The 57671-nt window shown below is 47.6% G+C and carries 52 protein-coding genes, 2 tRNA genes and 1 pseudogene (2 of these 55 cut by a window edge); 27 read left to right on the top strand and 28 right to left on the bottom strand.

Annotated elements, in window-relative coordinates:
* The 3 genes and pseudogenes from malQ to R3B84_06715 form a co-directional block, all read left to right on the top strand.
* Nucleotides 1-1036 carry the 3' portion of a 4-alpha-glucanotransferase gene (gene malQ, locus R3B84_06725; protein ID MEZ6140248.1) on the top strand. It extends 476 nt beyond the left edge of the window, so only the last 1036 of its 1512 coding nucleotides appear in the window; its start codon lies beyond the left edge, outside the window; it ends in the stop codon at nt 1034-1036.
* Entirely contained in the window at nt 1033-1815 is a 783-nt protein-coding gene (locus R3B84_06720; GenBank protein ID MEZ6140247.1) for a purine-nucleoside phosphorylase, read from the top strand. The genes malQ and R3B84_06720 overlap by 4 nt, the downstream gene beginning before the upstream one ends.
* 84 nt (nt 1816-1899) lie before the next feature.
* Nucleotides 1900-2286 (top strand): annotated as a pseudogene (locus R3B84_06715) (redoxin domain-containing protein).
* A gap of 1479 nt (nt 2287-3765) precedes the next feature.
* Here the strand turns inward: R3B84_06715 and R3B84_06710 are convergent.
* The 8 genes from R3B84_06710 to R3B84_06675 all read right to left on the bottom strand — a co-directional run bounded on the left by R3B84_06710 (nt 3766) and on the right by R3B84_06675 (nt 13453).
* Nucleotides 3766-5013, bottom strand: coding sequence for a hemolysin family protein (locus R3B84_06710; protein ID MEZ6140246.1), 1248 nt, complete (start codon nt 5011-5013; stop codon nt 3766-3768).
* A gap of 65 nt (nt 5014-5078) precedes the next feature.
* Nucleotides 5079-5783 (bottom strand): hypothetical protein, encoded by a 705-nt coding sequence (locus tag R3B84_06705; GenBank protein MEZ6140245.1) that lies wholly within the window; start codon nt 5781-5783, stop codon nt 5079-5081.
* A 32-nt stretch (nt 5784-5815) separates the two neighbouring features.
* Entirely contained in the window at nt 5816-6250 is a 435-nt protein-coding gene (gene rbfA / locus R3B84_06700; protein MEZ6140244.1) for a 30S ribosome-binding factor RbfA, read from the bottom strand.
* Between the two features lies 1 nt (nt 6251).
* Complete coding sequence (locus R3B84_06695) at nt 6252-6551, bottom strand: DUF503 domain-containing protein (GenBank protein ID MEZ6140243.1); 300 nt, start codon at nt 6549-6551, stop codon at nt 6252-6254.
* 90 nt (nt 6552-6641) lie between these two features.
* Entirely contained in the window at nt 6642-8855 is a 2214-nt protein-coding gene (gene infB / locus R3B84_06690; GenBank protein ID MEZ6140242.1) for a translation initiation factor IF-2, read from the bottom strand.
* Nucleotides 8852-10030 (bottom strand): translation initiation factor IF-2 N-terminal domain-containing protein, encoded by a 1179-nt coding sequence (locus R3B84_06685; protein MEZ6140241.1) that lies wholly within the window; start codon nt 10028-10030, stop codon nt 8852-8854. The genes infB and R3B84_06685 overlap by 4 nt, the downstream gene beginning before the upstream one ends.
* A 374-nt stretch (nt 10031-10404) precedes the next feature.
* On the bottom strand, nt 10405-12222 hold the full coding sequence (locus tag R3B84_06680; protein ID MEZ6140240.1) for an aspartate kinase: 1818 nt from the start codon (nt 12220-12222) through the stop codon (nt 10405-10407).
* A gap of 262 nt (nt 12223-12484) precedes the next feature.
* On the bottom strand, nt 12485-13453 hold the full coding sequence (locus tag R3B84_06675; GenBank protein ID MEZ6140239.1) for a DUF1559 domain-containing protein: 969 nt from the start codon (nt 13451-13453) through the stop codon (nt 12485-12487).
* A gap of 330 nt (nt 13454-13783) precedes the next feature.
* On the opposite strand from R3B84_06675, the gene R3B84_06670 reads away from it, so the two are divergent.
* Nucleotides 13784-15619, top strand: a complete 1836-nt coding sequence (locus R3B84_06670; GenBank protein MEZ6140238.1) for a mucoidy inhibitor MuiA family protein — start codon at nt 13784-13786, stop codon at nt 15617-15619.
* 3 nt (nt 15620-15622) lie between these two features.
* Here R3B84_06670 and R3B84_06665 read toward each other — a convergent pair whose 3' ends face one another.
* Nucleotides 15623-18793 carry a DUF1549 domain-containing protein gene (locus R3B84_06665; protein MEZ6140237.1) on the bottom strand — a complete coding sequence of 1057 codons (3171 nt, stop codon included), beginning with the start codon at nt 18791-18793 and terminating at the stop codon, nt 15623-15625.
* A 228-nt stretch (nt 18794-19021) separates the two neighbouring features.
* Between R3B84_06665 and R3B84_06660 the strand changes: the two genes are divergently transcribed.
* A tRNA-Gln gene (locus tag R3B84_06660) sits at nt 19022-19092 on the top strand.
* Between the two features lie 2 nt (nt 19093-19094).
* Here the strand turns inward: R3B84_06660 and R3B84_06655 are convergent.
* Both R3B84_06655 and R3B84_06650 read right to left on the bottom strand, forming a co-directional pair.
* On the bottom strand, nt 19095-19895 hold the full coding sequence (locus R3B84_06655) for a methyltransferase domain-containing protein (protein MEZ6140236.1): 801 nt from the start codon (nt 19893-19895) through the stop codon (nt 19095-19097).
* A gap of 276 nt (nt 19896-20171) precedes the next feature.
* Nucleotides 20172-20429, bottom strand: a complete 258-nt coding sequence (locus R3B84_06650) for a hypothetical protein (protein MEZ6140235.1) — start codon at nt 20427-20429, stop codon at nt 20172-20174.
* A gap of 141 nt (nt 20430-20570) precedes the next feature.
* Between R3B84_06650 and R3B84_06645 the strand changes: the two genes are divergently transcribed.
* Complete coding sequence (locus tag R3B84_06645) at nt 20571-20714, top strand: hypothetical protein (GenBank protein MEZ6140234.1); 144 nt, start codon at nt 20571-20573, stop codon at nt 20712-20714.
* Between the two features lie 18 nt (nt 20715-20732).
* Here the strand turns inward: R3B84_06645 and R3B84_06640 are convergent, their stop codons facing one another.
* Both R3B84_06640 and R3B84_06635 read right to left on the bottom strand, forming a co-directional pair.
* On the bottom strand, nt 20733-21899 hold the full coding sequence (locus R3B84_06640; GenBank protein ID MEZ6140233.1) for a calcium-binding protein: 1167 nt from the start codon (nt 21897-21899) through the stop codon (nt 20733-20735).
* A 242-nt stretch (nt 21900-22141) separates the two neighbouring features.
* Nucleotides 22142-23314: an aminotransferase class V-fold PLP-dependent enzyme gene (locus tag R3B84_06635; GenBank protein ID MEZ6140232.1), complete on the bottom strand. Its 1173-nt coding sequence runs from the start codon at nt 23312-23314 to the stop codon at nt 22142-22144.
* Nucleotides 23315-23404: 90 nt separating this feature from the next.
* Between R3B84_06635 and R3B84_06630 the strand changes: the two genes are divergently transcribed.
* Entirely contained in the window at nt 23405-24826 is a 1422-nt protein-coding gene (locus R3B84_06630) for an alpha/beta fold hydrolase (protein ID MEZ6140231.1), read from the top strand.
* A 64-nt stretch (nt 24827-24890) separates the two neighbouring features.
* Here R3B84_06630 and R3B84_06625 read toward each other — a convergent pair whose 3' ends face one another.
* Together R3B84_06625 and R3B84_06620 are read right to left on the bottom strand one after the other, a co-directional pair.
* Nucleotides 24891-25865, bottom strand: a complete 975-nt coding sequence (locus R3B84_06625; GenBank protein ID MEZ6140230.1) for a DUF1559 domain-containing protein — start codon at nt 25863-25865, stop codon at nt 24891-24893.
* A 104-nt stretch (nt 25866-25969) separates the two neighbouring features.
* A tRNA-Met gene (locus R3B84_06620) sits at nt 25970-26044 on the bottom strand.
* Between the two features lie 176 nt (nt 26045-26220).
* Between R3B84_06620 and R3B84_06615 the strand changes: the two genes are divergently transcribed.
* The 5 genes from R3B84_06615 to R3B84_06595 all read left to right on the top strand — a co-directional run bounded on the left by R3B84_06615 (nt 26221) and on the right by R3B84_06595 (nt 30556).
* Nucleotides 26221-27330, top strand: a complete 1110-nt coding sequence (locus tag R3B84_06615) for a sulfotransferase (protein ID MEZ6140229.1) — start codon at nt 26221-26223, stop codon at nt 27328-27330.
* A 55-nt stretch (nt 27331-27385) separates the two neighbouring features.
* Nucleotides 27386-28393, top strand: coding sequence for an ATP-binding cassette domain-containing protein (locus R3B84_06610; protein ID MEZ6140228.1), 1008 nt, complete (start codon nt 27386-27388; stop codon nt 28391-28393).
* A gap of 185 nt (nt 28394-28578) precedes the next feature.
* On the top strand, nt 28579-29286 hold the full coding sequence (locus R3B84_06605) for an ABC-2 family transporter protein (GenBank protein MEZ6140227.1): 708 nt from the start codon (nt 28579-28581) through the stop codon (nt 29284-29286).
* Nucleotides 29287-30096, top strand: coding sequence for an ABC-2 family transporter protein (locus tag R3B84_06600; GenBank protein ID MEZ6140226.1), 810 nt, complete (start codon nt 29287-29289; stop codon nt 30094-30096).
* A gap of 13 nt (nt 30097-30109) precedes the next feature.
* Nucleotides 30110-30556 carry an SRPBCC family protein gene (locus R3B84_06595; protein MEZ6140225.1) on the top strand — a complete coding sequence of 149 codons (447 nt, stop codon included), beginning with the start codon at nt 30110-30112 and terminating at the stop codon, nt 30554-30556.
* Here the strand turns inward: R3B84_06595 and R3B84_06590 are convergent.
* The 3 genes from R3B84_06590 to R3B84_06580 all read right to left on the bottom strand — a co-directional run bounded on the left by R3B84_06590 (nt 30553) and on the right by R3B84_06580 (nt 33884).
* Nucleotides 30553-31854 carry a DUF3299 domain-containing protein gene (locus tag R3B84_06590; GenBank protein MEZ6140224.1) on the bottom strand — a complete coding sequence of 434 codons (1302 nt, stop codon included), beginning with the start codon at nt 31852-31854 and terminating at the stop codon, nt 30553-30555. The genes R3B84_06595 and R3B84_06590 overlap by 4 nt on opposite strands.
* A gap of 37 nt (nt 31855-31891) precedes the next feature.
* Nucleotides 31892-32869, bottom strand: coding sequence for a hypothetical protein (locus R3B84_06585; protein ID MEZ6140223.1), 978 nt, complete (start codon nt 32867-32869; stop codon nt 31892-31894).
* A gap of 94 nt (nt 32870-32963) precedes the next feature.
* Nucleotides 32964-33884: an SMP-30/gluconolactonase/LRE family protein gene (locus R3B84_06580; protein MEZ6140222.1), complete on the bottom strand. Its 921-nt coding sequence runs from the start codon at nt 33882-33884 to the stop codon at nt 32964-32966.
* Between the two features lie 336 nt (nt 33885-34220).
* Between R3B84_06580 and R3B84_06575 the strand changes: the two genes are divergently transcribed.
* The 5 genes from R3B84_06575 to yidD all read left to right on the top strand — a co-directional run bounded on the left by R3B84_06575 (nt 34221) and on the right by yidD (nt 36676).
* The gene (locus tag R3B84_06575; protein MEZ6140221.1) at nt 34221-34409 is read left to right on the top strand and encodes a Flp family type IVb pilin; all 189 of its coding nucleotides are present in this window, start codon (nt 34221-34223) and stop codon (nt 34407-34409) included.
* 616 nt (nt 34410-35025) lie between these two features.
* Nucleotides 35026-35184 carry a Flp family type IVb pilin gene (locus R3B84_06570; protein MEZ6140220.1) on the top strand — a complete coding sequence of 53 codons (159 nt, stop codon included), beginning with the start codon at nt 35026-35028 and terminating at the stop codon, nt 35182-35184.
* Nucleotides 35185-35505: 321 nt separating this feature from the next.
* Complete coding sequence (locus tag R3B84_06565) at nt 35506-35715, top strand: hypothetical protein (GenBank protein MEZ6140219.1); 210 nt, start codon at nt 35506-35508, stop codon at nt 35713-35715.
* A 97-nt stretch (nt 35716-35812) separates the two neighbouring features.
* A complete protein-coding gene (locus R3B84_06560; protein ID MEZ6140218.1) occupies nt 35813-36013 on the top strand; it encodes a hypothetical protein in 201 nt (66 codons plus the stop codon).
* 432 nt (nt 36014-36445) lie between these two features.
* On the top strand, nt 36446-36676 hold the full coding sequence (yidD, locus tag R3B84_06555) for a membrane protein insertion efficiency factor YidD (GenBank protein ID MEZ6140217.1): 231 nt from the start codon (nt 36446-36448) through the stop codon (nt 36674-36676).
* Between the two features lie 58 nt (nt 36677-36734).
* On the opposite strand, the gene R3B84_06550 is transcribed toward yidD, so the two are convergent.
* A complete protein-coding gene (locus R3B84_06550; protein MEZ6140216.1) occupies nt 36735-37484 on the bottom strand; it encodes a metallophosphoesterase family protein in 750 nt (249 codons plus the stop codon).
* A gap of 204 nt (nt 37485-37688) precedes the next feature.
* Between R3B84_06550 and R3B84_06545 the strand changes: the two genes are divergently transcribed.
* Entirely contained in the window at nt 37689-38837 is a 1149-nt protein-coding gene (locus R3B84_06545) for a lysylphosphatidylglycerol synthase transmembrane domain-containing protein (GenBank protein ID MEZ6140215.1), read from the top strand.
* 14 nt (nt 38838-38851) lie between these two features.
* Here the strand turns inward: R3B84_06545 and R3B84_06540 are convergent, their stop codons facing one another.
* On the bottom strand, nt 38852-39736 hold the full coding sequence (locus R3B84_06540) for a UbiA-like polyprenyltransferase (protein ID MEZ6140214.1): 885 nt from the start codon (nt 39734-39736) through the stop codon (nt 38852-38854).
* Nucleotides 39737-39818: 82 nt separating this feature from the next.
* Entirely contained in the window at nt 39819-40547 is a 729-nt protein-coding gene (locus R3B84_06535) for a hypothetical protein (protein MEZ6140213.1), read from the bottom strand.
* Between the two features lie 80 nt (nt 40548-40627).
* On the opposite strand from R3B84_06535, the gene kbl reads away from it, so the two are divergent.
* The gene (gene kbl / locus R3B84_06530; GenBank protein MEZ6140212.1) at nt 40628-41818 is read left to right on the top strand and encodes a glycine C-acetyltransferase; all 1191 of its coding nucleotides are present in this window, start codon (nt 40628-40630) and stop codon (nt 41816-41818) included.
* Between the two features lie 176 nt (nt 41819-41994).
* A complete protein-coding gene (locus R3B84_06525; protein ID MEZ6140211.1) occupies nt 41995-43191 on the top strand; it encodes a trypsin-like peptidase domain-containing protein in 1197 nt (398 codons plus the stop codon).
* A gap of 37 nt (nt 43192-43228) precedes the next feature.
* Here the strand turns inward: R3B84_06525 and R3B84_06520 are convergent, their stop codons facing one another.
* A complete protein-coding gene (locus R3B84_06520; GenBank protein ID MEZ6140210.1) occupies nt 43229-43870 on the bottom strand; it encodes a glycine zipper domain-containing protein in 642 nt (213 codons plus the stop codon).
* Between the two features lie 146 nt (nt 43871-44016).
* The gene (locus R3B84_06515; GenBank protein MEZ6140209.1) at nt 44017-45504 is read right to left on the bottom strand and encodes a serine hydrolase; all 1488 of its coding nucleotides are present in this window, start codon (nt 45502-45504) and stop codon (nt 44017-44019) included.
* 162 nt (nt 45505-45666) lie between these two features.
* Between R3B84_06515 and R3B84_06510 the strand changes: the two genes are divergently transcribed.
* On the top strand, nt 45667-46416 hold the full coding sequence (locus R3B84_06510) for a hypothetical protein (protein MEZ6140208.1): 750 nt from the start codon (nt 45667-45669) through the stop codon (nt 46414-46416).
* A 695-nt stretch (nt 46417-47111) separates the two neighbouring features.
* Nucleotides 47112-48146 carry a hypothetical protein gene (locus tag R3B84_06505; GenBank protein ID MEZ6140207.1) on the top strand — a complete coding sequence of 345 codons (1035 nt, stop codon included), beginning with the start codon at nt 47112-47114 and terminating at the stop codon, nt 48144-48146.
* A 122-nt stretch (nt 48147-48268) separates the two neighbouring features.
* On the opposite strand, the gene R3B84_06500 is transcribed toward R3B84_06505, so the two are convergent.
* Nucleotides 48269-49021 (bottom strand): protein phosphatase 2C domain-containing protein, encoded by a 753-nt coding sequence (locus tag R3B84_06500; GenBank protein MEZ6140206.1) that lies wholly within the window; start codon nt 49019-49021, stop codon nt 48269-48271.
* Nucleotides 49022-49208: 187 nt separating this feature from the next.
* Between R3B84_06500 and R3B84_06495 the strand changes: the two genes are divergently transcribed.
* Together R3B84_06495 and R3B84_06490 are read left to right on the top strand one after the other, a co-directional pair.
* The gene (locus tag R3B84_06495) at nt 49209-50399 is read left to right on the top strand and encodes a glycosyltransferase (protein ID MEZ6140205.1); all 1191 of its coding nucleotides are present in this window, start codon (nt 49209-49211) and stop codon (nt 50397-50399) included.
* 7 nt (nt 50400-50406) lie between these two features.
* Nucleotides 50407-51216 (top strand): sterol desaturase family protein, encoded by an 810-nt coding sequence (locus tag R3B84_06490; GenBank protein ID MEZ6140204.1) that lies wholly within the window; start codon nt 50407-50409, stop codon nt 51214-51216.
* Nucleotides 51217-51358: 142 nt separating this feature from the next.
* Here R3B84_06490 and R3B84_06485 read toward each other — a convergent pair whose 3' ends face one another.
* The 4 genes from R3B84_06485 to lpxA form a co-directional block, all read right to left on the bottom strand.
* The gene (locus R3B84_06485; protein MEZ6140203.1) at nt 51359-51958 is read right to left on the bottom strand and encodes a 6-bladed beta-propeller; all 600 of its coding nucleotides are present in this window, start codon (nt 51956-51958) and stop codon (nt 51359-51361) included.
* A 38-nt stretch (nt 51959-51996) separates the two neighbouring features.
* Nucleotides 51997-52428, bottom strand: a complete 432-nt coding sequence (locus R3B84_06480) for a hypothetical protein (protein MEZ6140202.1) — start codon at nt 52426-52428, stop codon at nt 51997-51999.
* 33 nt (nt 52429-52461) lie between these two features.
* A complete protein-coding gene (locus tag R3B84_06475) occupies nt 52462-53610 on the bottom strand; it encodes a lactonase family protein (protein MEZ6140201.1) in 1149 nt (382 codons plus the stop codon).
* A 68-nt stretch (nt 53611-53678) separates the two neighbouring features.
* The gene (gene lpxA / locus R3B84_06470; protein ID MEZ6140200.1) at nt 53679-54497 is read right to left on the bottom strand and encodes an acyl-ACP--UDP-N-acetylglucosamine O-acyltransferase; all 819 of its coding nucleotides are present in this window, start codon (nt 54495-54497) and stop codon (nt 53679-53681) included.
* Nucleotides 54498-54622: 125 nt separating this feature from the next.
* Between lpxA and R3B84_06465 the strand changes: the two genes are divergently transcribed.
* From R3B84_06465 to R3B84_06455, 3 genes are all read left to right on the top strand, one after another.
* Nucleotides 54623-55048, top strand: a complete 426-nt coding sequence (locus tag R3B84_06465; GenBank protein MEZ6140199.1) for a hypothetical protein — start codon at nt 54623-54625, stop codon at nt 55046-55048.
* 228 nt (nt 55049-55276) lie between these two features.
* Nucleotides 55277-56821, top strand: a complete 1545-nt coding sequence (gene glgA / locus R3B84_06460; GenBank protein ID MEZ6140198.1) for a glycogen synthase GlgA — start codon at nt 55277-55279, stop codon at nt 56819-56821.
* Nucleotides 56821-57671, top strand: partial view of a DUF4921 family protein gene (locus R3B84_06455; protein ID MEZ6140197.1) — the 5' portion only. Its footprint extends 106 nt past the window's final position; the window shows 851 of its 957 coding nt (coding positions 1-851); its start codon is at nt 56821-56823; its stop codon lies beyond the right edge, outside the window. Before glgA ends, R3B84_06455 begins: the two co-directional genes overlap by 1 nt.

Genomic DNA, 57671 nt, shown 5'->3' with positions numbered 1-57671 from the left:
TGGAGTGGCATGGACCGACTGGCCCAAAGAATTAATGAATGGTGAACAACACCCAGAATTGTTGAAAATGGTACAGCACGAGCTGGGTGATGAAATTCGTCTGCAGCAATTTGCCCAATTTCTATTTTTCGAACAGTGGGGCAGGGTGCGTGCCTACGCGAAATCGAAAAAGGTGAAGATCATCGGCGATGTTCCAATTTTTGTGGCGATGGATTCAGCCGATGTCTGGGCACAGCCTGATCTGTTTTTGCTGGATGCTACTCGGAAACCACTTGCGGTGGCGGGTGTTCCGCCCGATTACTTCAGCAATGAAGGTCAATTGTGGGGTAACCCCCAATATCACTGGGAGAAGCAGGAACAAGACGGATATCGCTGGTGGGTGAAACGGTTGCAGGCAGCACTTCGGATGGCAGATTTGATTCGCTTAGACCATTTCCGTGGCTTTTGTGCTGCCTGGCATGTTCCGCCGAATGAGCCGAATGCGATTCGAGGACAGTGGGTCGATGGGCCACGCGAAAAATTGTTTATCAAATTAATCGAGGCCCTTGGAAACCTGCCATTGATTGCAGAAGACCTGGGCGAGATTACCCCCGATGTCTTTGAACTTCGCGACCGACTGCAACTTCCAGGGATGAAAGTGGTGCAGTTTGGCTTTGAATCACCTGCCAACGAGTTTATGCCACACAATTTTCCCAATAGCAACTATGTTGCCTACACTGGCACACATGACAACGACACCACCATGGGCTGGTTTCATTCGGTTTCACCCCAGGAACAACACTACTGTCGGCAGATTTTGCGGTGCAGTAACGAACAGATTGCCAACGAACTGATTCGGTTTGTCTGGTCGAGCACAGCGCAGATTTCCATTGCCCCTTTGCAGGATCTACTTCAATTAGGTACGGAAGCCCGCATGAATTACCCAGGAAAACCTGATGGCAATTGGCATTGGCGATTCACAGAACACCAACTTCAGCCCCACCATTGGGAGTTTTTGAAAGATATAACGCACCTCTACAACCGGGTGGGGGAATGACCAACGAGCATTTTCATCAATTCTTAATGATTTGTCAGCAATACCAGCCGCACCTGGCAGTGGTATTGGGTTCGGGCTTAAACATCGCTTTTCAAGACATGCCTGAGATCACTTCGGTATCCTTTTCAGAAATCGAAGGGGTGCGTCCTCCAACTGTTCCTGGTCATCATGGCAGATTTCAATTGATTGAACTTGGAAGCAAGCCGATAGTGGTACAAACAGGCAGATTGCATTTTTATGAAGGTTGCACCCCGGACGAAGTTTCTCAGCCCCTGCGTGCCATTCAGAAAACCGGCATTTCTCATCTTCTTCTCACAAATGCGGCAGGTTCACTCCAGCCCACATGGGTACCTGGTGGCTTGGTTCAGATTCGGCAGGATTTTTTCTGGCAACTTGGTGATCGTTTTCAGAAATTATTTCAGCCACTGGAAACAGATGTTTATTCGTCTGACTTTTTCGATCTAGTGACAAACGCCGCCAATGCTGCAGGTTTGAAAATTCCTGCTGGCGTTTATTGTTCGCTTCCTGGTCCGTGTTACGAAACGCCCGCAGAAATAGGCGCCTTACAAAAGATTGGCTTTGATCTGGTGGGAATGTCCACTGCTTTTGAAGCACGCTTTGCTAAGTCGTTTGGCATGGAAGTGGCTGCAATTTCCTGTGTAACAAATCTTGCCGCTGGATTAGAACAGAATGCCACTTTGCACCACCAGGATGTGCTTCAAGTTGCGCAGAAAGGCAGCACTAATCTGCTAAAAATTATTGCACAGCTACCACTTTGATTTTTTAGGCAATTTCATGCAATCTTGAAACTTTTCGTACTGGCTTTGGGTATAGATATAAGAGATTCGGAATCGGGAGACCCAATGAAACTCTGTCTATTGTTTAGCTGTTTGATTATCACATCTTCGGCCATTTATGCTGATGTTATTGAAACTAATGCCAAGTTGGGCAAAAAAATTGAAGTAGAGGTGACCCAGGGTAGGAAGTCACTGTCGCTGAAAAAGTTTGCTGGGAAAAGCGGCACAGCGGTGGTGTTTTTGTCGTTCGATTGCCCCAATTCAACAGGTTATTCAGACACGTTGAACGAATTGGCAAAAAAATATACTACTAAAGGCATTAACTTAGTAGGCTTTTGTCCAGGCAATCACACAGAAGCAGAGCTTGGTTCGCTAGTCAAAGATTTCCAATTGTCTTTTCCCGTGTTCACAGACTCAAAATTTGTGATATCCAGTGCTTTCAAAGCAAGCATCACCCCCGAATGTTTCCTGCTCGACCATAATCAGGTGATGCGATATCGTGGACGGATCGACAATCAATACAGTGCCCGCCTGAAAAGGAATCCGAAAGTAACTGATCACGATTTACAGGATGCCATTGAAGCGTTGCGTGCTGGCAAACCAGTCACAAAGCCGGTAACTCAGGCAGTGGGTTGCCCGATTATCGATTTTAATAAATCGGTCGAAGTGACAACCAAGTTCACTTACCACAAAGATGTACAACCTATTTTACAACAGCACTGCCAGGGGTGCCACCGTCCAGGTGAGGTAGGGCCATTTTCATTAATGAATTATGAGCAAGCAGTTAATTGGGCGAGTGATATTAAGTATTTCACAGAATCTGGCGAGATGCCACCCTGGAAACCTTCTGCTGGTTTGGCTTTTCACAATGATCGTCGCCTTTCCAAAAAAGAAGTTGAGATTTTGGCAGATTGGGCTGATGGTGGGACTCCGAAAGGAAACGAAAAAGATGCACCCCCTGCACGGAAGTATGTAGATGGCTGGCAGTTAGGCAAGCCGGATTTGATCTTGACCACTGGTGAGGAAATGAATCTGGCAGCAAGTGGTTCCGATCTTTTTCGATGCTATGTGATGCCCACTAATCTGCCCGAAGACAAGTACATTGTTGGCTTCGAAGTGCGACCAGGCAATCCCCGTGTCGTTCACCACACCTTGAATTATTGGGACATCACTGGCCGAGCACGTCAACTAGAGCAGGAATGGCAAGCAAAAGAAAAGAAAACAGATAAAGATTTCGGGCCCGGTTATTCTGCTTCCATGGGACTTGGATTCATTCCAGGTTCGTCCCCACGAGAAGGCGTGCCGGCAATCGGTAATTTCGGCGGCTGGGCACCTGGGCAAATGGCGAGAATGTTGCCCAATGAAACTGGTTATTTTCTGCCAAAAAATGCAGATGTAGTTATTCAAGTGCACTACCACCGCGATGGCAAACCAGCCAAAGATAAAACGCAGATTGGGTTATACTTTGCCAAAAAACCAGTGAAAAATCCCTACCAGACAATCATGGTTGGTCCTAAAGGGATCCTGACGATTCCACCAAACAAAGAAAATCATACTATCAAGGGCAGCCTTTACCTGCACACCGATTGCCTGATGCATTCTGTAATGCCCCACATGCACCTGATTGGCAAATCGGTGAAGATTACCATGACGCCTCCAGAGGCCACGGCACCCATTACGCTGGTTGATATTGATAAATGGGATTACAACTGGCAGGAAACCTATTGGCTGAAAGAGCCGATGTTGTTGAAAGCTGGAACAAAGCTGGAAATTGAAGGCATTTACGACAACAGCAGCAACAACATCAATAATCCAAACAATCCCCACGGTGGGTATTCTTTGGAGAAGAAACAACAAACGAAATGCTGTTTGGGTTTTTTGGTGTTACCTCACCTGACGGCAAACGGGTACGGGCTCGATCAACGCCACCTGCTAAATAACACGCTTCCCAACTACTGTGGCATTCTTAGTCACCAGTACTTCAAAGATTTTCGTCCTGCGAATCCGCCGTATAGTGAAAGTGATGCCTGCCGTCACATAATGTTCGTTCACTTTTGGAACGTGTCCCAGTTCGGAAATCAACCAATCCGACATAGTTAGATCCGGATTCTGAAATGAAATGTCCATTCGAGAACTGATGTCTCGCAAATGAACACCCCCACCCACCATCCATGCATCTCCTTGTAGTGCGTGAATCTGACGGGGTAAGTGGTCAAATTCATCCTGGAGATCTCCAAGAAGTTCCTCAACGAGATCCTCCAGAGTAACCAGACCGAGTGTCTTCCCATCCTGGGCACGCACAATAGCCATGTGTTCGTGTAAATCTACGAAAATACGCAACAACTGGGCCGCAGGCTCATCTGGGGAAACGAATTGTACAGGGCGGATAATACCTGTTAATCCAGGATTATTCGGATTGGTTTTCGACCAGTAAACCATTTCCTTAAAGTTGATGTAGCCCACTACATCATCAACATTGTTTTCCTTGTGAATCGGGAAGCGAGTGTGGGGGTCATCATGCGCCACCACAATTGCATCGTCAATCGAGTTACTTGTTGACATGAAGGTGATTTCTGTCACCGGGATCATGACTTGCCCCACCGTCATCCGAGACAGGCGAGATGCCCCGCGAATAATCCTTTCCTGGTGAGGACCAATCAGATTTGTCAGACGTGCCATGCCGGCAAGGGCAGTCATTTCTTCCAGCGTGGGGTCATCCACCAGTCGATTACGTCGCTCAAAGGGCCTGTTAATGAGATGAATGAACCAGAGCACTGGCTGAAAAACTCGTGTCAGTAACAACAGGGGAATAGCCACAGCGGATAATCTGCGGTTGTACCGCACCCCGAGTGTTTTCGGTAGCACTTCGGTAAATTGAAGCATTACATAAGTAAATATGATTGAAAACCAGATAACCGCACCTGAACCATAAAGTTCTTCGACTTTAGAGCCAGCAATCGTGGCACCGATGGTGTGGGCTGCCGTGTTTAAGATCAGAATTACCGCAATGGGCCGATCAATCCGTTGCTTGAATTGCTGCCAGATTTTCCCCACTCTGGGGTTTTTCTGAACAATATCTGCAATCTGGCTGGGTGTTAAACTTAACACGATTGCTTCCAACAATGAACACATCGCAGAAATACTGACAGCAATAAACGCACTGATAAGAAAAATAGTCAACCAGGATTCTCCGATTCAGGAAAGGTGTTAAACAGCGATAGCTGCACAACGAAAAATTGAGACTACTACTTTGACTTTTTGCGCTTTGATTCGCCAGTCTTCTTTTTATTCTGCTGTCCAACAGGGCAATCTGCCAGCATCGGACAATCCTGACATGCTGGTTGATCGCTACAAAGTTGGTGCGAAAAATCGGTGAGCAGCTCGATAAACTGGATTCCTTTTGCTTTGGGAATCAAATGCTCCATAGAAGTACGTGCCTGCGAAATTGATGTTTCACTATCAAGAATCTCCAGCCTCACCAGCGGCCGTAAAGTAGATTCATCGATAGGCAAGGCATGTCCGCCCAGTGATCGCTGTGTAATCCATGCCTGCAAATAATCGTTTGCTGCCTGGAGCCGGGCGATTTTCCGAACGCCTTCTTTTACTCCCTTACTTGTTATATCCTGCATATCGTAAGAGTACGTCAGGCTGAACCATTCCTGAAGCAGACTGATGATGCGTTGGGCTCTGGGTCCAACATCGGAAAGCATGAACAGTACATCACAGAGTTCCTGAACTGTGGAAACACGGATTTCATTCCAGTCTATGAACTGGGTGATCAACTGGTTAAAAGCTGCATCTGCATTTTCGGAAGTGGCATTTTCACGCAGTATGCCATAGACCACTTCGTCGATTACTTCACGTTGTGGCGGGAGCTGAGACGTAAAATTTTTGTTCAGAATGGAGAATAAGTGGTCAACAAGTTTCTGTTTGGGGTTACCAGCGGCCATGAATTCCCCTCATCATGTGGAACGTTACACAACTAGTTGGCAGGTGATGAATCCGCTTCCGAGGGGAGATCTTCAACAGTTGGTTGTACATCGAGAAGCTTTTCCGTTTCATCATCCGTGGATTGTCTCAGTTTTTCCTGTGCAAGAATGTTGCTGACTTCCAGGCTGTTCTTGAGGCCTGTATCAAGAAAAAACTGCACCTTGGGAATATAGCGAGTTGTCATCCGTTCTGCCAACTTTGATTGCACAAATCCAGCAGCGTTGCGTAGACCATGTAATGTCAGTGTCTGTTCTTTTTCGGAACCCATCACAGAAACATACACTTTGGCAGTTTGCAGATCCGGAGTCACTTCGGTTCTTGTTACTGTAGTAAACTTAATACGTGGATCTCGCAGGTGAAACAAAATTGCTTCACTGGCCACTTCACGCACGACTTCCGCAACTCGAGCCAATCGGAATTTTTTCATATTATGCCACCAGTTCCGGTTTCAAAACTTCCTTCACCACAGAAACAAACTCAGCTTGCGGATGTACGCGCATTGCTTGAGTGATCTCCTCCAATAGCGACTGCACTGTTACTGCATCAGAGCCTACAACTGCAACCCCCAACACGATTGATTGACAAATATCCTGCAAATCAACTTCGCTGACCGCTACTTTCCATGAATTGAAAATACGGTCTTTCATGCTTCGAACAACTTGTCTCTTTTCTTTCAGTGTTCGGGCACCACGAAGCAAAAGCTTGAACTTTGCGTAACCTACATGCATCTTATTTCAATTGGCAACAAGCCAATGATTGGCGAAAATTAAAATCCCAGAAAAATCACTAATTCAAAGAACGTTGCCGACGGAAGTTGGTTACAGTTTCCGTTGAACCTGTTCAATGCGGTAAGCTTCGATCACGTCGCCAGTTTTCACATCGTCAAAGCCTAGCACTTTCATCCCGCAATCGTATCCTTCGCGAACTTCTTTAACATCGTCCTTGAACCGTTTCAGAGAATCAAGTTGGGCAGTCCGTTCGGGTGGTGGGAAAATCACCGCACCATCTCGAATGACTCGGATTTTTGCATTACGTTCCACGGTACCCTGGGTAACATAACATCCGGCAATTGTACCTACGGAACGAATCTTGAAGACTTCCCGAACAACAGCTCGGCCCAAATGGATCACACGTTCTTCCGGCTTCAGTTTACCTTCCAGAGCAGCCTTGATATCGTTCGTCAATTCATAAATGATGTTGTATTCACGAAGCGGGATATCCTTCTCGTCTGCCAGCTTAATCGCAGCATCGTCAGGAACCACGTTGAATCCCACCACCATCGAATCTGCGGGTGATGTCAACGCGAGTTGAACGTCACTTTCGGTAATTGCCCCGATACCAGAATGCAGAACGCGTACACGAACTTCTTCGTGTACCAGCTTTTCCAGTTCCTTCTTAATGGCTTCGACAGATCCCCGAGCTTCCGCTTTCAAAATTACCTTCAACTCAGTAATCTTGGTTTTGGATGCATTGAGGCTGAAGCTGTCAAGAGTGACAGGGGTAAAGCGATTAAGGGATGCTTCCTGGAATCGCTGTTTCCGTTTCTCAGCAATTAAACGCGCTGTAGCCAATTCAGGCACCACGTGGAAGTGGTCGTCTGCATTGGGAACTTCATCTAGACCAATGATGCGTACCGGAGTAGATGGTCCAGCCGTTTCGATTGACCGGCCCATATCATCATACATGGCACGCACACGCCCGTAGGAAGATCCGCAGATAATCGCCTCGCCTTTTCGTAACGTCCCTTGCTGGATCAGCAGCGTCGCGTTAACCCCCTGATCGCCGGAAAGATATGCTTCAAGACATACCCCCTGGGCCGATTTGTGTGGATTCGCTTTCAGTTCTGCCAATTCGGCCAATAGAGCAATATTTTCCAGCAGATCATCGATACCATCGCCCTTGGCGGCACTAGTGTAAACGAATGGACAATCACCACCCATCGTGTCAGGCAGCAACTCCAGTGAATAGAGTTGCTGCTCTGTTTTCTTCAAGTTGGCATCTGGCAAATCAACTTTGTTGATGGCAACAATGATCGATACTCCTGCTGCCTTGGCGTGGCTGATAGCCTCTTCTGTTTGCGGCATCACACCATCGTTTGCTGCAACCACAATGACAGCAATGTCTGTGACATTGGCCCCACGGGCACGCATCTTGGTGAAGGCTTCGTGACCAGGTGTATCGAGGAATGTAATTGGTTTTCCATCTTTTTCGACACGCCAGGCACGGATTACCTGTGTGATACCACCAGCTTCCGAAGAAACAACATCTGAATCCATACCGTATTTTTTGCGGATGGTGTCAAGCAATGTCGTTTTTCCATGGTCGACGTGCCCCATGATGACCACAACAGGAGCGCGGGATTCCAGTTTGCTTTCATCATCAGCTGCCTCATCATGGGCATCGAACATGTCCTGTTCCGCATCTTTCTGACGCTGAATATCCAGTTCAATACCTTTTTCGCCAGCTATCAATTCCGCCACTGCTGGCTCTACGCTGCTGTTGATAGTAAAGAGTGCGTTTGCCAAATCTTTCAATTTGAACAGCAATTCACCAGATTTCATCCCGATTGCTTCTGAAAGAGAGCGTACGGTAATCGGGAAGGCAATTGGGACTTTCCCTTTACGCTCAATTGTACCAGGCAATTTGGCCCGTTTCTGCTTGCGTAACAGGGCAGCACGCCGGCCAACCTTGGACCCAAGCGATTGGTCGTCCAGTTCTACATGTCCATCTGTAATAATAACGTCACGGGTCTTGACCTTCCGCTGTTCCGTGCGGCGGGCCCGTTCTGCAGCCCGACTGTCTTTGCCCTTGGCGGGAATGCCTTTTTTGCCTTTGCCTGCTTCATCCTCAACAACTTCGTCAGCACCCGGCTTCACAGGTGTGGGCAATTCTGCCTGGCGACGGATCTCAGTCAGGTTCTGACGGCCTTCCCGCAGCAACTTCAACTCTTCGAGTGTAAATCGGCGTGCGGGCTGTGAAGTTCCGGGCTGGGCGGCACCTGCCTTGTTTCCGGGAGTGGGAGCACCCTTCACTGGAGGTTTGGCACCAGGTTGCTCGGTAGTTGGGCGTACAGTGCCTGCTTTTTGAGCAATTGACCCAGTCCCACGTTGGGAAGGCTGGCGTCGATTGCGATCTCCTGGCCGAAGTGGGGCTTGTCCACTGGCAGGACTGCCTTGAATATTGGCAGGGCGTGCTGTACCGTGCCACCTGATCCTGCAGTACCGGGCGCAGGACGTTGTTGGAGGCGATCACCAGCACCTGAATTGCTGGCAGTGCGTTGTTGTGGCCGCTCTCCCACGCCACCGGTTGGGCGGGCAGGATTTTCTGGAGCTCGAGCTGTCGGTGCAGGCGATCCACTTGTAGCAGGACGTTGCGGAGCAGGTGCTGGCTTTGCAGCAGGTGGAACCGGTCTTTTCGGCTGCAAATTCTGCATCGGACGAGGAGTATTCAGATTCATCGGACGTTTGGGCGGCAACAATTGTGGTGTAGCTGCTTTCACAGGCATTGTTTCCACATTGCCAGAGCTCGAAGGCATCGCAATTTCTTCCGGCTGTACTGTGGGTGCAATTTCTGCCGAAACAGGGGCAGTGTCTTCGATGACCTGAACTGGCTGCAGTGGCACTTCGATCGGTTCTGCCACTTGCTCCTGTACTGCTTCAACTTGCTCGACAACGTCTGAATCAACAGATTCTTCAACTTCCAAAACTGGAGCTGGCTGCTCTACTTTGGGAGCAGGACGTGGAGAGTCTAACGTGGGAATCCGCTTTGGAAGCTCAGGCACTGGTGGCTTAACCGGCTCTTCCACTGGAGATGATTCTTCATGAATTTCCGCAGCAGCCTCAACAGGCACAATTGTATCTTCAACAATCGGAGCATCTGTTTGCTCTTCCGGTTCCACAAGTTCGGGAGTTTCCTCAACCGATTTTTTGGGAGGTGGGGGTAGGGTGACGATTTTCTTGTCCACCATCTGGGGGACTACAGGCTTGCTGGGTTGTACAGCAGGCGCAGACACCTTCTTGGCTGCAGGCTTGCCACCTTTGTTCAAACGATCTTTTAATTGATCAACTTGCTCAGCTTCCAGACTACTGAGGTTGTTTTTGACGTCAAAACCAAGTTCTTTGCAATATTCCAAGAGATCTTTGGTGTCGACGTTGAGACTTTTAGCCAAAGCGAATACACGAACAGGTTTAGCGGCGCTACTTGCCAAGCAGATTTACCCCCAGGCAGACTGATTGCTGCCATAAACTACCAAGAAAATAATTGTTTGAACGTACCCGGTGTTGCAGTTCGGAAAATATCCGTATCTCAATCGCACCCATGGTGGGTGTAGTTAGCTGGTGAGGTAAAGCTACATAATAAAGTGTCTAATCGATCCTTTCGCCGGGTATCACAACTTGTGTAATTAGTGGAAGTAACTCCATACAATAGCACCACCAGGGCGACAAACCCTGTTGATACTATTCTAGGTTACACACATTTTGGTGGTTGTCACTGGCAAAAAGTAATATTTTTAGGAATTGAATCTGATTTTTCGTTTATTCACAAATTAAATGAGGATATTTTCATTAAAATCCCCTCATTTTATCCATTACCCAGGCCAAATGCAGTTCGGATGCAGGAATGTGCCAAATCACCGAATTTTGCATCCACGACAACACTGATACAGATTTCGCTGGTATTGATCATCACAATATTGATTCCTTGTGACGCCAGCGCTTCGAACATTTTTCGTGCCACACCTGTGTGAGTACGCATTCCGACACCATGAACAAACAGGATGGCAATTTCACCCACTCCAACAACAGTAGCTTGGGGATTTATCTCGCTCATCACAGTTCGTGTACACTGCAGTGCCTTCTCGAGATCCGTTTTCGGAACTGTAAAGGATAACTCGGCATGGTCTGGCCCAGTAAGGTTCTGGACAATCATATCCACCAGGATACCATCTGAAGCGATCGCTTCAAAGACTCGGGAGCAGTTACCGGGCAGATCAGGCAGGCCAAAAACGGTAATTCGCCCGTAGGAGGCATCCAGTTTTACCCCACTGACAACAATATCTTCCATACCTGATAACCGTGCCAACGCTACGGCAAGTTCTGCCGGATCACCACGGTGGGGATGCAAAGTAGTGCTAGCGTGATCGCTGATGTCAGTTTCCACACCAGCACCAGTGCGAGGGGATTCCAGCTCAAAAGCCGAATGCACCGATTTCAGGGCCTTTGGGCCATCTTCTCTTGCCACCAAAACGGTAATTTTAATTTCGCCCGTGGTGATCATCTTTACATTTATTTTTTCATCTGCCAGTGCAGCAAACATTTTTTCCGCAATACCTGGAAAATGCGGCATTCCTGCACCCACCACCGATACTTTGGCAACATCTTCAACTGTTGCAATCACCCCACCTAATTCATCGATAATAGGTCGAATGGTGATCAGAGTTTTATTCAGATCATTTCGGAGCAACGTGAAACCAATGCAAGCTTTCCCACCAGAACCAACACTTTGGCCAATCATGTCAACTGCAATGCTAGCTTCGGCGATTGCTTCAAAAATCCGGTGGCTGACACCTGGCCGATCGGGCAGACTTTCCAGAAAAACCCGAACTTCGTCTTTTGCAAGTGCTGCACCACAGGCGGGGAAGGTGGTCATCCAGTTGGCTTCTGGAACGATCCAGGTTCCCACCACATCGGTAAATGCGCTTCTCACCATCAGGGGGACATCATATTTTTTGGCAAACTCGATCGCACGAGAATGCATGACACCTGCACCCATACTGGCTAATTCCAGCATTTCATCGTAACAGATGGCATCCATTTTACGTGCTTCAGCAATTAACCGGGGGTCGGTTGTGTAAACACCATCGACATCGGTGTAAATTTCGCATGCAACAGCATTTCCAGCCAATTTGAGTGCGGCTGCCAGTGCCACGGCGGTGGTATCTGATCCTCCTCGTCCGAGAGTGGTGATATTTGACTGCTCATCAACCCCTTGAAAGCCTGCCACGATCACGATGTTATCTGACTCGAGAGCACGCAACATTTTATCCGTGTCAATCGCCTTTATTCGAGCTTTCGTATGAGACGAATCGGTTCGGATGCCCACCTGAATACCGGTAAAACTGACTGCCGCTTCCCCTAATTGCTGGATTGCCATCGCCATCAGAGCAATCGAAATCTGTTCGCCGGTGGCCAGCAGCATATCCATTTCACGTGCAGGTGGATTATCGCTGATTTCACTTGCTAGGGCAATCAGATCATCCGTAGTATCACCTCTCGCACTGACCACCACCACTACGCGATTGCCGTCATGTTTAGCCCGAATTGCTCTTCTTGCTGCACTGGTAATCCGTTCTGCATTGGCAACACTGGTTCCCCCGAATTTCTGCACGACGATCGACATGCCGCACTGCTCCCGACAACTTTGCAAAGGTTCATTATTTCATCTGAAAGGATCATGTTATGAACTGATGAAAGTGAAAATCGTTTTGAGAGCAATCAACCAGGTTTTCAACAAGGAAACAACTGTCGATCAGAATGATTTCGAGTGGCAATTTGGCCAACTTTCAACGTGCACAAATTATAATCGAATCAAAAAAGTTGATACGGCCTGACATCCATTTATAGTGACTGTAGAATAATCTTCCGAAGGAAAGGGATAAGGATTAATTTTCTGGAATTACCAGACCATCGGCTCGGCTACACAACATCTGCAAGGTAGCCAAAGCAGTTGAGCTTTTCAAAAAGCGGACGGAACCATCTCCCATGGCGACGTTGACCCCACCTGTATGACCAGATGATAAAGGAATATTTCGACCAGTGTTGTGACTGGTCCCACCTGAATTTGGTAGTCCACGCTGGTTGATCTGATATGCGACAGTCGTGCAGTTAAAATGCCGTTCGGTATTAGCTGTACCGACAGCAGTGTTATTTGTACCCATTGTCCAGCCGTGGGGGCCCTGGCTGGTGATCGCTGAATAGCTGCCTGTGATGGGTTGGTTATTCGCATCACGTAGATGATCACTTTGCTCACCCACAATAATCGTGTTACTGGTGCCATCAGTAATTGCTGAAAAATTGATCTTGCTATTCTGAAACAAACTTCCCCCGCCGCTGCCTGACCCGTGACCACCAGTGTTTAGCGGAGTATCCAAAGTCGAACCCGCAATTCCAGTGTACGATGTGAACATCTGAATCGAACCTGCATTGTTGGAAGTTGCGTAAAACTCTGGTAACGTTGAAGAGGGACAGCGATAATTTGGTACTACAAAGCGATTTACTACAGCCATGTTGTTTGCGTTTGTGTAACCACTAGCAGTGGTGTGTTGAAAGCGGTTGTAAACGTTATCCTGCTCCATGTAAGGTAACAGGTACACTTTCCAGGAGAGACCCCATGCAGTGTTATCCTGATCTGATGGGGAACAACCTTTCGGTAAGTAACCCAATCCATCGTGGTGAGCATGTAACGCAATGCCAATTTGTTTCAGATTATTGGAACACTTCGACCGATTGGCCGCTTCGCGTACTTTCTGCACAGCTGGCAATAAAAGCCCAATGAGAATTGCAATAATTGCAATGACAACCAGTAGCTCAATCAGGGTAAAGCCTGATCGTCGAGAGGAAAAATTCGCCATCAACGCACTCCAAAGAATATGATTTAATGACGGTCAGAAGACCGCTTTAACATTAATACTGCACTGAATCGCACCACTGCAAGAGAATAACAAATAAAAATATGATTATGAGTAGAATTGGTTAAGATCTCATCTTTATGGCAAAAAATGCCTGTTGATTGTGAGAGATCTGTGAGAAAACTGTATCTCGCATCATGATTCTCATCATCCCGCAGTTTGAACAACTTACAAATCTGTTACAAACCTTTCGTATCCTAAAGATCGTCTTTCATGTGGGGTATGGTACTGATCTCTCTATTCAGAAAATCCCCCAAATTCAGGAGAAAAACGATGAAAATGGTCTACTTGTGGTGCAGCACCGCAACAGTTGTGCTTGCCAATGTGCTCTTTGCCGCAGATCCTCCACTTAAGCCAACGGATAGCACCATCGTTGCTGTCACGGTCTATCAATCCACGGCACTGGTCACGCGGGAAGTGACTGTACCAGCGGGGCAGGGGGTGCAGGAAATCATGATTACACCCATGCCCAGTCAGATTTTACCCAGTTCGATTTATGCCGAAGGAAACCAGGACACTCGAATTTTGTCTGCTCGGTTTCGCAGTCGTGCGGTGTTTCAGGATACGCGGGAAGAAGTGCGGAAACTGGAATCCCAGCTTGCAGAATTGCAAACCAATAATGCCAAACTCCTCGGTGAGTTGGAAGAAATAAAAATGTTTCTGGCATTGTTGAGCAAAATGGAAACTTTCAGCACCGCCACCATGTTGCAATTAACCGAAAAAGGGGCCTTAAAAAGTGAAGAAATTATCACACTTGCCAATTACATTAATGAGAATCGTTCCAAGAAATTGAAAGAACAAGTTACTGTTCAGCAAAAAGTCGACGAATTGAAAAAGGAAATTCAATTTGTGCAAAGACAATTATCTGAAAAATCAGGTGGTTTCAGCCGCACAGAACGGGATGCGGTCATCATTCTGGAAAAGAAAAATAATGCAGCTGGCAAGGTTCGGTTAAGTTATCTGGTAGAAGGTGTCAGTTGGCGCCCACAATACAAGTTCCGAGCAGGTAAAGATAAAGAAGTGGTGTTAGTGGAGTACCTGGCAGGTGTGCAGCAGAACAGTGGCGAAGATTGGAACAATGTGGATGTGACACTTTCTACCGCACAACCAATGCTGAATGCAGCACCCCCGGATTTGTTGGCGTTAAATCTGCAGGTGACTTCACATCAGATTGTAGTGAACAATTTTGGCAAAGATGGCAAACCTACCTCACCTGGCTTTAATCTGCCTGGTGGGCCAAGCCCACAACCAAACTTGCCTCCTGGTGCTTATCGCGAGCTACTGGACCAACAATCCCGCACATTTCGTCAGCAATCGGTGGATAACTACAACAAGCGGGACGAAAAGAAGGCTGGTGAATTAGCCAATTCTGCAGCAGCAGTGGAACAATTCCGCGATCTGGTGGCTGGGCAGGAAGAAGTGAAAAAACAATTAGAAGGTGCAGTGGGAACTTCCGATGAAGGGCCCAGCGTTACCTATCACCTGGACCGTAAACTTTCAATTCCCAGCCGAAATGATGCCTTGGTGGTAGAAATCACCCGCCTGGAACTGATGCCGGAATACTTTTACAAAGCGGTTCCTGTGCTGACCCAAAACGTTTACCGACTGGCAAACCTGGTCAACAAGAGCGAAATCGTACTGCTGGCTGGTGATGCCACGATGTATCAGGGGAGTGATTTTGTGGGCCAATCCCAGTTACCTCTGATTGCCATCGGCAAACCATTTACTGTGGGCTTTGGAGTTGATCCTCAGCTTCAGGTTACCCGCAAACTCATGAATAAAACCCAGACAACCCAGGGCGGTAACCAGGTGTTGACCTTTGATTACCAGATCCTGCTGCAAAGTTACAAGACTGCACCCGTCACCTTACAAGTGTGGGACCGATTGCCGAAGGCAGAATCCTCTTCCATCGCGGTAACGATGGTCAGCCAGACGCCCGCACTCAGCAAAGATGCAATCTATGAACGAGATGATCGCTCACGGAATTTGCTTCGCTGGGATATTGTGGTGAATCCAGAAAACCATGGCGATAAACCGGTACTGGTTGATTATTCCTACAAACTGGAATTCGATAAAAACGTCAACCTGGGCAGCACGATTGGCAAGTAAAACTTACTTGATGTAGAAAAACTCGCTGGCGTTCAGCAGAACGTGACAATAATCGTTCCAGGCTGCTAATGACAAGTTCGCGGGTGCATTACTGGAACTACCCACAGCACGGATGTGCAACTGATTTGAAGTTAGGTCGTGGAACAAGTTTGGTTTCGGTTCAAAAGACCAGTGCCCGACAGTGTTGTTGGAGACCGCTTCTTTCAAAAAGAGAAGTTCTTCATTAACGAGAGCTTTGTTCGATATTCGCACTTCATCTAACAAGCCATCAAATCCCGCGCCCTTTCGTGAGCCAATCGCCACTGGCAGATTGTTTGCTATCCCACCAGTGGTGACCACGGGCAGTTTCACACTGCCTAATTGCTCATCGTCGTTAGATAAATCCTTCACAAAAAATACCGCTTCACCTGCTTGCTCTTTCGTGGCCAGCCGAAAGCTGACAGCCACATAATATGGCTTGTTCAGTGCGATATGCTGATCAGAAAAGAGTGCCTCTTCACCAAACGAACCATCGCGGTGCTTGCCGATCATCTGCAGAACGAGGGTTTGTGGCTTCCGACGCGATTTTTTACCTGTGATGCCGAACGCCCAACCAGGTTGTTGATTATTACCCGCCCATTTGGAGATAATAGTCCGCACAGTACCTGTTTCTGCAATTGTTCGTGGGTAAATGTATGCTTCGAGCGTGAAATCTTTCTCAGGTAACACGGCGTGGTGGGGTACTTCAAATCCCGCTTTACCGTTGAGTTTCACATCGGCAGCCTGTCCATCTCGAAATGGGATTTTACCTGCTTCAAATTTGGCTTCGGCAGATTCTGTTTTTTCAGGTTGAATGCGTGCCTGTTGGGCTGCCAGAAACTGTTTGCCAATTGCAATTTCTTCAGATGTCGCAGCACGCCCAAATGCCAGTCGATAGGCAGCATCGATTCTGGCTTCTTCATTACTGGGCTCCTCACGCTGGAGTCGTGCAGAAAATGCTTTTGAGCGTTGCAACAGATATTGGCTATTGAATAAATACAGTGATTGAACAGGCGTGGTGGTGGTATCTCTTGAAGACGAACTACTGAACCAAAATGGTGCGTCGAATACATCAAGAAGCGGGTTTCGCTGGTTCCGCAGTGTCTTGGTATAAATTGTCCGACATGGCACAGTTGCGGCGGCACCTGGGCCACCAGTTTTATCGGTTAATTCCCCGGTAACTGCCAGGAAGGAATCGCGTATCTGTTCCGCATCCATCCGCTGAACGGTGCGAGTCCAGATGTAGCGATTTTCCGGATCGATTTTTCGTGCAGATTCCATGTTCGCGTGCTCAGCACTACGTTGGTACGCAGCACTGGTAACCATCAAACGATGAATGTGCTTTAATGACCATGGTTTTGGGTTCCCATGTTGCCCCACTGTGGGGTTCATTAATTCGCTGGCAAGCCAATCCAGCAACTCAGGATGTGATGGTGCTTCACCCAGTTTACCAAAATCGCTGCTGTTGACCGCTAATCCCTTACCAAAGTGCTGTTGCCATAGACGGTTGACAATCACTCTCGAGGTTAAGGGGTTCTCAGGGCTCGTGAGCCATTTTGCCAATGCGGTGCGTCTACCAGTTGATTGCGCACTCGGTACAATCTTCGCGGGCTGTTCGTCCAGAATTGTAATGAATCCAGGATCAATTAAGTTGTCTGGCCGCTTAGGAATAAAGACTTCCGCTGCTTTCGGCCCCACATCACTGACGGCAAACGCCACAGGCAACGGTGGAGGCTTCAAAGCATCAAATGTGGCCAGTTGTCTGCGCAATTCCAGGACCCGTTCTTTGTCCTTCCCTTTGATGAAATTATCAAGCCTACCGAACTCGTAAGTCACTTGACGATAAGCAAGTTCTGCCAACTGATGTTCTTTGGCGGTGCGTTCTGAAGCTGGCTTGTTGATCATTTCCTGAATGTCTTCTGGAAACATGATGATCGCTTTTTTTGCCGCATTTTTGCGGTAGGGTGCTTCGATTTCATCCAGTTCTTTCCGGATGGTAGCCGTTTTAGTTTCCCACACGGCTAATTTCTGCTGATAGGCTTTCTGTTCCGCAGGAGTGGCAGCAATCTGGTCCTCCCTTGGCAGTATTCCGGCAAAAAACGCCCGCAAACGGAAGTAGTCTTTTTGGAGGAGGGGATCAAACTTGTGGTCGTGGCAGCGGGCACATTGCAGCCCCATGCCTAAAAACACATCGGCTGTGGTATCTGTGATGTCATCCAGAATCAACTCCCACTGTGTTCGCACATCGCGCTGGTTGTATTCATAGATCCAGTGTCGAAGGTAACCAGTTGCAATTAAGGCTTGTGGGTCGCCAGGAAACAGTTCATCCCCAGCGATCTGTTCCTGCACAAAGCGGTCATATGGCTTGTCTTCATTGAATGCCGCAATGACATAATCTCGATAGCGCCAACTGTGGGGACGATACTCATCCAGTCGGTAGCCATCGCTATCTGCATAACGCACCAAATCCAACCAAAGACGAGCAGCACGCTCCCCATAACGGGGGGTGGCCAATAATCGATCTACTAGTTTGAAATAAGCATTCGGATCTCGATCCTGAACAAACGATTCCATATCTGCAGGCGTCGGAGGTAACCCGGTCAAGTCCAGCGTTACGCGCCGAATCAACACCTCTCTTTCTGCACGTGCGGAAGGGGTAAGATTCATTTCGCGTAATGTTGCGTCGATGAAATGATCGATCGGATTCCCTGCATTTTCAGGCACAATGGGTCGTTTAATCGGCTGAAATGCCCACCATTGACGGTCTTCATCGGAGATTTTTACAATCTTCCGAGGCGTTTTTGAATTGGGCCATACTGCACCATCAGCAATCCACTTCACAAGGATCGCAATTTCGTTATCAGCCAGCCTCGCCTTGGGTGGCATTTGCAGATCTACATTCTTGTATTGAATTGCTTCTACTAACAGGCTTTCAGCAGGTTTCCCGGGAATTAACGCCGGGCCGGTGTCTCCACCAGTAAGTAAACCATGCAATGAATCAACTACCAGTCCACCTTTCGATTTTTTTGCAGCTTCACTGTGGCAACTAAAACACTTCTCAGCCAGAAGCGGCCGAACCGATTTTTCAAAAAAAGCGACTTTCGCAGCATCTGGTTCTTTCGAATGCAAGGTCACTGGCATCCAGAAACCACTCATGTAAACAAACAAGATCAGCGAAGTACTAGGACTAAACTGTTTTGCGATCATCGATATCGAGAATAATTGCTGTATTTTCATTGCCAATATGTTACCTCAAAAAGGGGCGTTTTTAAAAGCAAATTTCAACCACATCGGGTTTTTCAGAAAAGTTGCGAACATTCCGTTTGCGAATGCTGTCTAAAATGTGGTGAAAGTTACTACGATAAACAACATAGCGTCCAACGATCCGGGATAATTTAATGGTAGAATGACAGGCTCTGAACCTGTTGGTGTTGGTTCGAATCCAGCTCCCGGAACTTCACATTCTTTCTTGATGATCCAATTCGATTAATCTCCTGTCTGCTTCAAATACTGGATCGGGCAACAATCCTGCCAACCGAATTGAATTTTCTTCGGTTAATTCCCTGATCGGTGCTCCAATCCCACGAAAAACTGGTAGTCCTTTGCGGATGGCAATGATCTCCCGCCGGGTTCTGCCTTTGGGACTGTCTGGCCATGGGCCGATTCGTTCTTCCCATTGGAAAAAATAACCCATGATCTCGCGGATATATTGCCAATACCCCGGGTGATCGGTTTGAATCACAAACTGACCATCAGGCTGCAGGGCACGGTGGACCAGCGTTAAAAATGCTGGCGTAATCAGGCGTTTGTGCACCTCGCGTGGATCGTAATACGGCTGTGGGTGGTAGCAGTGAATCTCGGCCACACTTCCTGGTTCTACCCACTGGTCCAACAACTCGTAGGCACCCCCGACGGCAAATTTAAGGTTTTTCAAACCGCGTTGGTTGCCACGTCGACGTGCGTAACGAATTACTACCGGTAACGTATCAATACCCAGGTGATCGCACTCCGGTCGAGACCAGGCACTGGCCAATGTTGAACGCCCATTGCCACATCCCAAATCCAGCACCACGGGTGCGGCTCGACCAAACAACTCAAGCCAGTTCAATTTCCCCTCTGAGGGGTAACTTTTCAGGGCTGTCTGGGTCCATTTATCTTTTTCCTGAATGATACCAGCAATCGGAATACCAAACTCTCGTTCAATCGCACCAGGCTGGGCTATCCATTTTTGCACATTCTTTTTCTTTTTTTTATCCATCTAGCGCTCTTCTTGTTCAGCACGTATCGGAACAAATGACTGTACTTAATTATATATTAATAACGCTGATAGTAGAAAAAAGTTTACATGAAATTGGGTTTTTCTCGATTTTTTTACAAAAGTAGGTACTTACGATGGAAATCCTTTCACTTGTGAAAGTTGATTCATAAAAATCCCAGTGCCACGCACGCGGTGATGGTGCTGGCAACTACCGCAATCGCAATTATCGCACCGAAGCACCCAGATTTCTTGATCACCACTGGTGGGCGGAGCATTTCAGTCAGCAGCTGTATGGCATTCCTGACATACCAACTCGAAACGTGGGCGATCGTCCAACTTGTCCATGCTCGATTCATGCACCAACTTATTCCGAATGGTGGCCACAAAACGCAGTTTTTTAACCAAAGCTTCGGGTAATTTTGTCTGAACCGCTGAAACTTTTTCGTGCAGTCCGCGGCCCTGTGCACCCAAACCCTGCTCTAACATTTGTTCAAATGTTTTGCACCACTTGATTACCAGTTCGTAATCGCCCATGAATCAATTCCGTCCCGTCAGAAGAGAGTTTCAGATCGAACGAATCTATCTTAGAAAGATTCTGGCGTCAGGTGCTGCAACGTTATCCATTCCACTGCAGCAGATCGATCATCCACATCCGACAGGAAATAAAAAGAAGAAATGGCTTTGCGTAATAAGAAACTCTCAACCAATGCTTTAAATGATCCACAGCGTTCGCGTAAAAAGAAAAAGGCTGGTAACAACAGGGTGGTTGTACCAGCCTTGGGTGGCGGGACCCAATCTCAACAATATTATTCTGAATAAATTCTCATTTATTCAATCTCAGCTATTCGTTTGCGGCGCAAATCGGCTGGCACGTCGTAGTGTTGTATCCACGGGTGTTACAAAGTAATTCGTACCCGCACCCGCATCCACAACGTCTTCCCAAGGGGTAAACACGATTGTGTCATCACCATCGCCACCTAAAACCTGGTCGGCAGCCGATTGACCATCAAGAAAATCATTGCCAATGCCGCCATCGAGCAAATCGTTATTTTCGCCACCAAGGAGCGTGTCATCCCCTTCGTTACCATAAAGAAGATCATCGCCAGCATTGCCAATCAAGAGATCATTTCCAGAACCACCCAGGATGGTATCGTTTTCTACCCCGCCGTGAAGTTCATCGTTGCCGCTTCCACCATCAAGTAAGTCGAGTCCTGCTTCGCCAAAAATGGTGTCGTTACCATTACCACCATAAAGATAATCGTTTTCGACTCCACCATACAGGAAATCATCATCCTGCTGACCATCCAGCAAATCGTGGCCCGCTTCACCATACAGGTAGTCGGTGCCATCGCCGCCATAGATCCGGTCATTTCCTGTCCCACCAAAAATCTGGTCATTGCCAGATTCACCATCTAGTAGGTCGTTGCCACTCTCTCCATACATGGTGTCGTTGCCACTGCCACCAAAGAACTGATCGTGGCCATCACCTGCGTAAATTACATCGTCGCCCTCATTCGCCCAGCCAATGTCATCACCGTTTTCTCCATAAAGCACATCATTGCCAGCGTTTCCTACCAGGGTATCGTTCCCTTCGCCAGCGAAAATCTGGTCGTTTCCCTGACCGCCTTTAATGACATCGTTGCCATTTGCACCATAAAGGAGGCTGGATGCCACAATGGGATCCATTCCTCGTTCATGCGTGCTGAGATCAATCAGGTCGTCACCCGCACCGCCATAAACCAGAATGGTGCGTACTTCATTAGCTGGAACACTACCCACGTAACTTCCATGGTGGTCGATGGCGATATCAGTTACTGCGATATGTCCATTAACAGCCTGTAATATAATTGAATCGTTATTTTCTGTGCCATAGACGTACAGTAAACCATGTCGAAGGGCAGCAGTAATCCCACTGGGATTATCTCGTGTTTCGAGTGATTCTAAATGAAGTAAAGTACTATTTCGTAAAGACTTAGAGTGCTGAGAGCTAATAATTTTGCGCAACGTTCTTACCCCCACTAACTGGGTATGCACCGTGCGGTCTGAGGGGGTAAATAAACCACGCGATTAGGAAGTAATTATCTTAACGGCAAAATAGTCGCGCACAAGCACAATTTTTGAAAAAATTGAAAAAATGGTTTGACAGCCGAAAAATCTTGTTCTAACGGCGTTCTAAATCTGCAGCACTTCACATGCAAGAATACTTGATTTGTCAGTTTTTGACAGTACTTGTATATTTATGTCGACTAATTAGGGCACATGGAGCCCAAGGTTGTGTTGATTTCAGTTGAATATTGTGCAACTTTTTTCAATGCAGACACGATTTCTAATACGCTGGCATCTGTTCCTAACAGGGCAGGGTGGTGCAACTTCACAATTTCTCTGTGGGCACGTTCCGCGTTTGGAAAACCTGCACTTCCGGCAAGATAACGACTTTTAGCACGTCCTATATGCAAGGCATGAAAGCCCGGATCAAAAGGAATTCCTTCTGCATGCATTGCCTGAACAAAGAGCGAACGGGGCATTCCGAATTTGGCGGAATCATACCAGAACCCAACCTTGTAGTAAGCAGGTATGGTGCATGAATCCAGGTTGGAAAACAACTGTATCCCGGGTAAATTCTGGATTTCACTACTGATCAAACTTACTTTTTGCTGTCTGTCCTGAGTCATCAAATCCAATTCCAGCAGCTGCGGCAACAGTACCGTTGCCTGTAATTCCGAAAGTACTGCAATTTGTTGAATGCCACGTGATAGAGCCAGTTTGGCGCGTTGCATCAACTGTGGGGATTGTGCCAGCAAAGCACCACCCCTCCCAGCTGAAAGTAATTTCGAGCCACCAAAACTGATCACGCTGATGTCGCCTAAACTACCCAGTTTACGAGATCCAATACTGCCACCAGGCACCTGGGCGGCATCTTCAATGATCACGATCGGCTGATTCAAACGCTCTCTCAATTCCTGTACGGGAATAATTGCCCCATGCATGTGGGATAAGATAATGGCTTTGGTTCGATCTGAAATCGCTGTCAGCAACTGGTCGAAATCGGCGACAGGAAGTTGTGCACTAGTATCTACCAGGACGGGTTTTGCACCTAAGTGCAGAATATTCAAGAAGTTAGGCTCATAATCGTAGGCAGATAGAATCACTTCATCGCCCCCACCAACCTGGGCTGCACGCAGGGCAATCTCCATTGCCAAGGTACCGCTGGCGCAGGTGATCGCACTTTCTACTTCAAAGTATTCCGTGAGGGCTTTTTCCAACGATTTGACTGCGGGGCCATGATAAAGTCCCCACGTATTGTTGGAAAGTGCCTGATTAATTGCCTCAATAATGCGAGAACTGTGAGGTGGCCAGTGTGGAGAGCCATTTGGACGTACCGGTTCGCCACCCAGGATTGCCGGAAGGGAATTGTTCATCCAAGTCCTTACCAATTGAATACTTACTTCAATTTACCATGATATACAACAGATTCGACATGAAAGTTCTTTCATTAGGATGTTCAAATCATGGTTAGAAGTATTTTTTGTTTTTTCGTGGGGTGCCTGATTTCACCAGGTACTTTTGCCGACGAGGTAAAGCCAGTCGTACAGTTTCAGCCCACTGGTTTATGGCTGGGGACCCTGAAAATTGGCGTGATCGATCTGCGAATTGTTTTGGAGATTACCAAAGAGAAAGAAGGAAAACTGTCCGGACAAATGATCAGTCTCGATCAGGGTAATGCAAAAGTGCCTTTTTCTTCAATTGAACACACGGACAACAATCTGAATATTGAATTAAAGCTCGCTGGCATTAATTTCAAGTGCGAGCAGGTCAATGCCACGGAGATGAAAGCCGATTTCAAACAGGGTGGCGTTGAATTGAAGTTGAAATTACAAAAAATCGAAAAAATTCCTGTTTCCCTCCGCCCACAAATGCCCAAACCACCTTTCCCTTATTTGGTTCGCGAACTTGAATTCAAAAACGAAGAGGCAAAAATCTCACTTGCAGGCACATTAACTTTACCAGACGGGAAGGGGCCTTTTCCTACGGTAGTGCTGGTCAGTGGATCAGGCCCTCAGGATCGCGATGAAACCCTTTTTGGGCACAAACCGTTCTGGGTCATCGCCGACCACTTTGCCCGCAATGGAATTGCCAGTTTTCGTTACGATGAACGGGGTGTGGGCAAATCCAAAGGCAAATTTGCAGGATCTACTTCGGCAGATTTCGCCAGCGATTGTCTGGCTGCAATACAAATGCTTCAGAAAGCCGAGGGAGTTGACCCATCGAAAATTGGGATTTGTGGACACAGCGAAGGTGGACTGGTAGCACCCTTGGTAGCCAGCAATAACCCAAAAGAAGTCGCATTTATCATTTCGTTAGCAGGACCTGGCATCACTGGCGAGCAGATTCTCTACACTCAAATGCAGGATTTTGCGTTGCAACTTGACCCAAATGCAAAAGACGAAATTGCACAATCCCGCAAGATGCTTGAAAAACTGGTTCCCATTATGAAATCTGGTGAAAAGCCAGAAATCATTGAAAAGAATATGACTAAGGCGTTAGACGAATTTATCACCGACTTACCAGTTGGAGAAGCAAAGGACAGTCTTACCAAGGGGAAGGCAACAATTATTGGCAGATTGGCAGACCCATGGATGTGCTGGTTTGTTTCCCACGATCCAACTGAGTTCTTCAAGAAAACAAAATGTCCGGTTCTCGCGTTGAATGGTGGCAAAGATGTACAGGTAAAGCCAAAAGACAACCTCAATGGAATTAAAAAGGCATTGATGGCTGGGAAGAACTCTCATTTTGAAATTAAGGAATTCCCCGGCTTAAATCACTTATTTCAAGAGTGTAAATCAGGCCAACTAAACGAATATGGGCTTATCGAACAAACGATCTCACCAAAAGTGCTGGATGTCATGGCCCAGTGGATTTTGAAGAGATAATGTTGGATGCAATCTCTACATACTCGTTTATGTCTCTGATACAAGCCGCGTTCAGGCGGAATCGCTAATCTTCCTCGTTCACCGGTTCCCCGCCGTTAATGGTGATCAAGCCATGGATGATTTGTGGGGAAACTGATTTGCGCATTCGTTTTACCGAACCATCTGCCATTGCCACCAGAAAATGGCGACCAGAGGCAGGACCGAATGATGGAAAATTCATCCCTCTTTTATAGGGGATATCCTGAGGTGAAGCCCACGGAACTGTATCGGTCGTTTCAACAAAAATCAACGTGTTGGATGAACCGTCTGGAATTCTATTGATTTGCACTTTTCTGGAAAAGTCAAAAACCGTGTCTTGTCCAACAAAGCTACGATACGGTGTCTGGTTATCCAGACGACCTAGGTATGGTGGACTGTAAGTAGGAATATACATTGTAGTGTATTTCAGATTCTCTGGCGAATCCCATTCTGCAGACAGATCGATACTACGATAAATATTATCTTGTTCGATGTAGGGAAGTAGTGAAACACGCCAGCTCAAATCTCTGTTTACATTCATTTGCTCATCTATTACATAAGGCTCCGGTATACGATCATTTACATCATTGTATGCGTGGAATCCTACCAGTATCTGCTTGCAGTTGTTGGTCGATTTTGCCATGTTTGCCGTCATTCTTACGTGTTTAACAGCATAAAGTAAGATGGGAACAATCATTACAGTGAAAAACAGTCCAAGTGCTATGCCTGCAATTGCTTTGCCTTTACCAGCTATTTCACCACCACTATTACTAGATTTCGTATATCCGATGATTCCCAGGATGATTGCGACAATGCCTGTCGTTGGGCCAAAACAAGCAGACAGCAATCCCAGTATCAGGCTTGCTGTTGCCATGCCATTGCCTTCACGTGGCGGAGCAGGGCGTGGGCGACGTTCGAAATCATCTCTCTCATCACCATCCTCTTCGTCTCTTCGATAAGATCTGGGACGCCGGGACTTATCATCGCGTGGGTAATCAAAATCATCTCGTTCGGATGCCATGTGGGTATTCTCCGCATTGAAAAAGAAATGAACTCTATTAGAGAAGTTTTTGGGCTCAATAACTTGAGGACAATGATATTAAAGTGAAATAAATAATTGAAAAGTCGCGGCGACAGGATTTGAACCTGTGACCTCCAGGTTATGAGCCTGGCGAGCTGACCGAGCTGCTCCACGCCGCAATATTATCTTAACATTTGCAAGCCTTTCGACAAGTAGGTTGGAAGGTATTTCGCAAGAAACTTTAATTTAGCCAGTAAGCCAGCACAATACCGAGTTTCAAAGACCTGCGTTTTCCAAACCGTCTGCCAAGTCTTACAACGGTAGATAGACAGTACAAAGTTGGCAGGGTTCGCAGTTGAGTGAAAAAAAACCGGAATGGCAGGCACACCTTTGGCTGGGCGCAGATTTGGCCCACTGGTTGCGACTGATGGGGCAGGCACGTTTTCGCTTTTCCTGGAAGCACCTGCACGTGGCTCCCATTGGTCTGGCGGTTTGTCTTTCGCATTCTTTTCTGCGAGTGGTACAGAACCGTCTGCACCCACCATCTACTTTTCCCGATCTTGTGCCACCAATCTTTATTCTTGGGCATTGGCGCAGTGGGACCACACTGCTGCATGAATTGCTGATAACCGATCCGGCACATGGTTTCCCTACTACTTACCAGTGTTTTGACCCGCTGCATCCACTTCTCACCGAGAAACTGGTGCGGGACAACTTTCAGTGGCTGCTTCCCCAAAAGCGGCCAATGGACAACATGGAAATCGGCTGGGATCGCCCACAGGAAGATGAATTCGCCCTGGCATTAATGGGGCTACCTTCACCTTACAACTGGATGGCGTTTCCAAACGAAGGATACCCCAGTTATGATCTGCTGAATATCGATAGTCTGCCAGCACGCCAGCAGTTGCAGTGGGAACGCGGGCTGATGCACTTTCTGAAAATGCTGCAATATAACGACTCCCGCAGGCTGGTCTTAAAATCGCCCACTCACACCTGCCGCATTCCAACACTCATGCGAATGTTTCCGGATGCACGGTTCATTTACATCACCCGCGACCCCTATTCGGTATACCCTTCCACGGTAAATCTCTGGAAGAGATTAACTCTGGCGCAGGGCTTACAAGTGCCCAAACTGCCCGACCTTGAGCACCACGTGGTGCGTACCTATCGCCACGTGATCGAACGCTATCAGAACACACGTAAACTGATACCAGATAAGCAGTTATACGAAATCCGCTACGAAGATCTGGTGGCAAATCCTCGCGATTCGATTGCATCAATCTATCAGCACCTAAGCCTGGGGGATTTTGAGCGGATTCAACCCGGATTGGATGGGTATCTGACTGTCCACGCCAATTATGAGAAAAACAAGTGGCAGATGGACCCAGCAATGATCAAATATATTAATGATAATTTGAGCGATTTACTGCTATCGCAATGCTATCCCGTTCGATCAGTTGGTTAACAGACGTTCTGACTCGCTAGAATAGTTACTTCTACCCACTGGAGTGCTGCACGCGATGCCAATTATCGAGGCGAATGAACTGTGCAAAAGTTATCGCGTTTACCAGAAGAAAAGTGGGCTGAGAGGTGCGTCCACAGGTTTATTTCGCCGCGAATACAAAGTGGTGCAAGCCGTCAAACGAGTCAGTTTTCAAATCGAGCCTGGAGAAATGGTGGCCTTTCTGGGCCCCAACGGTGCGGGGAAAACCACGACGCTGAAGATGCTCTCTGGGTTGATTTTTCCTAACTCCGGCACTGCTAAGGTGTTAGGGTACACTCCGTGGGACCGCCCCGATGCCTTCCGACGCAAGTTTGCACTTGTCATGGGCCAGAAAAACCAGCTTTGGTGGGATTTACCAGCTGCAGACAGTTTTGATCTCCATCGGGCAATTTACAGTATCGATCCGACCCAGTTTCAACAGACACTTGATGATCTCATCGAATTGTTTCAGGTAAAGGACCACATCCGCCAGCCAGTGCGAGAGCTTTCACTGGGCGAACGGATGAAAATGGAACTGATTGCTTCGCTGTTACACCAACCGCAATTACTGCTGCTGGATGAGCCCACTATCGGTCTCGATGTGGTGGCCCAGGTAACGATTCAAAAATGCCTGCGCGAATTGAATCAGGCCAAAGGGGTCACCATGTTACTGACCAGCCACTACATGAAAGATGTGGAAGCTTTGTGCAAACGGGTGATGATCATCAACCATGGTCAGTTGGTTTATGATGGTTCGCTGGCAGACATCACCAACCTGTTTGGGGAATTCAAATTGTTGACTCTGCATTTGGCAGAAGTCGTAAGTGCTGATCAATTCTTAAGTTATGGCGAAGTGGTGCGGCATGATGGGCCTGTCATTGAGCTACGGGTGGCACGCACCGAACTGCCGACGGTGCTGCAGAAGATTTTAATGAGTTTTTCGGTGGTTGATATGAATGTAGAAGATCCCCCACTGGAAGAGGTAATTGCAAAGGTATTTGCCCAAGGTGTGGAAGATTCTGATCCAGATCCGGATAAAAATTAGAAAAAACTCACAAGTTTTGGTTTTTGAGTTCGACTTCGGCTGTTGTTGGGAACAAAATGGAACAAAGTCCGATAGTGAAAAGCGGTTGGCTTGGAAAATATCGCAAGGTATGGCGGGTAGCCCTTTCGGAACGGATGGTATACCGGGTCGATTTTTTTTTGAGCACGCTATTCCGTTTTTTGCCAATGTTGACCACGATTTTATTGTGGCACGCCATCTACCGTGGAGCTGGAAAAGATCTAATCGCCAATTATCGCTTGAATGAAATGATTTCTTATCTTCTGCTGGTCCACATCAGCAGAATGTTTTCCAGCATGCCTTCGCTGGCACGTGGGATCGCGACTGATATTCGAGATGGCAATCTGAAAAAATACCTTCTCCAACCGATCGATATGCTGAATTATCTCATCAGCTATCGAATTGCCCACAAGATGGCTTACATCTGTATGTCCGCATTACCCTATGGATTACTTTTTTTCATTTGTCGCCATTATCTTCCACCATGGCCAGATACGGAAACCACTATTCTGTATGCACTTGCGCTGATTCTGGGTTTCGTAATCGGTTTCCACTTTGAAGCATGCATGGGAATGCTGGGTTTCTGGTTTCTGGAAGTGTCGTCTCTGCTGTACGTGGTGGGGACGTTGAATTATTTTCTTTCTGGGCACATGTTCCCACTGGATTTACTGCCGGAAAGCTGGGTACAGCTCTTTAAGTACTTACCTTTTCAGTACTTAGCGTATTTTCCGGCGGTGATCTTTCTTCAGAAACTGTCTGGCGAAGCGTTGTATCAAGCATTAATACTGGAAGCATGCTGGGCGGTTGGCCTGGTGTGCTGTTCCCGACTGTTGTTTCGAATTGGCCTGAAACGCTACAGTGCCTTCGGGGGTTAAATGTACTTTCTGTTGAGATATCTGCGAATCTGGTGGGCATTGGCCAAATATGGATTGATCCGAGAGGCATCATTTCGTGGGAATTTTCTCATTAAAGTGGTTGTGGAAGCGTTATGGCTGGTTTTGCTGCTGATTTTCTATCGAGCAGTCTTTCGTCAAACCTCCCACGTTGCTTCCTGGTCAGAATCGGAATACTTGTTCTTCATTGGTTGCCATTACACACTACTTGCCATCATTGAAAGCCTCTTTCTGGTGAATTGTGGGCGATTTGCAGAAATCATCCGTAGTGGTGAATTTGATTTTTATCTGATCAAGCCAATTGATGAACAGTTTCTGGTCAGTTGCCGAACGGTGGACTGGTCGACCGTTCCAAACATGATTCTTGGGATTTCATTAATGATTTATGGCACTGCACAGACGGGATGGCAAGTTTCCTGTGAGGCAGTTTTGCTATTCCCACTGTTGATGCTGTGTGGGGTGGCAATTGCGTACGGCTTTCTGTTAATGTTCACGTCATTGGCAGTCTGGATGACACGTAACCAAAGCCTGTTTGAAATCTGGTGGCTTTTCACCACACTGGTTAGGTATCCCAAGGATATATTCACCAATACCTGGGCTCATTCCATTGGCTGGTTCTTTACATTTCTGGTACCAGTGATGCTTGTAGTGAACGTTCCAGCGAGCAGCATGATGAAAACTTTTCAGCCAGCTTTTGCGGTTTATATGATTGCTGCGGCAGTACTTCTACTGATACTAAGTCGAATCTTTTTTCGATATTCCCTAAAACACTATCGAAGTGCCAGCAGTTAACCACGTTGGGTCCATGAAAGGTATTTCCCTGGAAATTTTAATTGATGCGGATTATAGAAGGGTTTTTCAGGTAGTTGCAGACCCGCGCATCTATGCTGATGCAATCCCAGATGTCATCCAGATGGAAGTTCTCTCCGAACCATACGGGGTAATCGGTACTCGCGTTCGGGATACCAGAAAAATTGGCGATCAACTGATTTCAACGGAAATGGAAGTCGTCGATTATCATGCAAACAGATCAATTACGACTCAGGCAATAGCATATAACTGTACCTGGACGAATATTTTTGAGGTAAATCCCGAAGGTTATCAGACATTATTGACGCTTCAAGTGGATTTTGAGCCACATCAATTTTTCACAAGAATATTGATCTGGATGATGCGGGGGACCATGCGAAGAGCCTTGCAAAAAGAACTGATCCATTTGAAAAACTACTGCGAATTGAGCATTCAAGCTTAATCTGGTCGGGAAATCAGTGCGTTGTCGATGCTGTAAATAAAATCTTCGGGATCATCTTTGTTCAACCGCAATGTCCCTGTAACACGAACACGATTTGTCATGATCGTGACCGATTTATCCAAGGGCAACTCGACATAAATAATGGCGGTGGGTTCGGGTGTTTCGCAAAACCAACAACCCACGGGGAATTCCAACAACATAAAGCCTCCCACCTCCAGGTCGTTAGTCAGTGGGCGCATGTAACCAGTCAACGCTACCTTTTTTTGATCCAACTGTTGAAGATGAGAGTGAAAATTCGGTTCAAACGGTGGTTTAATGATGGTTTCATTCACAACCATCCAGGGGAGTTCGTTCACTTCATTTGGCCTGATTTCCGGTAATAGTTGGGAATCCAATTTTCGCACGGTGGGACGAAACGAACGAAACATGGCCACCCCACGATATTGCTGATGGTCTTTATCCGGAAGATTGGCAATCCGGTCAGCTTCTGCGCGCAAAAGGGTGCGATGCTGGCGAAGATTCGCATCACCTAACGCAAATTCGGTGACGCACCCATCCAGAATGGCAGCAGAAGTACGGATATCGTTGTATATAAAGGCAAGCTCACCCAACATCCAGAGTAATCTGCCATCACGTGGAAATGTAAGAGCCAGTTGTTGGACATGTGGTAACGTCTTGTCTGGCAAGTTCTTACGTAATTTTTCCTGATCCAGCTTTAACAAATCCACCTTGGGATCCATTAATGCCTCTAAGGGTGCGAATGGGTCCAGGAGGGTTTCCTTTGGGTTTTTCGCACGATGAATCATCCACTTGAGTTGGAAATTTTCATAATCTCGATCTGCTGCACTCGCTGACCGGACCACTTGTTGCTGCATTTCGATTGCCTGTCGCGTATTGCCACTTTCCCATAGCGCAATAGTGTGATTTGCCAATATTGCAAAATGCTCACTTGCTGATCGAGGTGCGGCACGTGCGATTTGAACTGCTTTCTCATAATTTCCTAATCGAACATACATTCCCACGTGATCTGCGATTCTGATCGGGCTTTCAGAAGTTGGTTTTGACGCTTCAAGCAAGGTTACTTTGCGAAGATATTGTTCCCGCAACGGGTGGGCAGCATTCACGCGATTTCCGGGAACAGCCGCAAGTCGAACAGCACGGTGTTCCAACAGGTAGCCACGCCATTGACATGGGAAAGGGGCAGGGGTATCTGATGTAATGTAAATGCCTGCAAAACAAGAGTTTGCAAGGATATTGCCCAGGACGGAAGCGGTAATGAAAACGAGCGAATTGTGCATAGTGCTACCCACTTCAGAGAAAAAAATGGTAGTTGAATCAGGCAGTGCTTTCAGCTTTTTTGAAGTAAGGCTGCTGGGCAAGCTGTTGAGTGTATTCAATGTCAGCATTTGTCAGCAAATATCGATTCACTCGCCCAAGTTCGTCCTGCAAATCGTGGTGGCCTTTGACGATCGCCCAGCAGGCGGGGTGGTAAAGCAGATCACCCAGGAATACCCACGTAACCATATCCAGATATTCTGGATAGTCCCCGGGGCGTGGATGGTTAATAAGGTAGCGGAATCTTCCGGAATCCGCAATCGACCTTAATCGCAAGCGTGAAGCATCATCCATTGTTGCCCAAATTGGGTAGTTCGCTGATAATTCTGTTTCAGAGTGGCTGTTTTTCCTTAACTGATTGAGCAGTGGAATCTCGTTTGTGGTTATTTCTGGCCACAGGAAGTTATGGATTTTGAGACCTAATTGTTCCGCTTCCTGCAAAATAACCGCACAGTCATCATCAATTTCGGCATCAGCAATCAGATACAAAGTGGCCAATTTACCAAGCTGCTTATCTGCGTATAGTTTTGGCAGGTGGTAGCTGGCGTGAGACAATACTGCACGTCGCAACGGGATAATGCCAGAAATGAGAGAATCTTCATATAGATAGCCTGCTGCAGAGGTGCGGATATTTTCAATGAGGCCATTTCGGTACCCCCAACTCCCACCTGTGCCAAACAATTGGGAAGTTAACCACTTACGGACATGCAATAAACGTGGGCGAAGGATATTACGCAGTGGTTTTTCCCACGAAGTATGAAACTGCTTTAATAAATCGCGTTCCTGGGAAATTAGCTGTGGCCACTCCTGAGCAGATTCCTGCATGCCATCCAGTTTCAACTGTAAATCGATAAATTCACCCCACGCACGCGAGGCGGGATCGTTAGAATTCTGCAAAGTCTGGGCAAAAGCCAGGCGAGAATCCAGATTCTCCGGTTGGTGGCAAATCTCGAATGGAATGTAATCGCTGATTTCCATGAAGATCCGCAATGAATGAGTGAAGACGAGATTTATCTTAGAACCACCACACCCCGAAGTGTGGATGAAAATGCGATTTTCTCGAACTATCGAATCATTTCCCTGGAAACTGATGCCCAGCTATCGGCATTGAACAAGTATACACGCTGGTGCGGGCAGTGATGTACAACATTTTGTTCTCATTGCCAGCAAAAGTGACATTTGCAGGCACTTCCGGAACGGAAATTGTGCCTAGGTGTTTACCAGCGGGTGAAAATATCTGAACGCCCAGATTCGAGGTGATGTATAGGTTACCTTTCACATCCACGGTCAGGCCATCCCCACCACTTGTACCATTGGCTTTTTCCTGCTTTAACTCACAAAATGTTTTCCCATTTCCTATTTTCCCAGGCGCAAGTACTTCATATGCAAGCATTTTCGGCGATTTGGATGGGATGATATACAACGTTTTTTCATCAGGAGACAAGATAATCCCGTTAGGGTTGGGAAAGTCTTCATCTACCAGGCGGACGATTTTCCCATCTGGATACACGTAATAGAAGCACCGCTTCACTTGTGGCCAGGGATTGGGTGCGTTGTATTCCGGGTCGGTAAAATAAATACCACCTGATTTGTCGAGGACCAGATCGTTTGGTGCGTTGAATCTTTTACCCTCGTACATTTCAGCCACAACTTTGCGAGAATTCGCTCCTTTCTCATATTTCACCAACTGACCATCCATTTCACATGCAAACAGCACCGATTGTGCATTTACCATCAGACCATTCGAATGACGGGATTTGTCGGAAAACGCGGTCAGCTTACCTTCCACTGTGATGCGGTGGATTTTTTCATTCGGGATATCGGTGAAATATACGGAACCATCTGGTGCTGCAGCTGGGCCTTCGGTGAATTTAAAGTTGCCAAACAACTTCTTCACAGGTCCTACGTTTCCAAGATCTTCAATCTTTTGAACTTGTGCACTACAGGACAGGGCTGTGCTGGACAACAATACGATAGACAAAACGTTATTCATGGCATTTCTTGCAAAATTATTGATCTTTGTTGTCTCAAATAGTTCGATATTCGAACGAATCATTGAATATGGCGATTCAATCCTTCAATGATACTGTATTTTGTACGCATCAATGCAGGTTCGTCGATAAATTGCACGCATGAACAGTGTTCTATTTGATATCTTCATCACGACCGTCACAGGTCGTACAAGCGGTAGAGTGCGAGCTAATTTTCCCAATCATTCCATCTTCGCCAAACGCACGGATTGTAATTGTTTTCTAGGTTTTGATTGTTCTGGCGGATTCAGGTTCTGCCTCAAAAATGTTACCCCCAGGGTAAAAACCGGAGAAAAGAGATGTTCAAACGAGTACGCAACAGTTTGGTAAGTTTCCTGAAGAAAGAAGATGGACCCACCGCAGTGGAATATGCGGTAATGCTGGCACTGATCATTGTTGTTTGCCTGGTGGCGATTACCACCCTCGGCGAACAAGCAAGTTCAACCTTCTCGAATATCGGCAACAAACTTTCTGCCACAGCCAGCTAATTTTTTCGCGCAAGCAACTGCAATTCTACCGTTCATCTAGTGTCCAAAGGTAATGTGCAAGTTGCCAGCGGCGATGTTGGGGGTTAAGTCAGGAAGATGGTCCTAAAGTGTTGCCATGGAGTTTGGCATTTGTTATCAGCAATCCGGCAGGCCTGATAACGATTCAATTTTGCCAACTCTATTCACCACCTGTGACCAATGCAGTTCGCGCCTCCCGCCCGAACTGCTTCTTCCTGCTTAAATCCCGCGAAGTTACAAGCTTACAGATTTTGCAATTACCCGAATATTGCCAAATTTACTATCCCGCCTGAGACCGATTCAGATTATACCAGTTGTGCCGAGAATTTATGTTCGAAAAGCGCCAAGATTGTAGGGAATGTTCTTGTTGAAAACTTACCGGGGTGGTATTTTTAAACCATCGGCAGGCATGGTTTGCAAGATCTTCAGAAGTCAATGATCGGTCGTAACGATTCTACTAAATTATCTGACAAAACGCTGGATATTTCAAGTAGCTCTGGTCGATACTGATTTTGCCGGATCGGATACAATGCTAGATTGCCTGTAACAAGAGCACATAGGTTGCACGCCTATTCGCGGGAGGAATATCGTGCGTAAAATGACTCAGGCTTTTATTTCGTTCATGAAGAAAGAAGATGGACCTACCGCGGTAGAATACGCAATCATGCTTGCACTGATTGTGACCATCTGTATCGGAGTGATCGCAACAATTGGATCGAATTCACCCGCTGCGATGGCGGTAACAGGCGGTAACTAGTTTACTTCTGTTTGATGGAAAATTGGCTCAATCTCGTTCAGGATGAACATGATTTTCACAACACTTTTCAGACGTGTGGTCTATTTGTTACCACGAACAGGTTTCCGTTTAACAAAGCCGGAATGGTGCATGGTGTTACTGATTGTTTTTACAATCGCCATGTCCATACTTACATCGGCTAGACTAAATGACTTATCTGTTGCAATCGTCACAAACTCTTACAAGTAAATATCTTAGCTCGATTTTTTCGTTCTGGAAATTTGTCTATTTGTCCTCAAGTGGTAACCTTGGGTAGCACTCTTGCACCTGGAACGACCACTGATGCTGAAGCAACGCAAACCATGGCATTTTGCCATGCAAAAAAATGAGAAAGACTTAATTTGTGAAAGCCTCCTAATATTTAGTTTGGTTTTTTTGTGCGTCTTGCTTGCATTCCAGCGGTATTTTGCCTTTGAAAGCAATGCACGGCCAGTGACTGAGAACGAGCACGCGCTCTTTGCGGCACGCGGCCAGACTTTTATTGAAAAATAATGGCTAGAACCATTCTGAAGTTTGTCCTGTCCATGCAGAACGATGTTTGTATGAAACTAATGTGAAGCAGCGATCCAGTTTTTGCATGAGGTGTCCAATGTATTCGAATGAACCGGTGAATAGCCTGGTGGTCGAAAACTGGCTTAAAGAACTATCTGTGGGAAGTGACTCCTCAAACGATAAACTGGCAGAGGTTTCCAGAAACCAGATTAAACTGCATTTTTCGTCGAAATATATTCGACAACTCCAGGAGTTATTTGTGTCCAGCGTGCAGCAGGCGGACACTGCCAAACGCTAAAGCATTCTCAATTTATAATATTGCAATATTGCTTTATGACAACATTTCGGCCCCACGAACATCTCCGAACGACTGCAGATTTTGATCGAGTGTACGGCCCAAAAAAAACAGCATCAGACAATTTTCTGGTGGTGTTTACAGCACCCAACGGGCTCAATCACTGCCGAGTCGGCTTTTCGGTTTCCAGAAAGCATGGTGGGGCAGTGATTCGGAATCAATTACGGCGCTGGCTTCGTGAAACCTTCCGACTGAAAAAGACATCACTACCCACTGGTTATGATTTTATTCTAATACCAAGACAACAGTCAAGGCATTCCTTCGCTCAATTCATGCAGTCGTTTGAATATCTTGGCCCTCAGGCTGTCCGCCGATGGCAGAAATCCTCAAAACAATAATCTCAGATTCCGCTGCGAGGGTCCATTGATAACCAAAATGTTATTCTTTGTGCGTACCGCGCTCAGTGGGATCTTTATATTCTGCGTACGGTGCTACCAGAAAATTATCCGACCTTTGCTACCACCGACATGTATTTACCAGCCGGGGTGCAGCGAGTACATGATTCTGGCAATCAAAAAATATGGTCCTATCTATGGAACAGGGAAGGGGTTATGGCGAATTTGTCGCTGTCACCCATTCAATGAAGGTGGTTACGATCCGCCGTAATTAGATTGGGATTGGATTGTAATGAGAGGATGAGTTTTTTCTCAGATTCGCTCGAAAACTATTTCCCATCCCGCAGTCGATCACCTAGAAAGTTATCTAATTCAGGGATGTTGTAAATCTTTTTCACCGTGGTATCGATATCGTAATCGACTCGACGGTAGCGAATCGTTTTTCCATCGTAGAGCACATAACAGGCACGGGGGTCCTGATCGCGTGGCTGGCCCACAGAACCCACATTGCAGAGAATTTTGCTGTCACTCAGTTCGTAAACGCCGCCAAGATCGTCCGGCTGCAGAAATTCGTAATTCGCCGTAAAAATCCCAGGTACGTGCGTGTGGCCCTGAAAACAATATTTTTCCACAAGAATAAAGATTTTCTCCATCTTCTTGTGGTTGTAAATATCTTCCGGAAAAACGTATTCGTTCAAGGGATTGCGGGCACTACCGTGAACATAAAGTGTACCATTTTCACGGACAGAACGTGGTCGTTCGGATAAAAACTCCCAACGTTTCTCGCGTACTGCACGCGATTCTGATGGTTGCTCTAATTGATCCCGCGTCCACATGATCGCCTTTTCGGCGGCTGGGTTGAACCCATCTGGATCGTAAAGTGCACCTTGATCGTGGTTGCCCAGGATTACCAGTTTACAATCCATGATCAGATCAATGCATTCTCTGGGATTAGGTCCGTAACCAATCACATCCCCAAGGCAATAAATCCCTTCATCAACACCTTGTTTGGAAATGTCCGCCAGTACCGCTTGTAGGGCTTCCAGGTTGCCGTGGATATCGCTTATGATTGCCTTCACTCGGGTGCCTATAAATGTGGGCTGCACGCCCCATTGCGAACAAGAATGGTGGTTTCAACCAGAAATCACCTTCTTTTGAGTCTACTTGTCTGGGACTATACGTGTCAAGTAGTTTGGGCTGCCGAAGTCAAATTCTATCTGTTCAGGACTGGGAAACCGTTAAATCTGCCGAAAATGTAGACAAATGTGCGAAATGATTGCACAATGGTACAGTTGAGTGAACCAGTGAAGGCAATGCGAGTGAAGTCCTCAGTCATTAAAAGTATTGTTCTCTACGGCATCGGATTTGGGTTGCTGGCACTGATCGTCTCAAATTTTTGGGAATCTCGTCCGGCAATACTGACAGAAGAAGAACAAGCTCAGACACTTCTATCCGGTGGGCTTGGGCACGCGACGATTCAAAGTAACACAAGTTCCCCCGGATTGAAAGATCTGCTCAAACAGAAATACCTGCCCGGCCCGATCTTATTGGCTACCGCACTATGGGTAGTTGCTATCCTGATTACTTTTTTACGCTGGCACCTGCTGGTAGTGGCACAGGGACTGGTTTTCAGCAGGTACGAGGCTATTCGGCTTTCGCTGGTAAGCTACTTTTTCAATACTTTTCTCCCCGGTGCCGTGGGTGGGGATGTCATCAAATCGATCGCTGTAGCCCGTGGCCAGTCGAGACGCACCGTTGCTGTTGCTACAGTGATCATCGATCGAATTGTTGGATTGTGGGCACTGGCCTGGTTCGTGGCTATTTCGGGTGGTTTTTTCTGGATCACACAGAATTATTACATCGTGAACAGCATCACCCTGAAAATTATTGTCCAATTCATCATTATCCTGGTGCTTTCCACCACAGCGATCTGGTGGGTAATGGGTAGAATTTCTCAGGAACGGGCGGGCAAGTTTTCTGCAATTTTGCAAAAAATTCCCAAAGTAGGTGGTGCATTCAGTGAATTCTGGAATGCGGGTATGCTCTATCGTCGCAAACAGAGATCTATCGTGATTGCGTTGCTGATGAGCATCTTCGGCCATTTTTGCTGGGTGGGGATCTTCTATTTGTGCGTCTCTGCTTTTCCAAATCTGCAAGTGGCAACATTTACTGAACACATTCTGATTGTACCTATCGGCATGACAGCACAAGCGCTTTTTCCACTACCTGGTGGGATCGGTGGGGGCGAGGCTGCCTACGGAGGTCTTTATGCCTTGCTGGGCAAACCGGCCATTGGTGGAATTGTTGGCTGCTTAGTGATGCGTTTAATCGCCTGGGTGGTCGGCTTACTGGGTTATATGGTGTTTCTATCGATGAAGCCCCACATTCCGAAAGAAATGGACGATTATCTTCAGCAAAAAGTGATGGAATAATGAATCCAAGTTCATTAATATGGCAGTGCAAGCTGGATTAAAACAATTGCAAGCAACCCAGCACTGATAATACTATTGACCTGGAAGAATGCCTGGTTCACTTTTGTCAAATCATTCGGTTTGACCAATCGGTGCTCAACAATTAGCAGTAATGCAATAATAATCACGCCAGAGAGAAAAATGAATTTTAACTCAGGCATTACCCACCAGGCACAGGTGAGAACCACCAGCATCACCAGGTGCGATGCCGCCGCCAGACGTAAACTCGTTGCAACTCCAAAGCGGGCGGGGATACTGTTCAATTTTGCTTTACGATCAAACTCAGCATCCTGACATGCGTAGATCATATCGAACCCTGCCACCCAGAAGCACACAGCCAGGCCAATCAGCGTGGGTGGCAGCAGATCAGTCAGTCCGCGAATCGCAATCCAGGCGGCAATGGGTGCCAACATCAACGATACACCCAGCCAGAAGTGGGCGAGATAAGTAAAGCGTTTAGTAACGGAGTAGGCACAAATAAAGACAAGCACAATGCCAGATAAACGAAACGGCCACCAATTCGGTGAGGTTCGCTGGCTGAAAATAAATGTACTGAGAACGAACAGGGCAGCACAGAGTAGAAAAAACAGCCAGACTGTACCTACCTGTAAAGTGCCTGCTGGCAAATGCCGGGTTGCTGTGCGTGGGTTGTCTGCATCGATTTTACGGTCTACCAGACGATTAAACGCCATGGCAGCAGATCGTGCAAAAACCATGCAGCATAGGATGCCCGCCAGGTCCCACCAACGAAATTCCCCTTCTCGATACCAGGCAATGGATGCGGACATCAATGCAAATGGCAGGGCAAAGATGGTGTGGCTGAACCGGATCAGAGAAAGCAACTGTTTCAGTGTTTGCATTGTGTCATTGACTATGTGTACTCTTACATAACCGTGTGGGATATCGTTTTGCAACCAGTCGCGGTAAAGTAATCGGAAATGCTTATTTTGTAACAGTTTGAAACAAAAATGGTTGCACGACAATCATGGTGACCAACCATAGAGGCAGCCCAAGTCCGACAGCATTCCCAAAAGTAAACCGCAATCCCAGCCAGCAGACCAGCACCCAAAGTATTGCGTGAAACCCGTTCATAAACAGATTTCCCAGTAGCGACCAACTCCGCACCCTCCAGACATCTCCCATCGTCTTTTCTTCCAGATATCGACTGCCGTTGAGTTCCACATAACGCAGTCCTGTGGATGGGAACTTGCCATCTGGAGTCAATTCTGCCTCAAATCGGGTTGGGGTCGATTTGCCCTCTTCATTGATCAGAATGGCTACAACCATGCCATCAGCATCCGATCGCTGCCACGTTCTGCGAGAGTTCTCTTCGTAAAATTCGCTGGTTTTGCCGGTGGTTCCTGGTTCTCGCACGTAACGTTTTGGCGGCTTTTCCTGATTCCCCACCTTACGCACCGATTGAAACTCCGTGTAGGTTCCTTCGTTTTTCAGACGGGAAAAGTTGAACAACGTATCAAATCGGCCAGGATCCGCACGGTAAATTGCGCACCAGATTGTTAAAAAACCCGCGATGGTAATCCCTGCAATTAAGGCACGTACAGGCAGCATTTTCGCAACATCGTTGTAAAGCCAGGCTTGTAGAATAAGGGAAAGGAGCCATAGAACCACTGCCAGACTGACCGAAATGATGGCGAATATAAGCAATAGCAATGGGGTATTCCTGCTTGTAAAACGGTTAGTATCTGCTGAAAACAGTCAAAGTTCAAGTGAAAAAGAAGCGAAAGTAGGACATGAGTACAAAAGCAATCGATCAATATCTCTCTCAGGAACTCCAAACAATCCGTCAGGAAGGCCTTTTCAAACAGGAACGCCAGATTTCCTCCCCGCAGGGATCTGAAATTGAAGTCGGTGGGAAAAAAGTCATTAATTTCTGTGCGAACAATTATCTGGGGCTGGCCAACCATCCGGAAATTGTTGCTGCTGCCCATACAGGGCTGGAGCAGTGGGGCTACGGCCTGTCGTCCGTTCGCTTTATCTGCGGAACACAATCGATCCACAAGCAATTAGAGGCATCGGTAGCCAGTTTTTTCGGCAAAGCCGATTCGATTCTCTATATCTCCTGCTTCGATGCCAATGGCGGGCTCTTTGAACCGCTCCTGGGCGAACAGGATGCGATTTTAAGTGATGAATTGAACCATGCAAGCATCATCGATGGCATCCGGTTATGTAAAGCGAAACGATTTCGTTACCGGCACAATGACTTGCAGGATCTGCGAGAAAAGTTGCAGGAGGCCCAATCTGCCCGATTTCGGATGATTTTCACCGATTCTGTCTTTTCCATGGACGGCGACCTGGCACGCTTACCAGAAATTTGCGATCTGGCAGATGAATTTGATGCGATAGTGGCCATTGACGACTGCCACGGCACAGGGCACCTTGGCAGTGGGGGGCGTGGTGCTGCCGAAGAGCTTGGTGTACTGGACCGGATTGATATCATCACCAGCACACTAGGCAAAACCGCTGGTGGTGCCAGTGGGGGGTTCACCGCTGCCAGTCAACCAATCGTGGACTGGTTACGAAACCGGTCTCGTCCGTATTTGTTCAGCAACTCCGTCCCCCCATCGCTGGTTGTGGCATCCCAAAAAGCCCTAGAACTGATTTCCAATAGCTCGGATTTACGTAACCAATTGCGCAGTAACACTTTACGAATGAGAACTGGCCTGGAATCGAGCGGATTTATCGTCAAACCTGGCCCCACGCCGATTTTGCCAGTTATGCTGGGTGATGCGGCACTGGCGAGTGCATTCTCGAACAAATTGCTGGACCATGGCGTGTATGTCATTGGTTTCAGCTTTCCGGTGGTCCCTAAGGGACAGGCCCGGATTCGCTTGCAGGTTTCTGCAGCCCACACAACGGAGCAGGTGGATCATACCATTGCCGCATTCCAACAGGTGGGCAGGGAAATGGGAATCATTTCCTGACGTTAAGATCTTATCTTTTTAATAGTTACGATGATTTTTTCAACCTACAGCTTTCATGGGATTTTTCTCATAACTTGGTGGCGTTTCTACAGAACATCGAAAATCTTCCCCACTTCAGTGGATATTTGCTTCGTTGAAACGAATAAACTATTAGGTGGGCGTTGAGGAGACATTCCATGCCATACTTCGTCGAGCGTTATCCGGCAGATCGAGATCGTTCCGCACCCTGGTCGCTGGTGATCGGGATGTTATTCCTGGTAGGGGTGGCAGCCTTTCTGATTTGGTATTTCGCACTGAAACCCGATCGCAATCAGTTGCTGAATCCGAACGCCCAGCCACGTCAGGTGGTACCGGCCAGTGACCCGGATGCTCAGGAAATGCAGCGGATCACGGTATTCCAGAAAACTTATGGTAGCGTCGTCAACGTAGATACGCTGCGCTTGCAGCGATTAGGACGCACCGGACTTGCAGAACGTGCCCAGGGTACCGGTTCGGGCTTCATGTGGGATGAGGCAGGGCGGATTGTCACCAATTTTCATGTCATTAAAGACGCACTAGCAATCAACAATGATAACCAGGTGGTTATTCAGGATAGCGCCACCATTCGAATTACGCTGTCAGACCGCACCGCCTGGAATGCCAGATTGGTCGGAATCGCACCAGATTCCGATCTGGCTGTGTTGCAGATAACCGTGCCAGAATCAAAAATCAAACCACTGCCATTGGGCACTTCAGCAGACCTGCAGGTGGGGCAGACAGTTTACGCCATTGGGAATCCGTTTGGACAAAGCCTGACCTTTACTGCGGGGATGATCAGCGCCTTGGACCGGGAGATCGAATCATCTACTGACCGCCCGATTACCGGAGTAATACAAACCGATGCCTCGCTCAACCCGGGGAATAGTGGTGGCCCACTCCTAGACCGAGATGGCCGCCTGATTGGCGTGAATACCGCAATTACCAGCCCCAACGGTGGCAGTGTCGGCATTGGGTACGCAATTCCGGTAGACCTGGTGAACACAGTTGTCACGGAACTGATCCGCACCGGTAGACAAGCTCGCCCTGCACTGGGTGTGGTGTTGCTGCCAGATCGTGAAATGCAGCAACTCCGTTTGGAACGTGGGGTGATGATTGCCCAGGTTTATCCAAATAGTGCGGCAGCCAAAGCAGGCCTGCGAGGAATTCTTCAGGACCAAGTTTCAGGCAAAATAGAGCTGGGTGATATTCTCATCGGTGCGGATGGGGTCGAATTTAAGGAAAAGCAGGAATTTTTAGATTTCATGCGCCGAGTAAACATTGGCCAGGAAGTCACTTTCGATGTCATTCGTGCGGGAGAGCAAATCCAGGTCAAAGTTCGCCTCGAAGGGATTTGAGTGCTAGCAAAATTGTTTTTTAATCAGGTTGATGCCACTATCTAATGTGGATGTGTCCGTGGATAAGTGGCGGGGGCGGGCAAGGACGAACGTAATATCTCGGTCGAGGTGGGACTGCGTATATGATCGGTGGTGGTTCGTGGACAATGACTGTGGGGCCTGGAGCAGGTGCACTAATTCGTACCCCGCGATTATTTTGCATTTCCAGAATTACTTTATCACTGACACCATTATCACGGAGCAAACGAATATCGGATGCCGTTAAATCAAAACGCGATCCTGTGGTCCGAATTTGATTCGAAATGATGTCTTCTGAAATGCCGTCCTTTGTCATTTGAATTACTTCGGTGATACCCAATTGCCGTAATTCTTCCTGTTGGATACGTTGCTGTTCAAGTGCTGCCGTGGCTTCTTCCCGTCGATCTTCTTCGTTACCAATCATTGCTCCCAAAAGCGTGCCAGCAACGCCACCAATCAGGGCACCTTTGCCAGCGTTGCCACTGGCTGAGCCAATTAATGCACCCCCACCTGTGCCTAGCGTCCCACCTAACAGGGCACTGCGGGCCGTATTGGACTGCCCCATCGTGGCACAGCCCGTGCCTGCAATCAACACCGTGCACCCGATAATACAACGCACGATATGTCGCAAACTGCCCGAAGATGATTGTTGTCTGTTCAAGTTCTCAGCCCACCAGCATCTGGTATCTAATGAAACCTGATTGTGCGATAACAGAAGTATTGCCGTGGTGTCAAGGTAAACTCGGATTTGTGATGAGCTTGTATTGCGGATTGGCTGTATGCCCATTTGGCGATATTGCAATATCGTTATTTTTTCTTGTCAAATTGCCAGCCCGCAATACGGAAACTCTGGCACTTATTCTTTTCAACCACAAAAAGGAGCAATTCGTGGGAAAGCGTCCGTACTTGTGATTCTTGAACCTGAAAAATATCGCCACCGTGGTGCTGCAGTGGGATTTTTAATGAATTCCTTCTCATTATTAAATGTTGTTGTGCAACTTCGATGGTAAAGACACCCAAGGAGGGATGATGGTAACTGCCACAATAAGCTGCTAATTCAAGGGTGGGACGTACATCCTGTCTGCGAAATTTTTTCATCCGAAGTTGTTTGATGGCTTGTTCATCTGCAATTTTCTGCTCATATTCCAGAAAGTGCTTTCCCCACGCACGTGGTGGTAGGTCGAGCAGGCGATCGACGAGGTGGTAGGCTAACGCAAGGTTCATACGAGTTTCGTGCAGATTAGCAAAAATGGCGAATCCCAGCCCATCTTTGGGGAGAAAGGTCCAGTGAATGCGAAAACCATCAATGACTCCGGCATGAGAAACGAGTTGGTGCCCGCGGTAATCCTGTGTGACCCACCCCATCGCGTAGCTCATCAAGTTGGTTTCGGGGGCCAGTACAGTAACATCATCGTTGACAGGAATTGTAATCTGCGGGGAATGTGTTTCTTTAAGTTCTTTACTGGCAACGATTTGCTGCTGCTGGTGTTTCCCGAAGTTCAGATGAAACCGCAACCATTTTGCAGCATCTTCAATGGTAGAATGAATCGAACCGGCAGCATCAGGTTGTGAAAATGGGTAATCTGTAGCTGTTTCGAGTTTGTCGTTCCGCAAATAGTGCCCCACAGCACGTTTAGAATAATTTTCTCGTGTAGGTGGGAGCGTGTATGTGTTTTTCATCCCAAGTGGTTGCAGGAGATGAGTTTGCAGCGATTCAGCCCAGGTGGTCTGGTCGCATGCACCTGCAATTTCACCAGCCAGGGTATACATGGTGCTCTGGTACTGCATTCTGGAGCGAAAATCGCTCGAGTGCATTGGCAAGCGAGACATTCGTTTGAACAATTCATCGTGGGCACAATTTTCGTAATACCAGAGCAAGTCGTAAGAACCCACACCGGTGCGGTGGGATAAGAGATCGCGAATGGTCACCAATTTAGTAGTGATTGGATCAGATAGCGTGAACTTTGGGTAGTGTTTCACCACAGGATCGTTCCAATCGCATTTTCCTTGTTCCACGAATGAAGCAAGAAGAGCAGAAGTGAAGCCTTTGCTGCACGATGCCAGCGGGAACAGCGTCTGTGAATCTACAGACGAGGTTGAATCTCGCTTACCATCGAAGAATTGGAATTTGGTCTGTTGACGATCAACCACGACCACTGCACAGCCAGGTACTTGAAAGTCGGTGCGAAATTTTCGTATTTCTTGTTTCAGTTGATCCCAATCAACAGCTTGGGAAATTGTGGCACTAATAAAAGTGATGAGTACGGCAAAATAATCGCGAAAATTGAAAAGCATGTGCGTAAAAAAACGAGGGATTTCCCCTCGTTCCACAACAAATAGGTATGAGATGTTCAGTGGAAAAACTTAGAGTCCAACTCCACCGTTGAAGCCAATTTTGCCACCACCGAAGCCACCACCGAACTGACCACCGAAGCCACCACCGAACTGGCCGCCAAATTGGCCTCCGAATCCACCACCACCGAACTGGCCGCCAAATTGACCACCGAAGCCACCGCCGCCAAATTGTCCACCGAACTGGCCACCAAATTGACCGCCGAACTGGCCACCAAATTGACCGCCGAACTGGCCGCCAAATTGACCGCCGAACTGGCCGCCAAATTGACCGCCGAACTGGCCACCAAAGCCACCGCCACCGATGCCACCACCCATTGCGAAGCCAGCGAGATATCCAGCAAAGCCGATGGTGCCTCCAAGGGCGTTACCGCCACCCCCGAAGCCTCCGCCACCGAAACCACCACCACCGAACTGGCCACCAAATTGACCACCACCAAACTGGCCACCAAATTGACCACCACCAAACTGGCCACCAAATTGACCACCGCCAAACTGGCCGCCAAATTGACCACCACCGAACTGGCCGCCAAATTGACCACCACCGAACTGGCCACCAAATTGACCACCACCGAACTGGCCGCCAAATTGACCACCACCGAACTGGCCACCAAATTGACCACCGCCAAACTGGCCACCATTAAACTGGCCGCCGTTGAATTGACCTTGGTTGCCCTGATTGCCTTGATTTCCCTGATTGCCGATGTTGCCACCCAAGATATTCTGGGGAACATTTGGTGGGGGACCCACTGGGGGCTTAGGGAATGCAGGACGCAAACCCTTGCCGAACCCACCTTGTGCGGAGACTTCTTTTTTCGTGGGAAGAACCGCAACAATGCCCAACAGGATGGCTGAAAGGCCCAAAAATCTGGTTATCGATCGATACATGAAGTTTACCCTTTGATACCGCCACATTTTTTCATGTGTGGGCATCAGTTTAGACTCTTCCCCAAGAGTTCTTATTTCCTAAACACGCGTCGTGCTATTTCGTTTGTAATTCCATTTATATTTCTACAATTATTTTCCCTGCCAAAGTCCGTTTAGTCAACCCTCGAACTTTGGAATGTTACACCTCTCATTATTACTCGATTATCCGTTCCAATCTTCCCTAATCTAGCCAATACTGCCATTTTCTAACAAGAACGGACATTTTTTACCCGTTTGCGCCAAATAATCGCTACATTCGGCAAAAGTCTTACGACCAGAATGCCGATGAAAACTGTCGAATAACCGCGTTCTGGTAATCGGATTTCCAGAAGCAAGCGGCAACAAGAGTTATAGGCCACAGCATCTGGACAAACTTTTTCGTGGATGGTGGGGGAATCACAACCACGAAATCACCAGATGATAGGGGGGTGCGGCTGATGTGTAAGTTAGTTTTTCGTTTGACTTGGGTTTTTCTGGCTTGTGCATTGGGGTTCAGTGCAACTTCGACCAGTTTTTCTCAGGATTGGGCTTCTCAAGGGAATGATGAAGGAGATGTTTACCTCCCGACTGGCCCTTACAACCACGACGGATCCGGGTTCTACTCCGGCGTCGAGTTTATTTTCATGAAACAAACCAGGGCTATCGGCACGCAGAACATTGCGTTTAACGGCCTGGTCGACTCTGCTGGTGCCATCACAGGCACCCCCGGTACCTTTGTAGGTAGCGGCACACTCGCTCTTGCTTCGAATCATCTGGGGCGAACCAGTTATCAGCCAGGGTACCGCCTGGAACTGGGTTACCGGACACCTGAAGGCATGCGTTACTCGGTGAGCTGGCTGCACCTAAACAACCACAGGTATTCAGGTGGGGCTAGTTTTGCACCTGCCAATCCATTTGTAGGTGCCAACCTGGCTGATACCTTCTTGTTCTCGCCAGTATTTAACTTCGGCCCCAACTTTGCCGGTGCACCTAACCGGATTACAATTGGTGGAGCAGCGGCACCTGGTGCAATTAACGGTATCTGGAATGGTGCCACCAATATGACCATCGACTTCAACCAGCAGTTTGATAACTGGGATGTGACAGCTCGGGTTCCAATCGTAGGGATGGACACCGAACTGGCCCGCACGTATGCGATGGCTGGGGGCCGTTTCTCCTGGTTCTTTGAGCGGTTCAATTGGCGCACTGAATCGTTCAATATTGATACTGCAGGTAACTTGACTGGAAGTGGTGCGTTCAATGCACGTTATACCAATACCTTATCTCAGCGGATGTACGGTGTGTTTTTGGGTAGCGGACATGAAATCTACCTGCCAGGTGGTGTTGCAGCGAATCTGGAACTGACTGCAGCTCCTTTGGTTGCCATTGTGAAGGAAAAAGCAAAGTATGTCCGTGGTGATGACTTCAATCAGGCAAAACGAACCAACTTTGACTCGAAACTGGTTCTGAACGGTACCGCAGCGTTAAACTTTACCTGGTACCCAAGTTTCATGCCTGGCATGATGATGCGAGCAGGTTACACGGGAAACCTGTTCATGAATACGGTTTACATGGACGAACCGGTGGGTTTTAACTTTGGCTCGATTGACCCAGCCTACTCGAAAAAGTTATTCCGAATTATCCACGGCTGTAACTTTGGTATTGGTTATGTGTGGTAAGCGAAATTGGTGAACCCCCAGCACGACTCGGCCGTCAGGACCCCCTGGCGGTCGAGTTTGTTATTTTGTGGGTTGAAAACTAATCAAAGATGAAAGTACCTGGAAAATATAAATACAGGTACTTACCCCTGAACGTCAATAACAACACATGTAACGTTGTCGCGGGAACCAGATTCTAATGCCAGTTTGACCAAGCCATCGGCACACGCCTGTGGGTCAGGATAGCTTGCCATACAAGTGAAGATACTCTCATCAGAGACGACGCCATGCAGTCCGTCAGTAGACAGCAAAAACCGATCCCCTGGCTGAACGGTAACCGATGTTACGTCTGGGCCATCACCCACTTCTTTACTACCTAAGTACTTCCAGAGAACGTTCTTGTAGCGATGGTCCTTGGCTTCGCTTGGCGAAATGGTATTTGCTTCTACCAATGCCTGTGCAAGTGAGTGGTCGACAGTCAGTTGGGTAATCGATTTCCCACGGATGAGGTAGGTGCGACTGTCACCCACGCCAGCCACAAAGAGTTCGTTCTGTTTCCGCCAGACGCACAGCACCACCGTGGTGCCCATGTTTTTCATGTCGCGATCGAGCTGACCCATGGCGATAATTTCTTCGTTCGCCTGCACAATCGCTCGGCGAATCATTGCCTTGGTGGCTTCTGCATTCGTCGCAGTAGTAAGTGATTTCCGGAGTTCGCGAGGAATCGTTTCCACCGCACGCTTACTGGCGATTTCGCCAGCAGCCTGCCCACCCATGCCATCAGCGACAATCGCGACGCTCAGGTCTGGAAAGACTTTTACTTCAACGGAATCTTCGTTATTTTCTCGGTAGTTACCCAGATTGGTAGATTTGCCGATATTCAGGGTAAGTGGCATAAATTACTCCTACAACCCATTCCGTTGCCCTACAGCCTGTTCATTCCCACACAGGAAAACTGAGGTTATGTTATGAAACTTAACGAATGTATGGCAAACTGGGAAGAAAGTGGGTGAACTGTGCATTCTTTTCAAGCAGTTTCGCCGTTATACTCGTTATAATCCCTACCTTCGCTAATTTAGTATTATGTTAGAACAATCAAGCCCTGATGTGGCCATAATTCACGATTGGCTCACAGGTATGCGCGGTGGGGAAAAGTGCCTGGAGGTCTTCTGCGATCTTTTCCAGGCTGCACCGATATACACACTCGTCCACTTATCCGGGTCGGTTTCCACACCCATCGAAAGCCACCGGATCATCACGTCATTGCTCCAGCAGCTTCCAAAAGTTGATCGATGGTACCGGTACTTATTACCAGTGATGCCATTTGCAATCAATTGGTCGCTGGAGCCCTACAAGTTGGTTTTCAGCAGTAGTCATGCTGTTGCCAAATCAGTGCAACCGCGGAATAATTCCCCCCATATCTGTTACTGTCACACACCGATGCGATACGCCTGGCACATGAAAGATTCGTATTTTGGTGCCAGACGCAGTTTGCGTAAACTCTTACTGAATAGTATCTTAGGCGCTATTCGTTCGTGGGACCGGCGAACAGCCTGTCGTGTCAGCCATTTTATTGCGAACAGTTCCACCACACAACGGAGAATACGGGATGCCTATCGTCGGCCGAGCATGGTCATTCACCCGCCAGTGGATACTGATTACTACCAACTGAACGAAAATGTGCCTCGCCAGGACTATTATCTGGTGCTGTCGGCGTTCGCACCTTATAAGCGGCTGGATCTGGCGATTGAAGCATGTAAACAATTGAACAGGCGACTCCTGATCATCGGCAGTGGGCAGGAAAAGCCCCGGTTGCAACAATTAGCGGGCCCATCGGTCGAATTTCTGGGTTGGCAGGAAAATTCTGTATTAAGGCACCACCTTCAATCCTGTCGGGCGTTGCTTTTCCCGGGGGAAGAAGATTTCGGCATCGTTCCAGTAGAAGCAAATGCGTGCGGCACGCCTGTAATTGCTTTTGCACGCGGTGGTGCCACAGAAACGATTATTCCATTGACCGAAAACCAGCCCACTGGCGTATGGTTTGACAGTCAAACGATCGACGGAGTGAAGCAGGCAATTCTCGATTTTGAATCGAACGAACAATTGTTTGATCGTTCATATATCAGAGTAAATGCCTTGCGGTTCAGCAAGGCATTGTTCCGTGCAAAAATTGCCGATTTTGTCAACCAGGTGTGGCATAATCGCCTTCCGAAAGACCATTTTCCGGTACTGCAACTGCCCAGCGATTACCAAATTGGACAAACAGATCCATAATATTTCTATGAGCGACATCGTTGACTATTTTGCCCACCTGCCGATCGCGGTGCGTGCCGCCATTCTCGGTGGGGGACTACTGTTTTTCTGGATTCTGGAAGGCTGGATTCCACTATATCGTTTCTCATTTTCGCGTTGGAAGCACGCCAAAGTCAATCTCAGCCTGACTTTAATGAATATTATCCTCGGTGGGGCACTGGCTGGGGTATTACTTTGGATTACCCATTGGGCTTCGGAAGACCATGTGGGGTTCTTGCATCTGGTTCAATGGCCAATCTGGTTGGAAGTGCTGATTGGCGTGCTGTTCCTCGATTTTTTTGCAGCTTTTCTGATTCATTGGCTGGAACATCACATTGGTTGGATGTGGCGCATCCACCTGATTCACCACACCGATCGTGAGGTGGATGTCACAACGGGTATCCGCCACCATCCGGCAGAAGCAGTGCTCCGGCTCTCTTTTCTGGTAGTGGGAGTGCTTTTGATCGGCGCTAATATGGGGATCATTGTCATCTACCAGAGCCTCTCACTGTTATTCGGTCATTGGATTCATTCCAATACACGGTTTCCGATTTGGCTCGACAGGGTGTTGTCTCTGGTTTTCGTCACCCCTACATTCCATAAAGTTCACCACCATTATGTGCAGCCACAAACGGACAGCAATTATGGCAACATTTTTTCGCTGTGGGATCGCTTATTTCATACCACTTCGCACATTGCACACAACGAACTGGTGTATGGCATTGATAGCCACCTGGAAGAGGGTGTGCATCGCTCCGTGTGGCAGTTGCTGAAACTGCCATTCACAACAAAAGGATAATCAATTCTTCCAGACAATTTTCTGGAAAAGTGAAGAAATTATTAGAGTGTTTTTGTAACCAGGACTTACTCAATCACACAGTTTGAATTGGTGAAAACTGGTTTGAAACAACTACCCAGCAATTAAAGGTAAAAAGAACGAATTACGCAGGGGTGCGAACGAACTTCCGAACGCGGCCAAATGGTACCCACTCCAGCACGTAAATGCTACCTTGTGAATCGGTACACAAAGCGTGCGGTGCAACGAAGAATTCCTGAGGTGTTTTGTCAGGTGTCTTAAACTTGGTTTTCGCCTCAGCTCCATCGCCCATATTGGTCACTAATTTATCATTTTCGTCCAGGATCGAAACGCGTGCACCCAATTCCGGAATGATAATCTGGCCATCGTGCTGATAGAAGCAACATGGTAGTCGAACCCCCGGGATACTGCGTTTATATTCCAACTCAAGAGAATACACTTCAATCCGGTTATTGGCGCGGTCAGCAATGTAGACTTCTGGTTCTTTCTTGATCGTATTGATCCAGATACCGTGGCATACGTTGAATTCGCCTTGCTTGTTGCCTCGTTTACCAATGGTTTTCAGCAGTTTGAAGTTTTTATCGAAACGATGGACTTTCTGACTGCCGTACCCATCTACGACATAAATATCGCCGTTGGGCGCCACTGCCACATCAGTGGGGTTGGTGAAGTCAAACTTTTGTGAAGCGGCGTCTTCATTGGTAACATTACCAAGTTGGTAAATAATTTTTCCAGTCAGGTCGGTCTTATAGACGCGGGCCCCTAACTTATTGTCACCCTTGCGGTTCGCAACATTTTCGGTCCAGTAGAGAAATTCGCCTGCAGTTTCCTTGCTCCAGTATAAACCGTGGGCAGTGGCGACATATTGGGCAGGGTGTAACCGATTTTCTGCTCCACTTCTTTTGACCATGTTTCCAGAACCTTGCCCACGGTATCAAAAATGATGACGCATGGATTGTCGGAGCGGGTGGTTACGTAGATGCGATCTTTCGCATCCGCAACGATGGCACAGCCGAAGCCATATTTCATGCCCTGGGGAAGAACACCCCAGTTTGGATCAAGCGTGTAGGTTGCTTTGCCAGTTCCAATTTTGACCACTTCCGCACTTTGGGACTGGCCAGGCAACATTGTTGCCATACCGGCGACACTGGCTGCTCCGAGAAACTGTCGACGCTGAAATAAATGTTCACTCATTACATCACTCCGTCATTGGTGAGAGGTTCTCAATTACGATTGGGGAACAAATCGGATACATACGGGTGTGCCCATATAAATTTTCATTTTGGTGGGTTTTAACCCACCCGTTGTGGGATCGTTGGCAAAGACAATCACATTATCTTTGGCCTGATTAGCACAGAAAAGCCATTTTCCGGTGGGATCGATGCAGAAGTTCCGTGGCACAGCAATACCAGCTTTTTGATGGCCAGCGGCTTTCAGCTCGCCAGATGATTCATCAACATGGAAAATCGCAATACTATTGTGCCCACGATTGGAAACATAAACAAACTTTCCGCTGGGGTGGACTGCCACTTCAGCAGTGGAATTTCCCTTCACAGGTTCTGGCAAGGTGCTTAGCGTGCCCATTTTCTCCAGCTTTCCAATTTTAGCATCAAACTTCAGAGCAGTGACTGACGAGGTCAGTTCATTGTTTACATAAGCAAACGGCTTGGTGGGGTGAAAAGCAAAATGCCTTGGGCCATCTCCTGGAGTCATATCAAGTGCCGCTGGATTGCTGGCAGTGATTTTGCCTTTTTCAGCATCGAACTGGTAAATCAGCACTTTGTCGATTCCCAGATCTGCAACCATCGCAAAACGATTATCTGCAGTAAGGTTTACCGAGTGAGCGTGGGGTTCTTTCTGGCGGCTGGAATTGACACTGCTGCCTTTGTGCTGCACAAAATCAGAAGCAGGTAATAATTTTCCGTTTTCAGCCACTGGTAAGACAGTGGTACTGCCACCACCGTAGTTCGCTACGAGCACAAATTTGCCCGTACGATCGCAATTAATGTGGCACGGCCCCGCACCGATGCTCGGTTGACCGTTGATTTGTACCAGTTTGCCGGTTTTGGTATCCATCTGGAAAGACACCACACCGATTTTCTCATCACCCGCTTTCGGGTTCGATTCACAGACGCAAAACAGCAGTTTATTGGTTGGGTGAATTGCCAAAAATGAAGGATCTGTCACTTTTGCAGCCACGGTGGCTTTACCTAGCTCTCCAGTAGCAGCATCAAAAGGAGCAACGTAGATTCCGTCGCTTTTTTTGCCGGAATAGGTCCCCACGTATACCCAGAACTTGGTCTGGGCTTGTGCCTGACCTACTGACATTGACAAAAAGCCGAACACTGCCGCCAGACATCCAAAGTAACGCACCATAAAACCATCTCGCAAAATCGAAAGGTACAGTTTAATCCAAGCTGAAATCGTTTGCACGTAAAAAGTGGTTAATCAGCATGTTCGTTATTTTCATCAGTCGCCCCACGACAGATGCCACGCTTGGTGGTGCGGCAGAATTCAATAATTTCCTGTACCAAAGGGTGGCTGCCCAACTCACTTTCCAATTTGATCAGGGCTTCCGCAAGAATCAGATCCTGACGGTAAATTATCTTGTAGGCAGTGCGTACTGCCTGAATATCGGTGCGAGAAAAGCCATTTCGCCGCAATCCCACCAGATTGGCACCCACGACCAGATTTCTCCCACCAATCGTGCTGAAAGGTGGGGCGTCCTGCGTTAATGCAGTCAGGCCAGTCACCATCACCCCTCTACCAATCCGACAAAACTGGTGCACACCTGAGAAGCCAGAAATGAAAACATTATCATTTACACGAACATGCCCCGCAAGCACTGCGGAGTTGGCCATCACAACTTTATTGCCCACCTGGCAATCATGGGCGACGTGGCTTCCCACCATGAAATAGCATTCATCCCCAATTTTCGTCACCCCTTCCACATGGGAGCCACGGTGGATGGTGACATTTTCGCGAAATGTGTTTCCAGAACCAATCAGAAGTTCGGTGGGCTGGCCTTTGTAGGAAAAATGTTGTGGTGTATCACCCAGCACCACGTTGCTGTACACGTAATTGCCATCTCCCATCGTAACCTGGCTGACGATGCGGGAATATGCCCCCACGGTACAATTGCTGCCCATGCGAACTTGTGCTTCAATAATACTGAATGGGCCGATTGTGCAACCACGACCGATCGTGGATTCTGGAGAAACAATCGCCGTAGGGTGTATCGAAACATCATCCGCAATTGGCATGGTAGTCCTACCCGACTTCCTTCAAGGTCTATTTTTTTGCTGAATGCACAGTACCTAGAAATGATCTAGAGAGTTGGTCGAATTTGTGTAACATAATTACCAGCGATTCAGGTGAACCAGATTCTATGGCTGACAATATTCACGAACGTTTGCATGCCTATCTGGATGAAGCACTTCAACCGAACGAAATGGCTGCAGTGGAAGCGGAGTTACGAGAAAATCCGGAATTGCGTGATACGTTGAAGCTGGTGCTTGACCAATGGAAAAAAGGCGAGCATTCTCTGGGTGGTATCTGGCGAAAAGAACGTCTGAGTTGTATTTCCCGAGATGATCTGAACAATTATCTCCGCGGCTTACACGATCCCGACTTCGCCGATTACATTCAATTTCATCTCGAAGTCGTGGTTTGCCAGTTTTGCCTGGCAAATTACGATGACCTGATTCAAATGCAGCAAAACGATGTTCAGGCGATCTCGCGACGAAAGCGTCTGTTTGAGGCCAGCGAAGGTTATGTAAAAAAAAGCCGCCCCATCAAAGATGGGGAGAATTGATTTTGCGTGTGCTGACCCACGGACTGGCTGCCTGCACCACTTTTCTCATATTTTTCTCATTGAATTCCGGGTTGTGTTTAATTTTGAAAAAAACTCCTTAATGCCACTACGGATTGAGTGGGCAAATGGTCGATGTGAAGATGACGGAAAGTTTCCAGTAGAGAAATTGTCGAAAATCTGGGTGACATGGGTAACATTACATTACCAACAGACGGAAATCGAAACACTATGCGTGACGAACCTCTCTCGATTCTCATCGCCTGTTCAGAAGTGGTGGGCTTTGCCAAAACAGGTGGGTTGGCGGATGTTGCTGGCTATTTACCCAAAGCAATTCAACAGATGGGGCACCGAGTGGCAGTGATTATGCCGCTCTATCGGTGTGTGCGGCAGAAATTTCCCGATATCCGCCCGGTTGGCAGCACCTTATCAGTACCCTGCGGCAGGTCGATCATCCCCACTCAGATTTACGAAGGAACATTGCCAAATAGCAATATTGCAATTTACTTTGTCGAAAATGAGGGCTTTTTCGAGCGGGATGACATCAAATTTGGTACAACCATTTACCAATACACCAACGAGGTGGGAAAAAAAGTCGATTACGGCGACAATTGTCAGCGGTTTGCGTTTTTCAACCGGGCAATCATGGAATCGCTGACGGTTTTGCCTGAAAAACCGGATATTATTCATGCCAATGACTGGCAAACAGGTCTGATTCCGGTCTTTTTACGGGAATCCTACCGCCACCTACCCTCTGCACGTGGGATTAAATCGCTGTTCACGATCCACAATCTGGCTTACCAGGGGCGATTTCACAGGTCGGATTACCCGTATACCGGACTCGATTATCGGTTGTTCAACCATCAGCAGATGGAATTTTATGGCGATTTCAGCTTCCTGAAAGGCGGGATCGTTTTTTCGGACTGGGTGAACACCGTGAGTCCTACTTACGCAAATGAGATCCGAACCACAACCTTTGGCTGTGGGATGGAAGGCATCTTACGAGAGCGTCGGGATCGCCTGAATGGCATCGTCAACGGTGTGGACTACACTACCTGGAATCCGGAAACAGACCCCCATTTACCTAAAAATTATGATGTCAACAGTTTTCAGGTGGGGAAAGCCGCCTGCAAGGCGGCAATTCAGCGTCATTTCAGCCTGCCAACCCAGCCTGACATCCCGCTGATTGGCATGGTGGCCCGCCTGGTAGAGCAAAAAGGGGTTGATTTGGTGGTTAAGGCAGCAGATGATCTGCTGAAAATCCCAACCCAGATGATTGTTTTGGGTGAAGGCGACCAACAATACCACGAAAAGCTGCAGGCAATTCAGGCTCGCTATCCAGACAAAGTGGGGCTGTTGCTGGGCTTCAACGAAGAGCTGGCTCATCAGATTGAAGCTGGGTCGGACCTGTTCTTAATGCCCAGCCAGTTTGAGCCTTCAGGCTTAAATCAGTTGTACAGTTTGCGTTATGGTACACCACCAATCGTACGGACGACGGGTGGGCTGGCTGACACGATTATTGATGCGACTGAAGAATCATTGGTTTTAGCCGAACCGAACGGTTTTCGCTTCCAGGCATATACCCCGCAGGCACTTACGGGAACTGTCCGATGGGCAACGCATTTGTACCACGAACGTCCGGAAACATTCCGCCGGATCATTCGCAATGGCATGCAGGCAGATTGGTCTTGGGAACGTGCCGCACGCGGTTACGAGAAAATCTACCGCAGACTGGTTGCGGAGCGGGCAGGGCGTTCGCTGGTTGAGAGTGCTTAATGAATTTTCCTTCAGAATGGCGGCTGGACCCGTTGAAAGGTCACCAGGTGCTCATTTGTCCTGCACGTGAACAGCGTTTACAACATAGCCCTGGCGCCTGCCCATTTTGTGAATCCCACGAAAAAGAGACCACGCAAGAAGTTTTCGCGATTCGGCAGGAAAGTACTGCCGCCAACCAGCCCGGATGGTCGGTGCGAGTGGTGCCGAATCGTTACCCAGCAGTCAGCCAGTTTGACCGATCTGCGTTTGGTATCAGTTCACCAGAAATCCGCCCTGGTTACGGTGCGTCCGAAGTAGTAATTGAGACACCGGACCATCTAACCCATTTGCACCAGTTTTCATCCCTTCAGTGGGAGCAAGTGTTGATCGCGTGGCAACAACGCTTTTCCTACTGGAACTCCCACTCAGAAATCCAGTTCGTGCAAATTTTCCGAAATCAGGGCAGGGCAGGTGGGGCTTCGCTTGAACATGCCCATTCTCAAGTGGTCGCAGTCGATTTCGTACCTGAGCAGGTTCAGCGAGAAGCAGATCGGTTTTCAAAAGCAGGTAATTCCTGGTACAGTAAGTACTTAAGTGAAAATTGTCCTGAATTGGTGCTTGCCACGGAAAGTTGGCTGGTTGTTTGCCCTCCCACTTCGCGCTTTGCATATGAGTCGTGGATCATCCCACGCCGTGGTTACCGATCGATTGATTTGATGACAGATTTCGAACGTACCACACTGGCAGATATAACAGTTAAGTTATCAAAAGCATATCAGACTATTTTGGGTGTCGATTGGGCCAGTAATCTGTTGTTGAAATCTCCACCGAAAAGGCATCGGTGGGATCATTGGTATCTAGAATTTACCCC

The organism is Zavarzinella sp. (assembly GCA_041399155.1).
Classification (GTDB): Bacteria; Planctomycetota; Planctomycetia; order Gemmatales; family Gemmataceae; genus JAWKTI01.
This window is presented reverse-complemented; position numbering and strand designations above follow the sequence as displayed.

Bases quoted from the DNA above. Each gene is read 5' to 3' on its own strand.
- R3B84_06525 (MEZ6140211.1), top strand. From the start codon at position 41,995: ATGCCATACTTCGTCGAGCGTTATCCGGCAGATCGAGATCGTTCCGCA.
- R3B84_06590 (MEZ6140224.1), bottom strand. From the start codon at position 31,854: ATGCACAATTCGCTCGTTTTCATTACCGCTTCCGTCCTGGGCAATATC.
- R3B84_06645 (MEZ6140234.1), top strand. From the start codon at position 20,571: ATGGCTTTGCGTAATAAGAAACTCTCAACCAATGCTTTAAATGATCCA.
- yidD (MEZ6140217.1), top strand. From the start codon at position 36,446: ATGTTATTCTTTGTGCGTACCGCGCTCAGTGGGATCTTTATATTCTGC.
- rbfA (MEZ6140244.1), bottom strand. From the start codon at position 6,250: ATGAAAAAATTCCGATTGGCTCGAGTTGCGGAAGTCGTGCGTGAAGTG.
- R3B84_06490 (MEZ6140204.1), top strand. From the start codon at position 50,407: ATGAGCGACATCGTTGACTATTTTGCCCACCTGCCGATCGCGGTGCGT.
- R3B84_06595 (MEZ6140225.1), top strand. From the start codon at position 30,110: ATGAAAGGTATTTCCCTGGAAATTTTAATTGATGCGGATTATAGAAGG.
- R3B84_06560 (MEZ6140218.1), top strand. From the start codon at position 35,813: ATGTATTCGAATGAACCGGTGAATAGCCTGGTGGTCGAAAACTGGCTT.
- R3B84_06505 (MEZ6140207.1), top strand. From the start codon at position 47,112: ATGAAACAAACCAGGGCTATCGGCACGCAGAACATTGCGTTTAACGGC.
- lpxA (MEZ6140200.1), bottom strand. From the start codon at position 54,497: ATGCCAATTGCGGATGATGTTTCGATACACCCTACGGCGATTGTTTCT.
- R3B84_06635 (MEZ6140232.1), bottom strand. From the start codon at position 23,314: ATGAACAATTCCCTTCCGGCAATCCTGGGTGGCGAACCGGTACGTCCA.
- R3B84_06630 (MEZ6140231.1), top strand. From the start codon at position 23,405: ATGGTTAGAAGTATTTTTTGTTTTTTCGTGGGGTGCCTGATTTCACCA.
- R3B84_06585 (MEZ6140223.1), bottom strand. From the start codon at position 32,869: ATGGAAATCAGCGATTACATTCCATTCGAGATTTGCCACCAACCGGAG.
- R3B84_06540 (MEZ6140214.1), bottom strand. From the start codon at position 39,736: ATGCAAACACTGAAACAGTTGCTTTCTCTGATCCGGTTCAGCCACACC.
- R3B84_06580 (MEZ6140222.1), bottom strand. From the start codon at position 33,884: ATGAATAACGTTTTGTCTATCGTATTGTTGTCCAGCACAGCCCTGTCC.
- R3B84_06705 (MEZ6140245.1), bottom strand. From the start codon at position 5,783: ATGGCCGCTGGTAACCCCAAACAGAAACTTGTTGACCACTTATTCTCC.
- R3B84_06665 (MEZ6140237.1), bottom strand. From the start codon at position 18,793: ATGAGTGGTTTCTGGATGCCAGTGACCTTGCATTCGAAAGAACCAGAT.
- glgA (MEZ6140198.1), top strand. From the start codon at position 55,277: ATGCGTGACGAACCTCTCTCGATTCTCATCGCCTGTTCAGAAGTGGTG.
- R3B84_06480 (MEZ6140202.1), bottom strand. From the start codon at position 52,428: ATGAGTGAACATTTATTTCAGCGTCGACAGTTTCTCGGAGCAGCCAGT.
- R3B84_06495 (MEZ6140205.1), top strand. From the start codon at position 49,209: ATGTTAGAACAATCAAGCCCTGATGTGGCCATAATTCACGATTGGCTC.
- R3B84_06575 (MEZ6140221.1), top strand. From the start codon at position 34,221: ATGTTCAAACGAGTACGCAACAGTTTGGTAAGTTTCCTGAAGAAAGAA.
- R3B84_06675 (MEZ6140239.1), bottom strand. From the start codon at position 13,453: ATGGCGAATTTTTCCTCTCGACGATCAGGCTTTACCCTGATTGAGCTA.
- R3B84_06605 (MEZ6140227.1), top strand. From the start codon at position 28,579: ATGTTGACCACGATTTTATTGTGGCACGCCATCTACCGTGGAGCTGGA.
- R3B84_06500 (MEZ6140206.1), bottom strand. From the start codon at position 49,021: ATGCCACTTACCCTGAATATCGGCAAATCTACCAATCTGGGTAACTAC.
- R3B84_06545 (MEZ6140215.1), top strand. From the start codon at position 37,689: ATGGTACAGTTGAGTGAACCAGTGAAGGCAATGCGAGTGAAGTCCTCA.
- R3B84_06650 (MEZ6140235.1), bottom strand. From the start codon at position 20,429: ATGGGCGATTACGAACTGGTAATCAAGTGGTGCAAAACATTTGAACAA.
- kbl (MEZ6140212.1), top strand. From the start codon at position 40,628: ATGAGTACAAAAGCAATCGATCAATATCTCTCTCAGGAACTCCAAACA.
- R3B84_06515 (MEZ6140209.1), bottom strand. From the start codon at position 45,504: ATGCTTTTCAATTTTCGCGATTATTTTGCCGTACTCATCACTTTTATT.
- R3B84_06720 (MEZ6140247.1), top strand. From the start codon at position 1,033: ATGACCAACGAGCATTTTCATCAATTCTTAATGATTTGTCAGCAATAC.
- R3B84_06625 (MEZ6140230.1), bottom strand. From the start codon at position 25,865: ATGGCATCCGAACGAGATGATTTTGATTACCCACGCGATGATAAGTCC.
- R3B84_06655 (MEZ6140236.1), bottom strand. From the start codon at position 19,895: ATGGATAAAAAAAAGAAAAAGAATGTGCAAAAATGGATAGCCCAGCCT.
- R3B84_06465 (MEZ6140199.1), top strand. From the start codon at position 54,623: ATGGCTGACAATATTCACGAACGTTTGCATGCCTATCTGGATGAAGCA.
- R3B84_06475 (MEZ6140201.1), bottom strand. From the start codon at position 53,610: ATGGTGCGTTACTTTGGATGTCTGGCGGCAGTGTTCGGCTTTTTGTCA.
- R3B84_06680 (MEZ6140240.1), bottom strand. From the start codon at position 12,222: ATGTCGATCGTCGTGCAGAAATTCGGGGGAACCAGTGTTGCCAATGCA.
- R3B84_06565 (MEZ6140219.1), top strand. From the start codon at position 35,506: ATGCTGAAGCAACGCAAACCATGGCATTTTGCCATGCAAAAAAATGAG.
- R3B84_06600 (MEZ6140226.1), top strand. From the start codon at position 29,287: ATGTACTTTCTGTTGAGATATCTGCGAATCTGGTGGGCATTGGCCAAA.
- R3B84_06610 (MEZ6140228.1), top strand. From the start codon at position 27,386: ATGCCAATTATCGAGGCGAATGAACTGTGCAAAAGTTATCGCGTTTAC.
- R3B84_06570 (MEZ6140220.1), top strand. From the start codon at position 35,026: ATGACTCAGGCTTTTATTTCGTTCATGAAGAAAGAAGATGGACCTACC.
- R3B84_06670 (MEZ6140238.1), top strand. From the start codon at position 13,784: ATGAAAATGGTCTACTTGTGGTGCAGCACCGCAACAGTTGTGCTTGCC.
- R3B84_06695 (MEZ6140243.1), bottom strand. From the start codon at position 6,551: ATGCATGTAGGTTACGCAAAGTTCAAGCTTTTGCTTCGTGGTGCCCGA.